Genomic DNA, 56464 nt, shown 5'->3' with positions numbered 1-56464 from the left:
CACTTCGAGCCGCTGCTCGCGGCGGGCGCCGGCCACCGCCCGCTCCCGGCGGGCGTCCAGGGCCCGAAGGTAGAGGCCGGCCCCGGCCACGCCGATCGCCGGAAGGAGCGAGACCAGGACGGCGACGAGCGAACCGGTCCAGCCCGCCTCGGGCACCCGGAGGGTGAAGCGCAGCGGCACCAGCAGCCCGGCCAGGCCGACCGCCGCCCCGACCGGCCCCGCCCACCGGCCGGGCACCCGCCGCGCCACCCGGCCGAGCAGCACCAGAAGCGCAAGCCACTCGAACGGCAGCCAGAACGCGGGGAGGCGGTACGGGCCCGAGTAGCCCGCGTCCAGCACCAGTGAGGCGACCGCGACCGCACCCGCCGCCCCCGCCAGCGTCACCCGGCGGGACGGCCACGGCAGGAGCGCCACCGCCGCCGCGAGCGCGGCCATGGCGGCGACGAGCAACGCGGCCGCACGCTGGCCCTGGTGCGCCAGCACCACCGGCGCCAGCACGCCGAGCACGGCGGCGGCGGACAGCGGCCGGCGCAGCCGCGCCGCAACGGCGGCCGGGGGCCCGGCCGAAGCCGGTCGAACCGGGGCCGGCCGGGGCGGGACAGCCGCAGTGGACCGGCCGTCCGACGCCGGGGTTTCGGTACGCATGCGCCCGAGCCTACGGGTGCGGCCCCCACGCACCCGGGCCCAGCTCTCCCGGGGGAGGCCGGGATCCTCCCCGAGGTGGATCAGATCCCCACCACAGCAGGAGGCCTGACTGGGCATCAGATGAGAGATTGGTCCTCGTCCTGCCGAGGGACCCCCGCACGGAAGGGCCGAACACCATGAACACCCGCACCACCCCCACCGCCCACGCCGCCGCAACCACCGCCTGGACCGACTCCGCCTGGGCCTTCACCGCCCGCAGGACCACCGCCGCCGTGCAGTGCCTGCTCGCCGGCCTCGCACCCGCCTCTGCCCCCGGAGCCCGATGCGAAGCCCGGAGTGACCGGCAGGCCGGTGGTGATCAAACCGCCCCCTCGACGTGCGAGGGTCCCGCCCGAGAAGTCCGGAAGACCCGTCATCACCGAGGCATCATTGCTACACCGGGGCGCGGTACCGTTCCCCGGTGCCGACCACGGCAACTTCACCATACGGGCTGACCTCCCGACCCGACCGACCCGAAGGACCGCGCGATGCCCGACCACCGCCCGCCCGCCGGCGGCGCCTTCCGCGCCGCCCGCCCCCGGCCCGGCGCGTGTGTACCAGCGGACCCGGCGGCGGGCCAGGCACCGGTCCAGGCGGCAGGCTCTGCGGCCGCCCGATGACCCTCACCCCGCCCGACTACCGCCGACTCGCCACCGTCGGCCCGTACTTCGCGCTGAACGCCGCCAACGCGCCCACCGATACGCCGCCCCCGGGCTTCCGGCCGCTGCGCGAGCTCTACGCGGCGGAGCCGGACGGGTTGCTCGCCTCGCGGGTGAGGGAGGTCGCGAGACGGCTCGGTACCGGCGAACCCCGCGTGGCAGCCTCGATCCTGCACCTCGGACTGGCCGCCCGGTTCTGCTCGGTGAGCCTCGGCGCAGCCGTCCTGCTGGGCGTGGTCCCCTCGTTGGACCCCGACGGCGCGTACGTGCGCGTGCCGGAGCAGGGGCCGATCGACCTCTGGGCGCCGTACGAGCCCGGGCCGGCGGCAACTCGGACGACGGACGACGAAGCCCTGACCGAACGGCTCCACCGCGCGCTCGTCCAAGGCCAGTTGGCACCGCTCGCCGCCGCAGTCCGGGCCACGGTGCCGCTCTCGGAGCGGCTGCTCCACGGCAACGCCGCGTCCGCACTCGTGGGCGCGCTACGCATGCTCGGCGCCCACGCGGCTCCCGGCCGGGCCCGGGCGCTGGTCGCGGTGCTGCTCGACCGGCCGCCGCTGGCCGGCACCGGGACCTTGAACGACTCCGGCTTCCGGCGGAACAGCTGCTGCCTCTACTACCGCGTGGGCCCGGGCGCGGGCGTCTGCGGCGACTGCTGCTTCACCCGGCCGCCCCGCCGCACCTGAGCACCGGAGCGCAGGCACCGACGGCACGGCCACCGCCACCGCCGCACGCGATACCTCTGACATTGAAGGTCAAGCACGCATCCGGACGATCACCCAGCCCACCCCACCCACCATGCCCTCCACCGCAGGAGAGCCACCCCGGCCGGGGAGCAGGCCGATACCGGTCATGACCGCTCCGCCGGGAAGGCCGAGGACGCCGATCGGGAAGCCCCCGCGGAGTCCGTCAGCTCCAGGTGCCCCCGCACCAGGTGGTGCACGCACGCGACGGTGTGCGCCTCCGCCGCCGCGCGGGCGCCGGGCCCGTCCCCGGCGCCCACCGCGACCAGGATCTCCCGGTGCTGTTCGGCGAACCGCTCCCGGTCGGGCGCGTAGGGCGCCGGCAGCCAGAGCAGCGGCCCGATTTCGGCCTGGAGCCGGACGGCGAGCTGGGTGAGGCGCACCGACTGGGCGGCGACGGCGAGTTCGATGTGGAAGCGGGCGTCGGCGCGGCGCAGTTCGGCGGGGGTGCGGGCCTCCCGCAGCGCGGTGACCAGCCGGGTGAGGCGGTCGGCCAGGTCGGCGGGCGCGCGTTCGGCGGCGAGCCGGGCGGCGGTTCCGGCGACGGCCAGTTCCTCGTCCCCCAGGTCACGCAGCTCGACGGTGCCGAGTTCGCGCAGCCGGGCGAGCTGGAGGCGGTCGGATCCTTCCGCCGGGGTGCGGACGAAGCTGCCACCGTTGCGGCCGCGCCGGGTCTCGATCAGTCCGCCGTCGCGGAGCAGGGCGAGCGCCTCACGCAGGGTGCCGTTGGCGACGCCGAGCTGGTCGGCGAGGTCGTTCTCGCTGGGCAGTTGGTCGCCGTCGGCGACCAGGCCGAGGGCGATCGCCTCGGTGATCCGGCGGGCGACGGCGTCGGCCCGGCCGAGGTCGGTGAGCGGTGAGAGGACGGCGCTGAGCAGTGGGGTCGTACTCCCGATGGTGGTCATGGCGTGCCCTCCCCGATCACCGTCCTGCCGGGTGTTTCCGGCAGGGTACAACGCGATTGGCCGTGCACCCTTGCCGCTGGAAACTCAATCTCGTATGTTTTCCCGCGCCCTCACCCCGAGCGTCACGTCACGATCCCAGGAGACGGCGACACCGACACCGGTTCGGACACCGATGCCGAACGCCTCGCCACTCTCGGCCACACCTCCGAGTCCAAGCGCAGCTTGAGCCTCTGGGCCAACCTCTCCCGCGGGTCGACGTATCTCTCCCCCGTCGTCGGCGTCCACACACTCTTCGCAACCTCTCGCCGCCGGCGGACTCCACCTGGCCCTGCCCCGACCGCACCTGCACAGCGACGCGCCGGCCGGCGACGCGCCGACCACCCAGCCGCCGGCGCGGCCTCGGCCTGCGGGTACTGGCTGCCGGCCAGGGCCGCCTGGACCGACAGCATCGAACTCGCCGATCCCACGCCACGGTTGGGCGGCGACGAGCTCGTCCTCAGTACCGGACTGCCACTCCCGCCCGCACTCGACGGCGACACCGTCCGTACGGCGCACTGGCTCACCAGTCCGGCGTACGACAAGACCATCACCCGGTCCCAGTACCGGGGCGCTTTCTACCTCGACCCGGCCACGGACCTCCTCTGGTTCGACACCATCACCCCCGAGGTCCGCGACGGCAGCTCGCCGTCCTGAGCCACGAGCCGTTGGCCACGACCTCCACTGCCTCCGGGCCCGCAGGCAGCGCGCGGCCTCCCGCACCCGGCGGGGTAGGGTCGCGCCGTGCTGCTCGTTCTCCTCCTGTGGGCCCTGCTGCTCGCCGGCTCCTACGGCCTCGGTGTCCTGGGCACTCGCCTCACCGCCGCCGCCGCACGGCCGACGGCACTCGCAGCCGCCCTGCTGCTGACCTGCGGCGCGACCGCGACCGCCGGGTGGCTCTCCTGGCCGTCCTACCTCACGCCGCTCCACGCCGCCCTCAGCGCCGCCGGGTCCCTGGCCGGCGGTGCCCACGGCCTCCTCCACCGCACTCGCGGCCGCCACGCGTAGGCCGCACACGAACCGCCCACCCGCTCCCCACCCGAGCCACCGCCTCACCACCCTCACGCCTCCACACCGTGGCCCGGGCGGGAGCAGTTCCCCCACCCGGGCCACCGCCGCACCGCGACCGCCGCCTGCTACCGCTCCAACGTCGCGAGGAGCAGGTTCGGGTCGGTCCGGGTGAAGTACGCCGCGCTCGGGACGTACACGGTGTCGCCGCGGACGGCCACCGAGGTGGGGTTGGAGAGGCCGTCCTGCCCGGTGAGCACGGTGTGGTGGCTGCCGTCGCCGGCGATGTAGACGGCCTCGCTGGTGCCGTTGACCGCGGCGATCACGTTGTCGCCGTGGCCGAGGAAGGCGAAGTCGTCGATACCGGCCACGCCGGTCGCGCGGGTCTCGGCCGGCCCGGCGGTACCGTCACCGTCGATCGGGATGCGCAGCAGGTTGCCGGTGTCGGTGTTGCTGACCCAGACCGCGTGGTGGTGCACCTTGAGACCGTTGGCGCCGAACCCTCCGTTGGGCTTGAGCAGCGCGTCGTCGGACCAGATCGTCGAGGCCCCGCCCTCCACCGGGGTGACGTGGACGACGCCGAGCGCCGAATCGGCGGAGTAGAGCCGGCCCGCGCGCTCGTCGAGGGCGAGGCCATTGGGGAAGCTGGTGACGGGGAGGGCGGAGATGCGCTCCGGGGTGCCACCGGGGCAGAGGCGCCAGATGCCGGTGAGGTCCTCGGTGCCGGTGGCGTAGGCGAAGTAGAGGGTCCCGTCATGGGCGCGGGCGATGCCGGTCACCACGGCCGCACCGATCAGCGGGGTGGCCGGCTGCGCGGGCGCGGGCAGGACGGCCAGCTCGGTGAGGTTTCCGGCCCGGTCGACCCGGCCGATCTTGCGGGCGAAGGAGAAGGTGAGGTCCGCCGAGCCGTCCGGTTCGAGGGCGATGTTCTCGGGTTGGAGGCCCAGGTCCAGGTTGAAGTGGGCGATGATCCGGGGCTGCGAGAGCGGCGGCGCGACGGCGACGGCCGGGGTGGCCGCCAGCAGGGCGAGGGCTGCGGAGGCGGCGGTACCGAGCAGGCCGGCAAGCCGGCGGGGCGGACGGGTCATGGGTGTCTCCTCGGAATCGACGGAATCGACGTCGAACTCGGAGTCGCAGTCGAACTCGAAGTCGAAGTCGTACTCGAACTCAGAACCGAACAGGGGCGGGCTTAACGCGCACCTGTCAGCAGAGCACGCGCACCACCCCCGCCACCGGCGCTGCGCCGCCGCACCACCACGAGATCCCCCGCTCGGGCCACCGCTGTCCCGGGAACGCGTCACCGCCGTCCCGGGAACGCGTCACCGCTGTCCCGAACGCCTCACCGCGGGCCGTCATCGCGGGCCGCCCGACGAAACGTCCACCCGACCCGCCACTACGCAGGACATGTCGTCCGCTGCGCCCGCAGCCCCCGGCCGAGCAGAATGATCCGCACCCGGCGGACCGGCGGGGCAGAGCCAGCCGGGCGACAGGGAGCCGGGCGAGCGAGAGGGAGAGCGATGGTGCGCACCGAGCAGGGAGCAGGCACGGCGACCGCCGCCGGGCGGGCCGAGTGGTGCGGCGAGGAGCCGGCCCGGGCGTTCCCCACCACCACCCGGACGGTGTCCGTCCGCACCCGCGACCCCCGCCCCACCCCTGGAGGTGCCTCATGAACCTGCCCCTCTCCGGCGTCCTGGTGGCCGACTTCGGCCGCGTCCTCGCGGCGCCGTACGCCACGATGCTCCTCGCCGACCTGGGAGCGGACGTGGTCAAGGTCGAGCAGCCGGGCACCGGGGACGACACCCGTGCCTGGGGCCCGCCGCACGTCCAGGGCCAGGCCACCTACTTCCTCTCCGTCAACCGCAACAAGCGCTCGATCGCGCTCGACCTGCGCGACCCGGCCGACCACGCCCGCGCGGTCGAACTGGTCCGCCGCGCGGACGTCCTGGTGGAGAACTTCCGGCCGGGCACGATGGCGAAGCACGGCCTCGGCTACGAGGACAGCAGAGCCCTCAACCCCCGGCTGGTCTACTGCTCGGTGACCGGATTCGGCACCGGCCCGGGTGCCGCACTGCCGGGGTACGACCTGCTGGTGCAGGCCGTCGGCGGGCTGATGAGCATGACCGGCCCGGCGCCCGGCGAGCCGGTGAAGACGGGCGTGGCCCTGGTGGACGTTCTGACCGGGCTGCACGCCGCGGTCGGGGTGCTGGCCGCGCTGCGCGAGCGGGACGCCACCGGCGAGGGCCAGTTGGTGGAGGTCAACCTGCTCTCCACGCTGCTCTCCAGCCTGGTCAACCAGTCCGCCGGGTACACCCTGGCCGGCGTGGTCCCGGGCATCCTTGGCAACCGCCACCCGTCGATCGCGCCGTACGAGGTGTTCACCGCCGCCGACCGGCCGCTGGTGATCGCCGTCGGCAACGACCGCCAGTTCGCCGCGCTCTGCCAGGGGCTGGACGCGCCGCAGCTCGCCACCGACCCCCGGTTCGTCACCAACCCGGACCGGGTGGCCCACATCGACGCGCTGGCCGCCGAACTCACCACCCGCCTCCGACAGCGGACGGCCGCCGAGTGGTTCGCCCTCCTCACCCCGCTCGGTGTGCCGTGCGGACCGGTGAACGACCTGGCCGGCGCCTTCCAACTCGCCGACGCCCTGGGCCTGGAGCCGCGCACCACACTGACCCGCCCGGACGGCACCGACGACGGCGAGCCGCTCGACCTGGTCGCCAACCCGATCGGCCTCTCCCGCACACCCCCGCGCTACGAGCGCCGCCCGCCCCGGCTCGGTGAGCACAACGCCGAGCTCAAAGCCTGGCTGGACGACCGGCTCCCCCACCGAACCGAGTAATCCCCATGACCAAGCCCCTGGCCGACCCGAAACACGGCCCGGAGCACTGCTCGAAACACGACCCCCGAGCACGGCCCCGGCTACCCGGACATCAGCCCAGCTCGAACACCCCGTACGAGAAGCCCTCCGCCCGCAGTTCCCCGTCGACCACCCGCACCCCCTGCGCGTCCAGCGGCCGCACGCCGACCGGCCCAGGCCCCGCCGCGACCGGCCCGAGCGGCACCACGCCCGGCTCCCGCCGCGGGTTGACGGCGACCAGGTACCGGCCCGCCCGGGTGTACACCAAGGGGTACCCGCCGTGCCGGACCTCCACCCCGCCCTCCACTCCGAGCCCCGGGTGGGCCCGGCGCAGCGCGATCAGCCGGCGGACGGTGTGCAGCAGCGAGGTCGGGTCGGCCCGCTGGGTGGCGACGTCGGGCCGGTGGGGGTCGGGGTCGACGGGGAGGTACAGGCGCTCGGCCGGTGCGGTGGAGAAGCCGGCGGTCCGGCCGGGCGCCCACTGCATCGGCGTGCGCGAGCCGGCCCGGTTGTAGTGCGGGCCGAGCACGCTGCCCTCGACGTCGGGCAGGTCCGGCAGGTAGCGCATGCCGATCTCGTCGCCGTAGTAGACGGCGGGCAGGGTGGGCCAGGTGAGCAGGAAGGCGAACGCGGCGGCGAGTTGCTCGGCGGTGCGCGGGCCGGTGGCGAGCCGGGAGAAGTCGTGGTTGGCGGTGGGGAACGCGATGTACCCGGCGCCCTCGGTGAGTTCGGCGGCGGAGCGCCAGGCGTCCAGGAAGACCTGCGGGGTGCCGAGGCCCTCGGCGTCGAAGTAGCAGGGGCCCTGCTTCCAGTACTCCTCCACCGTGCCGGCATTGTTGTTCCAGAGCGAGCGCAGCGGCAGCCCCTGGTCGGCGCCGCCGAACTGGAGGAAGAAGTCGGCGTGGAAGCCGGCCGCGACGGCGGTGGCAGGGTCGCCCCACTCGGCGAACAGGGCGGCCTGCGGGTGGGTGCGGTCGAGCCAGTCTCGCAGCTCGGTCCAGAGCTTGGCGGTCTCGGTGAACCCGGGGTCGTCCTTGACCAGCGAAGAGGCCATGTCGACGCGGAAGCCGGCCACGCCGAGGCCGAGCCAGTGCGCCATGATCTCGCGCAGCGCGGCACGGTTGGCGCGCGGGCCGTCGGCGTCGACCGGCTGTCGCCAGGGCTGGTCGGAACGGGTTTGCGCGTAGCCGAAGTTGAGCGCGGGCTGGCAGTCGAAGAAGTTCGGCCGGTACCAGCCGGGGCGACTGCCGGGCGAGGCGACGAAGCCGTCGACCGGGCGGTCGGACCAGATGTAGCGGTGGTCGGACGGGTCCTCGGCGGCGGCGAGGAACCAGGGGTGGCGGTCGGAGGTGTGGCCGGCGACCAGGTCGAGCAGGAGCCGGATGCCCCGTCGGCCTGCCGCCTCGACCAGGGCCGCGAGGTCCTCGGTGGTGCCGTAGCGCGGGGCCGGGGTGAGGTAGTCGCTGATGTCGTAGCCGGCGTCGCGGAACGGCGAGGCGAAGCAGGGGTTGAGCCAGACCGTGTCGACGCCGAGCCAGGCGAGGTGGTCGAGATGGTCGGCGATGCCCGCGAAGTCGCCGATGCCGTCGCCGTCGGCGTCGGCGAAGGTCTGCGGGTAGATCTGGTAGAGGACGGCGTCGGCCAGCCAGTCGGGGCCGGGGCGGGTCGAGGTCATGGGATGGATCCTCCTGCCGGGTCCGGGGGCCGGGTCTACCGATTCTCGTCCAATCCCGGCCGTCCCGACAGCCCGCGCCCACCACTTCCTCCCCCGCCCCGGCCGTCCCGACAGCCCGCGTCCGCCACTTCCTCCCCCGTCCCCGCCCCTGACCGGACGGCCCCGTACCGCTAACCGCTAGCGGGGCGCCCCGCACGCCTCCGTGAACGCCTTCGCCCGCCGGGTGATCTCCGCCCAGTCGCCCGCCGCGACGACGTCCGGCGGCACCACGTCCGTCCCGGCGCAGACCGCGAGAGCTCCCTGGGCCAGGAACTCCGCGGCGTTGCCAGCGTTGACGCCACCGGAGGCGACCAGCGGGATGTCCGGGTACGGGCCCCGCAGGTCCCTGAAGTAGCCGGGGCCGAACGCCCGGGCCGGGAAGATCTTGACGGCCGCGGCGCCGAGTTCGGCGGCCTGGGCCACCTCGGTCGGCGTGAGCGCGCCGAGCACCACCGGCACCCTGGCGGCGTGCGCGCTCTGCGCCACCTCGGGCCGGAGCCCGGGGGTGACCAGGAACGTGGCGCCGACGTCGAATGCCCGCTCCGCCTGCTCCACGGTCAGCACGGTGCCGACCCCGACCCGCCATCCCTCCCGCGCGGCACGTCGCAGATGATCCGTCACATCCGGTGTGGTGTAGGTGAATTCGGTCAGGTTGATGCCGCCCTCGGCGAGCGCGGCGCAGAGCGCGACGGCGTCGGGTATCCGGGGGGCACGGACCACGGCGATGACGGGCGAGGCGGCCAGCACGGCGCGCATGCGGGCGACGACGAAAGGCGTGGGGCTCATGCGGCTCGGGTTCCTCGGTCGGTTCGGCGCAGGGCGCGCCCGGGCCGGGCGCCCGTGGTGCGGCCCTGCCGGACAACGGCGGTGCCGTTGACGTAGACGTGCTCGATGCCCGCGGCGGGCTGCCGGGGCTGCTCGAAGGTGGCGGTGTCCTGGACCTTCTCCGGGTCGAAGAGGACCAGGTCGGCGTGGTGGCCGGGGGCGATCAGGCCGCGCCGGTCCAGTCCGAGCCGGGCGGCGGGGCGACCGGTCATCCGGGCGATCGCCTCCTCCAGCGTGAGCACGCCCAACTCCCGGCTGTAGCGGGCCAGGTAGCGGGGGAAGGTACCCCAGGCGCGCGGGTGCGGACGGGCGCCGACCAGCAGGCCGTCGCTGCCGGCGGTGTGCGCGCGGTGGCGCATGATCGCCCGGACGTTCTCCTCGTGGCCGACGTGCTGGAGGATGGTGGTGGCCAGCTCGTCCCGGCGCAGCAGGTCGAGGAAGACGTCCGTCCCGCTCAGCCCCTGCTCGGCGGCGAGTTCGGCCACCGTCCGCCCGACGGCCCCCGCCAGCGCGGGGTTCCGGACGCCGGAGAGCTGGATGGTCGCCCAGTCGGTGACCACCCCGTGGCAGCCGTCGCTGCCCTTCTCCTCCACCTCGTACCGGATCCGCTCGCGCGCGTCCGGCTCGCCGAGCCGGGCCAGGGTGGCCTGCGGGCCGCCCTCGGTGGCCCAACCGGGCAGCAGGGCGGCCAGGGTGGTGGATCCTGGCAGGTAGGGGTAGCTGTCCAGGGTGAGGTCGACGCCGTCGGCGAGGGCCCGGTCGACCAGGTCGAGCAGTTCGCCGGCCCGCCCCTGGTTGACGCCGAAGTTCATGGTGGCGTGGGTCAGGTGGACGGGGCAGCCGGACTGCCGGGCGATCTCCACCATCTCCGCGTAGCCCTCCAACGCTCCTGCACCGTAGGAACGTTGGTGCGGCGCGTGAAATCCTCCGTACTGCGCGACCACCCGGCAGAGCTCGACCAGCTCGGCGGTGCCGGCGTACATCCCCGGCGTGTACGTGAGGCCGCTCGACAACCCGACCGCACCCTGCCGCAGGCCCTCCCCCAACAGCGCGCGCATCCGGTCGAGTTCGGCCGGGCGCGGCGCCCGGTTCTCCCAGCCCATGGCGAGCATCCGCAACGAGCCGTGCGGGACGAGGTAGCAGGCGTTGACTCCCGTGCCCGTCCGGTCCAGCCGGTCCAGGTACTCCCCGACCGTCCGCCAGTCCCAGTCGAGGCCCTCCGGGTCGCCGTTCCAACCGGCGATCTGGCGGCGCAGCGCGGGCAGGGTGGTGTCGTCGACCGGCGCGTACGACAGGCCGTCCTGGCCGAGGACTTCGCAGGTGACGCCCTGGGTGACCTTGGCCGGGTGCTCGGGTTCGAGCAGCAGGGCGAGGTCGGAGTGGGCGTGCATGTCGATGAACCCGGGGGCCAGCACCAGCCCGTCCGCGTCCACCTCCCGTGCGGCGCCCAGGCTTTGCCCGATCTCGGCGATCCGCCCGCGGTCGATCCGGACGTCGGCCCGGTACCGGTCGGCGCCGCTCCCGTCGATCACGGTGGCCCCCTTGAAGACGAGCGGGCCGCCACCCACAGGACCGCCACCCACAGGACCGCCACTCGTCAGCGCACCACCCCCCGGACCGCCGCGCGCCGGCCCCGCACTCGCGGGACCGTCGCCCGTCGGAGCGGCAGCCATCAGAAGAACGTCCTCACCAGGCCGGTGACCTTCGGCTCCGCCGCGGAGGCGTCGTCCAGCACCGGGATCAGCGTCCACTTGTCGAAGGCGGTGCACGGGTGCGAGATGCCGAGCCGCAGCACGGCGCCGACGGGGGCGAGGTCGCCGGCTTCGCGCAGGAAGGCGTGCTGGTCGTTGAGCGCGGTGATCCTGGCCTTCGTGCCGATCAACTCTGCCCCTCCCCGGACCAGTTGCGGCTCGGGCAGGCCGTCGTCGAATGGCAGGTCGCGCTTCCCGGCGTCCAGCAGGGCGAGTTGGGGCTCCGGCCGGGAGACCACCCGGGCCCAGCCGTGCAGCGCGCCGCGGAACGGCGTGTCGCCGGCGCCGCGGACGAGCGGCGAGATCCCCCGGTAGAAACCGTCGTCGTGGGCGATGTACGCCCCCGAGCGGAGCACCACGAAGGCGTCCGGGAGGGCGTTCAACTCCTCGACCACCAGGTCGAAGTAGGCGCTGCCACCGGCGGTGACCACCGGCGCGGCGACGTCGGAGTAGGCGGTGGAGAGCCGTCCGTGCAACTCGGCGAGGGCCCGCAGGTAGCCGCGGACGGTGGCCAGCCCGTCCGCGCCGGCGTCGTGGGCCAGCGCGCCCTCGTACCCGCCGATGCCGGCCAGCCGCAGGGTGGGCGCGCGCAGCACGGCGGCAGCGACCTCGACCGCCGCGTCGACGCCGCGGGTGCCGGTGCGCCCGCCGGGGCCGCCGAGCTCGACCAGCACCTCGACCGGGCGCTCGGCGCCGGCCGCCCGCAGCGCCTCGTCCATCAGCCGGACGCTCTCGGTGGAGTCGACCCAGGAGACGAAGGCGAACGCGGGGTCGGCGGCCAGTTCGGCGGCGAGCCAGCCGAGCCCGGCCGGGTCGAGCAGGGTGTTGGCGAGCAGGATCCGCTGGACGCCGAAGGCCCGCGCGACCCTGACCTGCGGCAGGTTGGCGAGCGTGATGCCGTGGCTGCCGGCGTCGAGCTGTGCCTGCCAGAGCGCGGGCGCCATGGTGGTCTTGCCGTGCGGGGCGAGCGCGACACCGGCCTTGGTGCACCAGTCGGCCATGGTCCGCACGTTGTGGTCGAGGGCGGCCCCGTCCAGCGTGAGCAGCGGGGTGCCGAGCCCGGCGAGGGTGGGCCCGGTGGCGAGGTAGTCGCGGACGCTGAGGCCGTAGGCGGCGGGCGGCAGCGCCTTGAAGCGCCAGTCGAGCACCTCGTCGGCGAGGGCCGCCACCTTGCCGGTGTCGATCGCCGGCCCGGTGCCGGTGCTTGCGAAGGTGCCTGCGAAGGTCTGGTCCACCGTCTTCCTCCATCAATCGTGTTGCAGCATGTGCAACGAGGGTTGCACATGCTGGCATCACGGTTCTAGCATCGGCGCCGGACCAAGGTCAACGAAACGGCCGGCCCCAGCACGCGAGGAGCTCAGCAGATGCCCCGACAGGACACCGCCGCGAGCTCGGGCACCCCGCAGCCCACGCCTCCGACGGCGGTCTGCGTGGGCGAGTCGATGGCGGTGCTGCTGCCGGACCGGCCGGGCCCGCTGGAGTCGGTGGAGAACTTCCGTCTCTCGGTCGGCGGCGCCGAGTCCAACGTGGCGGGCGCACTCGCCGCACTCGGCGTGCCGAGCGCCTGGGTCAGCCGGGTCGGCGACGACGGCTTCGGCCGCCGCCTGCTCGCCGAGGTCTCCGCCCGCGGGGTGGACGTCTCCGCGGTCGCCGTGGACCGGCACCGCCCGACCGGCCTCTATCTCAAGGAGGTCGGCGGCACCACCGGCAGCCGCCACGACCTCGGGCCCGGGCGCAGCCGCCTGCACTACCACCGCCGCGGCTCGGCCGCCGCCGCGCTCTCCCCCGCCCTGCTGGCCGACCCGGCCGCCGCCCGGCTGCTGGCCGGAGCCCGCCTGCTGCACCTGTCCGGCATCACCGCCGCCCTCTCCGACGACTGCCTGGCCCTGCTGCGCGCCCTGCTCGCCGACCGCCGGCCGGGCCGGCTGGTCAGCTTCGACCTCAACTGGCGCCCCGCGCTCTGGCGTGACCGCGACCCGGCCGTCCTGCCGCCGCTGCTGGACGCCGCCGACGTGCTGCTCCTCGGCGCCGACGAGGCCGAGGCCGCCTTCGGCACCGGCAGCGCGCAGGCGCTGCGCCGCCGCTTCCCCTCCCCGGCGACCGTGGTGGTCAAGGACGCCGCCCGGCTGGTCACCGCGCTGGACCGGGACGGCACGGCCGTCACCGAGCCGGCCCTCGCCGTCGAGGTGGTCGAGGCCACCGGAGCGGGCGACGCCTTCGCGGCCGGCTACCTGGCGGGCACCGTGCGCGGCCTGGACCAGCGCGGCCGGCTGCGGCTGGGCCATCTCAGCGCCGCCTGCGCGCTGACCGCCCACGGCGACCAGGCCGAGCTGCCGCCGGCGGCCGCGGTCGACGCCCTGCTGGCGGCCTCCGCCGCGGACTGGGCCGCGACCCGCGTGTCGGCGGACGGCGTCGTGTCCCCTGTCCTGCCGACGACCGTGGGCGCTGCCGCCCGCCCCCGGCCGGCCACAGACCCTCGACCCGCCCCTTCCCCGGCCCCCTCCCCGGCCCTTGGAGCACGATGAGCCAGACCGTCACCCGCGCCTTGCGCATCCTCGCCGAGCTCGGCGAGGGCGAGCGCTCCCTGGACCAGCTCGCCGAGGTACTCGGCGTGCACAAGACCACGGTGCTGCGGCTGCTCCAGAGCCTCGAAGAGGAACGTTTCGTCTACCGGGACCCGGCCTACCGCTACCACCTGGGCGCCGGCCTCTTCGCGCTCTCCGGCCTCGCCCTGGAGCAGCGCGGCGTCCGCCGGATCGCCGCCCCGCACCTGGCCGAGCTGAACGCCGCCACCGGCCAGACCGTGCACCTCGCCGCGTACGAGGGCGGCGAGGTGGTCTACATCGACAAGTACGACTCGCGCCATCCGGTGCGGATGTACTCGCGGATCGGCCTGCGCGCGGCCCTGCACAGCGCGGCCGTCTCCAAGGTGCTGCTGGCCGACCTGCCGGTGCCCGAGCGGCGCCGGGTGGTGTCCGGCATCGACTTCACCCCGCACACCGCCCGGACGCTGACCACCCCCGAGGCCCTGCTGGCCGAGCTGGAGAAGGTCGCCGCCCAGGGCTGGGCGCAGGACCACGCCGAGCACGAGGCGTTCATCAACTGCGTGGCCGCCCCGGTCCGGGACGCCAGCGGACGCGTCGTCGCGGCCGCCTCGATCTCCGTCCCGGACGTCGTCCTCCCCTACGAACAGGTGCTGGAGCTGCTGCCGCAGCTGCTCGCCACCACCCGCGCCATCTCCGCCGACTGCGGGCAGACACCCCCGGCCGGCTGACCACCTCGCCGACAGGCCGACCACCCGCTCCGACAAAGGAAACCCATGAGCGAGCACCCCTCCGTCCACGACAAGACCGAGATCCGCACCGACGGCGCCCCCGCCCCGGCCTGGATGTTCTCCCAGGGCGTCCGCAAGGGCCCGATCCTCCAGGTCTCCGGCCAGGGCCCGCAGGACCCGGCCACCGGCGAGTACCTGTACCACGGCGACGTGAAGGCGCAGACGCGCCGGACGCTGGAGAACGTCAAGGCGATCGTCGAGGCCGGCGGCGCCACCGTCGAGGACGTGGTGATGTTCCGCGTCTACCTCACCAAGCGGGCCGACTTCCCGCTGATGAACGAGGTCTACGCCGAGTTCATCGAGGAGAACATCAAGCCGGGCGGCGTGAAGCCCTGCCGCACCACGATCTTCGTCGAGCTGCCGCAGGAGCCGATGCTGGTCGAGATCGACGCGCAGGCCGTGATCGGCTGACCGTCCCCACACGCGAAGGGCCCGGACGACCGACCGTCCGGGCCCTTCCGCACCACACACCAGGCCACCGCTCACGGTGTTGCCGCTCACGGTGCCACGGCGCGCCGTGTCACCGCCCCGCGGTGACCGTCTCCTCGGCGGTCGCGCCACCACGCGCCACGACCTTGCCGCCGACGCCGCCGACGCCGGCCCCGCCGCGCCCGCCGGCCTTGCGCTCCAGCGCGCCGGAGAACAGCGCGACGCCCAGGGCGAGGGCCGCCATCAGCCCGCCCACCCAGTTCGGCGCGTCGTAGCCGAGCCCGGCCGAGATGACCAGCCCGCCGAGCCAGGCGGCGAGCGCGTTGCCCAGGTTGAAGGCCGCGATGTTGGCCGCCGAGGCCAGCGTGGGCGCGCCCGCTGCCTGGTCCATCACCCGCTTCTGCAGCGGCGCGACGGTCGCGAAGCCGAACACCCCGATCAGCGGGATGGCCACGATCGCGCCCACCTTGCTGTGCGCGGCGAAGGTGAAGGCGAAGAGCAGCACCGCCAGCACCGCGAGGATCACGTACAGGCTGCGCATCAGCGCGCGGTCGGCGAACCAGCCGCCGAGCAGGTTGCCGATGAAGAGGCCGACGCCGAACAGGAAGAGCAGCCAGGTGACGCTGGAGTCGGCGAAGCCCGCCATCTCGGTCATCATCGGCGTGATGTAGGTGAACATCGCGAAGATGCCGCCCCAGCCGAGCACCGTCATGCTGAGCGCTAGCCAGATCTGCGGCTTGCGGAAGACGGCCAGTTCGGGGCCGAGCCGGGTGTCCTCGGCGCGCGGCTGGACGGGCACCAGCGCGGCGATCCCGGCGAAGCCGATCGCGCCGAGCCCCGCGACCACGTAGAAGGTGGAGCGCCAGCCGAAGTGCTGGCCGAGCAGGGTGCCCATCGGGACACCGAGCACGTTGGCGGCGGTGAGCCCGGTGAACATCAGGGCGATGGCGCCGGCCCGCTTGTGCGGGGCGACCAGGTCGGCGGCGACCACCGAGCCGATGCCGAAGAAGGCACCGTGCGCGAAGGCCGCGAGCACCCGGCCGACGAGCAGCAGCCCGAAGGCGGGGGCGACGGCGGAGACCAGGTTGCCGGCGATGAACAGGCCCATCAGCATCAGCAGCATCCCCTTGCGGGGAACGCGCGTGCCGAGGACGGTGAGCAGCGGCCCGCCGACCACCACGCCGAGCGCGTAGCCGGAGATGAGCAGGCCGGCGGTGGGGATGGAGACCGAGAAGTCGCCGGCGACCTCGGGCAGCAGGCCCATGATCACGAACTCGGTGGTACCGATGCCGAAGGCACTGATCGCCAGCGCCAGGAGCGCGAGGGGCATGAGGGAACCGCTTTCCGGAGCATGCAAAGAACATTGCGTGTGCAACTACCAGCGTCGACAATACGGCCGTTCGCCGGGTACTTGCAAGCGCGGCCTATCCCTGCATGCACACTCACCTCGAAGCCACCCCGCCCGCCTTGCCCTCGCCTGGCAAACTCATTAGGTTAGGCTCACCTAACCAACCGGAGGTCGCCATGAGCCCCAGCCCCACCGACGTCGAGGTGTCCGAACCCACCGCCGCCGAACGGGTCTGCAGCCTGCTCGGCGCCACCTCCTCGGTGGTGATCCGCGCCTGCGGCGAGCATCACGACCTCGACACCCCGGTCGTGGTGCACGGCTCCCGGCTGCGCCTGAGCGCACCGCTCGACTCGCCGCTCACCCTCGCCGTGACCGGCGAACCGGACGGTCTCGCCGTCGCCCTGGACCTCACCGACATCGCGCCGGTCGCCGTCCGCGACCGGGTCCGCGGCCGCCTCACCCTGGCCGGCCGGCTCCACCTCGCCCACCTCGCCGACGACGGCATCAGTGTCCACCTGCACCTGGACGTCGCCCACGCCGTCCTCGCCACCCCGTACGGCACCAGCGCGCTCACCGGCGCCGATCTCGCCCTCGCCACACCCGACCCGCTCGCTCCGTACGAGGCCGGCCTGCTCACCCACCTCGCCGACGACCACCCCGACGCGCTCGCCGTGCTCACCCGGCTGATCGACCCCCACCTCCTCACCGGGCGACCGGAGATCCGCCCGCTCGCGCTCGACCGGTACGGCCTGGTGCTCCGCCTGGACCACCCGCACGGCCACCGCGATGTCCGTCTGGTCTTCCCCGAACCCGCTCACGACGCCGACGAGTTCGGCCACCGGGTGCACCAGCTGCTGACCGCCGCCCACAGCGGACTGCCCGCCCACCGGTTCTGACCGGACGGACGGGCAGCACGAACTGACCTTCGGGCCACACCAACCTGACGGCCGATCAGGCTGCCACGGGAATCGGCGACCTGATCAGTCGAACGAAAACGGCCGTGACCCCGGTCCGGAATACCCGGCCACCGCCCATCCCCGACGCCGGTCCGAAGACCGCCGAAAACCGCCGGAAACCGCCGGAAACCCGGCCGGCACCGGACCGGAAACCCGGCCGGAAATCGGACCGGAGACCCTCCCGGAAACAACAGCGGCCGGCCCGGCTCGCGAAGTAGCTTCGCGAGCCGGGCCGGCCTGGGCGTGTCCCGCGCCCGTTGTTCCGCCGGAGGTGCGGCGATCACCCGGTCGAGCGGTCACCCGACATGACCATCCCGGGAGGTCGTACGCCCCGCACCTTGCGGTGGTCTCTGCCCGAAGGTCAGATGGAGACGCCGTGCGCCCGCAGGTAGGCGATCGGGTCGATGTCCGAGCCGTACTCCGAGCCGGTGCGGATCTCGAAGTGCAGGTGCGGGCCGGTCACGTTGCCGGTCGCACCGGAGAGGCCGATCTGCTGGCCGACGGTGACGGTCTGACCGATCTTCACGCCGATCGAGGACAGGTGCGCGTACTGGGCGTACTTGCCGTCGGCGAGCTTGATCTCGACCTCGTTGCCGTAGGCGCCGCCGTTGCCGGCCTTCACCACGGTGCCGGCCGCAATGGCGCGCAGCGGGGTGCCGGTGGAGGCGACGAAGTCGGCACCGGTGTGGTGGCCCGAGGCCCACATCGAGCCGGCCACGCCGTAGGCGGTGCCGAGCTTCGGGTTGGCGAGGGGGGCGACGTAACCGGAGGTGCTGGCCACCGCGGCCGGGGCCGGGGTGGTGGCCGGGGCGGCCGGCTTGGCAGCGGCGGGCGCCGGCTTGGTGGCCGGGGCCTGCGCGGGCTTCGCGGCCTGGACCGGCTTCGGGGCGGCGGCGTGGGCGGCCGGCTTCGCGGAGTCCTGCGAGGCGGACTTGGCGGGGGCGGCCGGCTTGGCGGCCTCGGCGGCGGCCGGAGCGGCGGCGGCCTTGGTGCCCAGCGCGAGCTGCTGGCCCGGGAAGATCAGGTTCGGGTTGCTGCCGACGACCGAGCGGTTGTGGTCGTACAGCGCCTGCCAGCCACCCTCGACCTGCTTGGCGTTGGCGATCTTCGACAGGGAGTCCCCGCCGACGACCTTGTAGCTCTCCTCGGCCGGGGCGGCGGCCGGCTTGGCGGCCTCGGCGGCCGGCTGCGCGGCGGCGGCCGGGGCGGCGTCGACGCTGGTGGCGCCGGTCCAGGTGCTGGTCTGCGCGGGCTTCGCGGCCGGGGCGGTGTGGGCCTGCGCGCTGATGGTGGTCACCAGCGGAAGGGCGAACGCGGCGCCGGTGACGGCGGTGGCGATGCCGATGCGGGCGGCGCGGGGCAGGGCGATACGACGAGCATGTGCGGGCATGGGGAATTTCCTCTCCGACGCCTGCGAGGTGAGCTGTCGGGTTCGGGCTGGAGTTGCCCGGCCGCATGTGCGGCTTCACCCCAAGCCGGACCGTGAATTCCGGTCCGGCGACTTACCTTTGGGTCCCCCGCTCCTGCCGAACAGAGTTCAGTTCGTACCACCGGGCAGCGGCAGGACTAGGCGTTCCACCCGGTGGCCACCCGGGCCAACGCCGGGCGGTCGCTGAACTAAAACCCATCCATCCGGGTGAAGCAATGTCGATCTCTTGAACCGGAAACAAAAGCCGGGAAGACGGTGACACTCCGAATGATCGGCTGCACAGTATGTGCACAATCGATTCACCGCGCGCCACTGATCCACGACGCTCCGCCGATTTCGGTGCCCGTCCGCATGTGATCGGCTACGGAAAGCCATTCGCCGACACACCCCCGGTGAGCCTTGTCACGTCGCCCCCCGGGGGCGGACGATCAGGCCGTGACCACCTCCGAGGCCGGCACCCTGCGTCTGGGCACCGCGCAGGGCCGCTGGGTACTACTGGCGACGGTGCTCGGCTCCAGCATGGCGATGCTCGACAGCACGGTGGTGAACGTCGCCCTGCCCCGGATCGGCACCGATCTCGGCGCCCCGCTCGCCGCCCTGCAGTGGACGCTCAACGCCTATCTGCTCACCCTGGCCGGGCTGATCCTGCTCGGCGGCGCGCTCGGGGACCGCTACGGCCGGCGCCGGGTCTTCCTGCTCGGCGTGATCTGGTTCGCCGTCGCCTCGGCCGCGTGTGCCGCCGCGCCCACCATCGAGGTGCTGATCGCCGCCCGCGCGGTCCAGGGCATCGGCGGGGCGCTGCTCACCCCCGGCTCACTGGCGATGCTTCAGGCCGTCTACCACCCGGACGACCGCTCGGCGGCGGTCGGCCTCTGGTCGGGCCTGGGTGGGGTGGCGGCCGCGGTCGGCCCCTTCCTCGGCGGCTGGCTGGTGGACGGCCCCGGCTGGCGGTGGATCTTCCTGCTGAACGTCCCGCTGGCCGTGGTGGTCGTGGCCGTGGCCTCCCGGCACGTGCCGGAGAGCCGGGACGAGAGCGCGACCGGCCGGTTCGACGTGCTCGGCGCGGCGCTGGCCGCGCTGGCCCTGGGCTCCGTCACCTATGCCCTGACCGCGGCCGGCGACGGGCTGACCCCCGGGGTCTGGCTGACCGGCGCGGCCGGGCTGCTGCTGGGCGCGGCCTTCATCGTGGTCGAGCGCCGCACCCAGGAGCCGATGCTGCCGCTCGGCCTCTTCTCCTCCCGGCTGTTCACCGCGGTGAACCTGGTCACCCTCTGCGTCTACGCCGCCTTCAGCGGGGTGTTCTTCCTGCTGGTCGTGCAGCTGCAGATCGTCTCCGGTTTCTCCCCGCTGGTCTCCGGGCTGGCCCTGGTGCCGATCACCGTGCTGATGCTGGCGTTCTCCGCCCGGGCCGGCCGGCTCGGCAAGCGGATCGGCCCACGGCTGCCGCTCACCGTGGGCCCGCTGCTCTGCGCGGTCGGCGTCCTGCTGATGCTGCGGATCGGCGCGGGGGCCTCGTACTGGACGGACGTGCTGCCGGCCGTCACCGTGATGGGCTGCGGGATGGTGCTGCTGGTCGCACCGCTGACCGCGACCGTGCTGGCGGCGGTGGAGGTCCGGCACGCGGGCATCGCCAGCGGCGTCAACAACGCCGCCGCCCGCGCGGCCGGTCTGCTCGCGGTCGCCGCGCTGCCCGCACTCGCCGGGCTCAGCGGCGACGCCTACCAGGTGCCGTCCTCGGTGGACTCCGCCTTCCGGACGGCGATGCTGATCTGCGCCGGGCTGCTGGTCACGGGCGGACTCATCGCGTTCACGACCGTCCGGGGCAACGTCCTCGCCGCCGAGGACCACCCGGTGGCCGAGCCGGACTGCCGCTACTCCTGCGGCACCAACGGCCCGCCGCTCGACCCGGGCCACCTCCCCGCCGGAACCGCCTCTGGAACGACGTCCGCCCCGCGGGCCCCCGGAACGCCCGAGGGCCCCGCCACCTGACCGGCAGCGGAGCCCTCGTATGCCTGGGAGTCGTCTGAGCAGTCGCCCGAGGAACCGTCAGAGGATGTCGCCGGGAGCGTACTTGGCGGCCTCCGGGTAGGCGGCCGCAACGGCCTCGACCTGGCGGACGACCTCGGCGACCTGCGCACCGGCCGCGCCGGTGAAGGAGAGCCGGTCGGCCAGCAGCGCGTCCAGCGCGGCCCGGTCCAGCGGCATCCGCTCGTCGTCGGCGAGCCGGTCCAGCAGCTCGTTCTCCCGGGCGCCGGCCCGCATCGCCAGTGCCGAGGCGACGGCGTGCTCCTTGATGACCTCGTGCCCGGTCTCCCGGCCGACGCCCGCGCGCACCGCGCCCATCAGCACCTTGGTGGTGGCCAGGAACGGCAGGTAGCGGTCGAGCTCGGCCTCGATCACGGCGGGGAAGGCGCCGAACTCGTCGAGGACGGTCAGGAAGGTCTCCAGCAGGCCGTCGAAAGCGAAGAACGCGTCCGGCAGCGCGACCCGGCGGACCACCGAGCAGGAGACGTCACCCTCGTTCCACTGGTCGCCGCCCAGCTCGGCGGTCATCGACGCGTAGCCGCGCAGGATGACAGCCAGGCCGTTGACGCGCTCGCAGGAGCGGGTGTTCATCTTGTGCGGCATCGCGGAGGAGCCGACCTGGCCCTCCTTGAACCCCTCGGTGACCAGCTCGTGGCCGGCCATCAGGCGGATCGTCTTGGCCAGGCTGGACGGCGCGGCGGAGAGCTGGACGAGCGCGGTCAGCACCTCGAAGTCCAGCGAGCGCGGGTAGACCTGGCCGACGGAGGTGAGCACGTTGTCGAAGCCCAGGTGGCCGGCCACCCGGCGCTCCAGCTCGGCGAGCTTGTCGGTGTCACCGCCGAGCAGGTCCAGCATGTCCTGAGCGGTGCCGACCGGGCCCTTGATCCCGCGCAGCGGGTAGCGGGCGATCAGCTCCTCCAGGCGGCGGAAGGCGACCAGCAGCTCGTCGGCGACGGTCGCGAAGCGCTTGCCCAGCGTGGTCGCCTGCGCGGCGACGTTGTGCGAACGGCCGGCCATGACCAGCTCGGTGTACTGGGCGGAGAGCCGGCCCAGGCGCACCAGCACGGCGACCGTGCGGTCGCGCACGTGCTCCAGCGACTGGCGGATCTGCAGCTGCTCGACGTTCTCGGTCAGATCCCGGGAGGTCATGCCCTTGTGGATCTGCTCGTGGCCGGCGAGCTCGCTGAACTCCTCGATCCGGGCCTTCACGTCGTGGCGGGTGACCCGCTCACGGGCGGCGATCGAGCCGAGGTCGACCTGGTCGATCACCCGCTCGTAGTCGGCGACGGCGCCCGCGGGCACCTCGACGCCGAGGTCCTGCTGGGCCTTCAGGACGGCGAGCCACAGGTGGCGCTCGAGGACCACCTTGTGCTCGGGGGACCAGAGCTGGGCCAGGGTCGCCGAGGCGTACCGGGAGGCCAGGACATTGGGGATCTGGGGCTTCGCGCTCACGCTTCGCAAGCCTAACAGCCGAGGTCAGCCGGAACGCCGCCGGACCGGGCAGACGGCCACGGCCGGTACGCGGCCCGGACACCCGGGCTGCCCGGACACCTGGGATGCCCGGACACCCGGGCTGCCCGGACGCCCGGGCTGGTCGGGCACCCGGGCCACGCGGAGGCCCGGCCTACTGAGCGCCGGCCACCCGGCCGGTCAGCACCGGCAGCACCTGGGCGCAGATCGAGTGCAGCGACACCCGCTGCTCGTCCGTCATCGCCTCGAAGGCCTGGTGGGTGCGGCTCATCTCGGCGCGGATCAGGCCCAGGATCTCCCGGCCCTGCTCGGTGATCACGACGATCTTGACCCGCCGGTCGCCGGCCGCCGCCTCACGGTTGGCCAGGCCCAGCGACTCCAGCCGGTCGACGATCCCGGTCACGTTGGAGGCGTCACAGCCGAGCCGCCCGGCGAGCGCCCGCATCGGCACCGGCTCCTGCACCGCGCCGAGCGCCTTCGCCTGCGAGGAGGAGAGCCCGTGCCGGGCCGCCGCAGCGGCGAAGTCCTGGAAGTAGGCGGCGCCGACCGCGGCCAACGCCTCCATCAACTCGGCGTTGGTCGGTACGGTCGTCGTCGCTGTCGAACCCATGGGGCCAGCGTACGGCCGAGTGCTTCAGCAACTCAAGCTTTGACCACGGCAAAGGTCCTCGATCCAACCGCCCGCACGACAGCCTCAGAGCACCAGCTGGTCGAAGAGCCGCCGCAGCTCCGCCTCCGGGTCCGCGGTCAGCCCGGTGTGCACCGGCCCCGGCTGGACGATCGCGCTGCGCGGCGCCGTCAGCCAGCGGAACCGCTGCCCGGGGCTGTCCGACGCCGCCGGACCGGCCGGCGGCCCGCCCGCGCAGACCGCCTCGATCCCGTGCAGCGCCCGCCGCACCCCGGCGACGTCCGCCACCGGGTCCAGCGCCAGCAGCCGGGCCTGGTCCAGGTGCGTCCGCGCCGCCAGGTGCGCGCTCTGCCGGCAGTACAGCAGCACGCCGACGTTGATGCACTCCCCGCGCTCCACCCGGGGCACCGCCCGGACCACCGCGTACTCGTAGTCGTGCAGCTCGGCGACGGCCGGCAGGGCAGCCGGCGGCACGGGCTCGGTCATGCGGACACCTCCGGCAGCCAGTCGCGCGGACCGGCCAGTCGCTCGGTCAGCTGGGCGCGGTACGCGGCGCGCACCGCCTCGGGCGAGTCGAAGCCCGGCTCGTCCGTCAGCCAGACGTCGGGGATCCGCGCCACCGCCGCCTCGATCGCCGCCTCCGCGAGCGGGGCGAGCGCCTTGTCCGCCGCCACCAGGTCAGGTTCGGCGCGCAGCAGTGCATGGTCGGAGGCGTCGTAAGGACGGCGGACCCACCCGGCGGCGCCGGCCCAGTGGTGATGGAAGATCAGGCTGGCGCCGTGGTCGATCAGTCGCAGGCCGCCGGTGGCGACCAGCAGGTTGGGGTTGCGCCACGAGCGGTCCACATTGCCGATCAGCGCGTCGAACCAGAGCACCTGCCCGGCCAGCCCGGCGTCCACCTCGAAGCAGAGCGGGTCGAAGTTGAGCGCGCCGCTGACGAAGGCCATGCCCAGGTTGAGACCGCCGCTGGCCCGCATCTGGTCCTGGATCTGCGGGTCCGGCTCGCTGCGGGCGAGCACCGGATCGAGGTCGACGGTGACCAACTCCGGCACCGGCAGGCCGAGCCGGCGGCCGAGTTCCCCCGCCAGCACCTCCGCCACCAGCGCCTTGCGGCCCTGCGCCGCGCCGACCCATTTCAGCGCGTACAGCCGCCGGTCGTCGGCCTCGACCAGGCCCGGCATCGAGCCGCCTTCTCGCAGTGGGGTCACATAACGGACCGCCGTCACCTCGGGGAGCACGCCGGACAGCCTATCGGGCATATGCGCGACCCGGGCCCTCCCAACCCACCTCCACCCACCGCGCCGCTCCCTCCGCCCATCTCCTGCCCTATTCCCTGGAAGTCCCACCACCCGGCCCACCCCAACCGGAGCCCCCGCCCCCACCCCCGGAGGTCCCACCACCCCCGCCTCCACCATCCGCGCCGCCCCGGTGGCACCCCGCCCTGCTCCGTGCGAGTGTGGCGGGCAGTAGTGGCCTCGGACCCCGCGCGGTACGACCTGCACTGTAAGGATGAGCGATGGAACGACCTCGGATCCTGATCGTGGGCGGCGGCTTCGCCGGACTGGAGTGCGCTCGCCGCCTCGAACGCAAGCTCTCGCCCTCGGAGGCGGAGATCTCGCTGGTCACGCCGTTCAGCTATCAGCTCTATCTTCCGCTGCTGCCGCACGTCGCGGCCGGGGTGCTCACCCCGCAGTCGGTCGCGGTCTCGCTCCGCCGGTCGCTGCGCCGTACCCACATCGTCCCGGGCGGCGCGATCGGTGTGGACCCGCGCTCCAAGGTCTGCGTGGTCCGCAAGATCACCGACGAGGTGGTCGCGCAGAGGTACGACTACCTGGTGCTCGCCCCCGGAAGTGTCACCCGCACCTTCGACATCCCGGGCCTCACCGACTACGCCCGCGGCATGAAGACGCTCGCCGAGGCGACCTACGTCCGCGACCACGTGATCGCCCAACTCGACCTCGCCTCGGCCACCCTGGACCAGAAGGAGCGCGAGTCCCGGCTCCAGTTCGTGGTGGTCGGCGGCGGCTACGCGGGCACCGAGACGGCGGCCTGCCTCCAGCGTCTGACCACCGCGGCCGCCCAGCGCTACCCGCGGCTGGACGCCCGGCAGATCAAGTGGCACCTGATCGACATCGCCCCGAAGCTGATGCCCGAACTGGGCGACGCCCTCGGCACGGCCGCGCTGGAGGTGCTCCGCGAGCGCGGCATCGAGGTCTCGCTCGGCGTCTCGGTGGCCGAAGTCGGCGCCGAGTCGGTCAAGTTCACCGACGGCCGGGTCCTCCCCTGCCGCACGCTGATCTGGACGGCGGGTGTCGCGGCCAGCCCGCTGATCGGCACCCTGGACGCGGAGACCGTCCGCGGCCGGATCGCGGTGACCGCCGAGATGCGGGTGCCGCAGTTCGAGGGTGTGTTCGCGCTGGGCGACGCGGCGGCGGTGCCGGACCTCGCCAAGGGCGACGGCGCGGTCTGCCCGCCGACCGCCCAGCACTCGGCCCGCCAGGGCAGGGTGGTGGCGAACAACGTGATCGCCGCCCTGCGCAACCAGCCGCTGGAGCCCTACTACCACAAGGACTTGGGCCTGGTGGTGGACCTCGGCGGCAAGGACGCGGTCTCCAAGCCGGTCGGTGTCGAGCTGCGCGGCGTCCCCGCCCAGCTGGTGGCGCGCGGCTACCACCTGATGGCGATGCGCACCAACGCGGCCAAGTTCCGGGTCGGCGCCAACTGGCTGCTCAACGCGACCGCCGGCGACGACTTCGTCCGGACCGGCTTCCTGGCCCGCCAGCCCGCCCGGCTTCGCGACTTCGAGTACACCGACGCCTACTTGACGAAGGATCAGGTCAGGGCGCACGCCCAGGCCCTGCTCGCCAAGGGCTGACCCCGCAGCCGCGAGCCCGGCTCAGGGGTCCGACTCAGCGGACCCGGCTCAGCGGACCCGGCTCAAGGGGCCCGGAAAGTGCCCCCTTCCTCCCGGCAGCCGGGAGGAAGGGGGCACCGCCCATTCCGCGTACGCTACTTCGCGGTCAGGTACATCCCGCTCGCGTCCTGCCCCGCGGTGTTGCGGCACGCGTAGTTGCCGCTCGGCCTCGCGTACAGCAGGGTCAGGCACTGGCCGAGGGCCTGCTGGCCGTAGTAGTTGGGGTGCATCGACTCCTGCACGGTGCCCTGCGAGGAGTTGAGCCCGCCGTCGACGAACCGCGCCCACTCGCTGGTGGTGGCGGACGGCGCGGTGGTCGAGGTCGCCTGCCGGGTCGCCTTGGAGCAGACCTCGCGGCCCTGCAGCATGTCGCCGAGGTCCAGGAACTGCGCGCCCTTCGAGGCCGCGACGCCGGCGAGTGCCCGGGAGATCTGCGGCACCAGCGAGTCCCGCGCCCAGTCGGCGTCCCCGTTCCAGAACGGGCAGCCGCCGGTGTCGGAGCGGGACCAGCCGCTCTCCGGGTAGCGCATCTCCGCGCTGCGCGGGATCGGCGAGGGGTAGGACTGCAGCACGATCCGGTAGTCCCCGGCCCCGTAGCCGGCGCCGGACATCACGGCCCGGATCTCGTCCAGTGCCTTGCCGACGCCGGCCATCGCGCCGGGCATCCGGGAGTCGATCGCGCTCTGCTGGTCGTCGTTGCAGTAGGAGTACCAGACCAGGTAGTCCTTGACGCAGGTCTCGATCACGTCGGAGAAGCCGAGGTCGTTGCCGCCGATCGAGAGCGTGATCAGCTTGACGTTGTACTGGCTTGCCACGGCGGCGAGCTGGTCGGCCTGCGGGGCCTCGCCCTTGAACGACTGGCCGCCGTTGGCGGCACGGTAGACGTTGGCGGCGACGGCGCCGGAACAGGCCAGGTTGAGCTGGGTCTGCGCGATGCCCGGGGCGCTGCGGACCTCGGAGACGTCCGAGCGGTCGCACCCGCTCTCGTAGGTCGCGCCGTACACCCGGCTCGGGTCGTACGCGCTGCCGGTCCAGGCCCGGTCGGTTCCGGCCCGACTTCCGCTGGTGACAACGGAGTTGCCCTTCCAGCGGCCGGCCTCACCGGAGATGTAGCTGTCGCCCAGGGTGACGCTGGCGGTCGCACCGGAAGGAACGGCGGCCCGGGCGGGTGCGGCGGCGACGGCGACCAGGCCGGCCGCGGTGAGCGGAAGGGTGAGAACGGCGGCGAGCAGCCGCCGCTTGAGGCGGGTGGTTCTGCGGATGATGCTCGAACAGCTTTCGGGCACGGCGGAACTCCTGCGGTCGGTCTCGCCCGCGGTGTGGGGGCGGGGAGACGCGTAGGTGAGGGTAGGCCGCCGGCCGGTGGCGCGATGAAGATGACATGCCCGCGCTTGTTACCGCTAGGTATCTGCACGAGGTTTCTCGCTGTGTTACCGGGCGGTTCAGATCAGTCGCGAGACGGCACCGTCCGTTCCCAGTACGGCCGCCAGATCGTCGGCCAGCCGCCGAGCGTCCGCGGGGTCCAGCTCCGCGACGGTGATCCGCAGGCCGGGCGGGGACTCCAGGCGGAAGCGCGCGCCGGGCGCCGCGACCCAGCCGCGCTGCACCAACGCGCCCAGCACGGTGGTCTCGTCCGGCACCGGTACCCAGACGTTGAGCCCGCTCGCACCGTGCGCCTCGATGCCGCGCGCGGCCAGCTCGCCGATCAGCGCGTCCCGCCGGGCCCGGTAGGCGGCGGCCACCCGCGCGGCCGGCGCGGCGTCGGTGCGCCACAGTTCGGCGACGGTGCTCTGCAGCAGGTGGCTGACCCAGCCGGCGCCGAGCCGCTGGCGCCCCAGCACCCGCCCGATGGTCTCCGCGTCCCCGACCGCGACCGAGAGCCGCAGGTCCGGCCCGTACGCCTTGGCCGCCGAGCGCACCACCGCCCAGTGCTCCGACCCGGCACCGGCCAGCGGGTGGTACGGCTGGTCGACGATGCCGTGGCCGTGGTCGTCCTCGATCAGCAGGACGCCGGGGTGCTCGGCCAGTACCGCGCGCAGTTCCTGCGCCCGCTCGGCGGTGAGCACGGCGCCGGTCGGGTTCTGCGCCCGGCTGGTGACGACCACCGCGCGGGCGCCGTCCGCCAGCACCCGGGCGAGCGCGTCGGGCAGCGGGCCGGCATCGTCCAGCGGCATCGGGGCGGCGCGCAGCCCGAGCGCCGGCAGCAGGTCCAGCAGGCTCCCCCAGCCCGGGTCCTCGACCGCGACGACGTCGCCGGGGCGCAGCCGGGTGACGAGGATCCGCTCGATGGTGTCGAGCGAGCCGGATGCGATGGCGATCGGCCCGGCGGGCAGGCCGTCGGCGCGGAAGCCCTCGGCGGCCAGCGCGAGCAGCCCGGGGTCGGCGGAGGCGCGGCCGTAGCGGACCGGGTCGCGGCGGGCGGCCTCGGCGGCGGCGGCGAGGGCCGGGGTGAGGTCGGGCAGCTGGGCCGGGTCGGGGTTGCCGTTGGAGAGGTCCCGGGCGTGCGGCGGGACGGGCATCCGGATCTGGTCGCGCGGGGTGGTGGCGGGCCGCGGGCGGATCCGGCTGCCCCTGCGGCCGGCGGTCTCGATGACGCCGCGGTCGCGGAGCAGCCGGTAGGCGGCGGCGACGGTGTTGGGGTTGACGCCGAGTTCGGCGGCCAGGTCGCGCAGCGGGGGCAGTGGGGTCCCCGGTGCGAGCCGTCCGGCGCTGACACCCTGTTCGACGTCGGCCGCGATTTCGCTGGCGCGCCGCCCCTTGATCGGATAGTCTCCTAGCACAAAAGAGATTATGCACTAGTACATAGAGGTTGTCATGTCAGGCAGCGCCGCGTCCTACTCCCGCACCCCGCGCACCACCCCGACCCGCTACAAGGACCGCGCGACCTGGGAGCAGGACGCCATCCACGCCATTCTGGACAGCGGCTACCTCTGCCACCTCGGTTTCATAGCCGACGGCGCCCCCGTGGTGCTGCCGACCATCTACGCCCGGGTCGGCGACCGGCTCTACATCCACGGCTCCACCGGCAGCCGGCCGCTGCGCGGCGCCAAGGGCGACGAGGGTCTGCCGGTCTGCGTCACCGTCACCCAGGTCGACGGCCTGGTGCTGACCAAGTCCGCGTTCAACCACTCGATCAACTTCCGCTCGGTGGTCGCCCACGGCACCGCGCACCAGGTGACCGACCCCGAGGAGCTGTCGGTTGCACTGGACGCGCTGGTCGACCAGACCGTCCCCGGCCGCTCCGCCGAGGTCCGCCCGGCCAACGCCAAGGAGCTGGCCGCCACCGCCGTCATCCGCCTCGTCCTGGACGAGGTCTCCGCCAAGACCCGGGCCGACGGCGCCGACGACGACGAGGAGGACCTCGGCCTCCCGCACTGGGCCGGCGTGGTGCCGGTGACCACGGTGTACGGCACGCCCGAGCCGCACGAGTCCACCACCGTGCCGCTCCCCGCGCACCTGCGCGACTTCATCGGGTGACGGGGGCCCGCCGATGCTGATCAGGTCCTGGGACCGGGGCGACGAGGCCGAGTGGCAGGCCTGGCTCGCCGAGGGGCGCGACTTCGGCCTGCTCGCCGCCAACGGCCGCGCCGGCGAGGGCCCGGTGCTGGTCCCCACCCACTTCCTGCTGGACGCGGAGGCCGGCGAGATCCTGCTCCACCTCGCCGCGCCCAACCCGCTGCTCGCCGCCGTCCGCGCCGATCCCGCGGTCACCCTGGCGGTGACCGACGACTACGCCTTCGCCCCCGGCCACTGGCGCGGCGAGCCGGGCACGCCCACCAGCTACTACGCCTCGGTGCACTTCCTCTGCACGGCCTCGATCGTCGAGGATGCGGCCGGCAAGGCGGAGATCCTCAACCGCCAGCTGGCGCACTTCCAGCCGGAGACGCCGGACGTCCGGGTCGCCCCCGGCGACAGCCCGTTCGGCCGGCTCCTGCCGGGTCTGCGCGGGCTGCGGCTGACGGTCCGCGAGGTCCGGGCCAAGTTCAAGTACGACGACAAGAAGCCCGCCGACGAGCAGTACGCCCTCGCGGACCGGCTCGCGGAGCGCGGGCAGGGCCTGGACGCGGGCGTCCGCGCCCAGGTGCTCCGCCGCAACGCCCGCCGCGCGGGGTGGCGGCGCTGACGCGACGTCACCCGTTCGGGTGTCGGTGCCGGGCGGGTCACGACGGCCGCTGATCGAATGTGAGACGAGTCCTGCCCATTCGGCCGTGCCGGCGGGCCCGTCCACCCGGGGAGCGTGCGTGTCCACAACCCAGACCCGTCCGGCCGCCGGTGGGGCGCACCTCGGGCACGTCGTGTTCATCTCCGCGGCGGCCGCGATGGGCGGCTTCCTGTTCGGCTACGACAGTGCGGTGATCAACGGCGCGGTGACCGGCATCCAGAAGCACTTCGGGGTCGGCAACGGCGAGACGGCCTTCGTGGTGGCCATCGCGCTGCTCGGCTCGGCGGCCGGCGCGGTGGCCGCCGGCCGGCTCGCCGACCACCTGGGCCGGGTCCGGACGATGCTGCTGGCCGCCGTGCTGTTCGCGATCAGCGGCATCGGCTCGATGTTCCCGCCGACCATCCAGGTGCTGGCCACCTGGCGGGTGGTCGGCGGGGTCGCGATCGGCATCGCCTCGGTCATCGCGCCCACCTACATCGCCGAGGTCGCGCCCACCGCCTACCGCGGCCGGCTGGCCTCCTTCCAGCAGCTGGCGATCGTGCTCGGCATCACCGTCTCCCAGCTCGTCAACTGGGCGCTCAACCAGGCCGCCGGCGGCGAGTCGACCGGCCACCTCGGCGGCATCCAGGCCTGGCAGTGGATGCTCGGCGTGGAGACGATCCCGGCCCTGGTCTACGGGCTGATGGCGCTGGCCATCCCGGAGTCGCCGCGCTACCTGATCGCCGACCACCGCGAGGCGCAGGCCCGCAAGGTGCTGCTGGAGGTGGAGGGCGAGGGGGTGGACCTCGACGCCCGGGTGGCGGAGATCCGCTCCGTCCTGGAGTCCGCCCACAAGCCGCGGGCCAAGGACCTGCTGGGCGGCCGTTTCGGGCTGCTGCCGATCGTCTGGGTCGGTATCGGCGCCTCGGTGTTCCAGCAGTTCGTCGGCATCAACGTGATCTTCTACTACTCGTCCTTCCTCTGGCAGTCCGTCGGCATCAACGAGTCCAACTCGCTGCTGATCAGCCTCTCCACCTCGATCGTCAACGTGGTCGGCACGGTGGTCGCGATGGTGCTGGTCGACCGGATCGGCCGCAAGCCGCTCGCGCTGGCCGGCTCGGCCGGCATGGCGGCGGCCCTGTCCACCGCCGCCTGGGCGTTCTCCTACCGGCACGGCACCGGTGACACGGCCACCCTGGACGACACCCACGCCACCGTCGCACTGGTCGCGGCGCACGTCTTCGTGTTCTGCTTCGCGTTCTCCTGGGGTGTGGTGGTCTGGGTCCTGCTCGGCGAGATGTTCCCCAACCGGATCAGGGCGCTCGCCCTCTCCGTCGCCGCCTCGGCCCAGTGGATCGCCAACTGGGCGATCACCGTCAGCTTCCCCGACCTCGCCGACTGGAACCTGTCGGCGACGTACATCGGGTACGCCTTCTTCGCGCTGCTCTCCATCCCCTTCGTGGCCTTCTGCATCAAGGAGACCAAGGGCCGCGCCCTGGAGGAGATGGGCTGACCCCCCGTCCGCAGCACCGCTGTCCACGCCGCCGTGCGCGGCCCGTCCCACCGAGAGGAAGCCATGCCTGAGCAGGGCGGCTCCCGGCAGAACGTCACCTTCCCCGGCAACGGCCGCGAGGCCCACGGCTACCTGGCCCGGCCGCCGCAGGGAGTCGGCCCCGGGCTGGTGGTGGTCCAGGAGTGGTGGGGCCTCACCCCACACGTCGCGGCGATGGCCGACCGCTTCGCCGCGGAGGGCTTCACCGTCCTCGCGCCGGACCTCTTCGGCGGTACGACCACCCACGACGCCGCCGAGGCCGCCCGGCTCAAACGCGAGCTCCCGGTCGGGCAGGCCGTGGTGGACCTGCGCAGCGCGGTCGGGTTCCTGCTCGGGCTGGACGGCGTGGTCGGCGACGCGGTCGGGGTGGTCGGCTTCTGCATGGGCGGCGGCTTCGCCCTGGTGCTGGCCGCCGCCGAGGGCGACCGGGTGGCCGCGGTGGTCCCGTTCTACGGGCTGCCGCCCGACCCGGACTTCGACTACCGCGGCCTGACCGCCCACGTCCTCGGCCACTACGCCGAGCACGACCGCTCGATCCCGATGGCCGCCGTGGACGAGGCGGCCATCCGGATCGGCGAGGCCACCGACGTCCGCCCGGAGGTCCACTTCTATCCGGCCGGGCATGCCTTCATGAACGACGAGAACCTGCTCGGCACCTATGACGCGCTCCAGGCCCGGATCGCCTGGCGGCGGACGCTCAGCTTCCTCTGGGGACACCTCGGCTGACGGGAGCCGTAAGGGCCGAAACGCGCTGGACAGCTGACAGTTCCCCCGGCCATAGTCGCCAGGTGCAGAGCCAACCCCCACCCCGCCGACGCCGCTTCCCCTGGGCCGGCCGCAACTACCGCATCCAGACCGCCGCCACCGTGGTCAGCGGCCTCGGCAATGCCGGCGCCCCGATCGCCACCGCCTTCGCCGTCATGGAGAACGGCGGCTCCACCGCCGAGGTCGGCTATGTCACCGCCGCCCGGCTGGTCCCGGTGGTCCTGCTGCTGATGGTCGGCGGCGCGCTCGCCGACCGCCTGCCGCGCCACCACGTCATGGTCGCGGCCAACCTGTTCAGCGCCGTCTCCCAGGCCGTGCTGGCCGCCCTGGTGCTGGCCGGGGACGTCCGGCTCTGGCAGCTGATGCTGCTCTCCGCGGCGGGCGGCGCCGGCCACGCCTTCTACGCCCCCGCCTCCGAGGGCATGATCATGCAGAGCGTGGCCGCCGAGCACGCCGGCCGGGCCTTCTCGGTCTTCCGGATGGCGCTCAACTCCGCCCAGATCGGCGGCATGGCGCTCGGCGGCGCCCTCACCGCCGCCGTCGGCCCCGGCTGGGTGCTCGCGCTGGACGCCGGCTGCTTCCTGCTCGCCGCCTCGCTGCGCTTCTTCCTGGAGGCCGAGCCGGCCGCGCCCGCCGGGACCGGCGGCGGCATGCTACGCGACCTGCGCGAGGGCTGGCAGGAGTTCGCCTCCCGCCGCTGGCTCTGGGTGATCGTGCTCCAGTTCGCCGTGCTGATGGCCTGCATCACCGCGGTGGAGGCGGTGTACGGGCCGATCGTCGCCGAGCAGCGGCTCGGCGGGGCGCGCGACTGGGGCCTGGCGCTGGCCGCGCACGGCGTCGGTCTGGTGGTGTCCGGCCTGCTGATGGTCCGCTGGCAGCCGCGCCGGATCCTGCTGATCGGCAACTGGGGTGTCTTCCTCTTCGGCCTGCCCGCCCTGGCGCTCGCCCTGGCCGCGCCGTTGCCGGCCCTGGTGGTGGCGATGTTCCTGTCCGGCGCCGGGGTCACCGTCTTCGGCGTCAACTGGATGATCGCGCTCCAGCAGGAGATCCCGGCTGACGCGTTCTCCCGGGTCTCGGCGTACGACCACCTCGGCTCGCTCTCGCTGGCCCCGGTCGGCACCGCCCTGGCCGGCCCGGCCGCGGACGCGCTCGGCCTCTCCGGCGCGCTCTGGGCGTGTGCGGCGCTCTGCCTGTTGCTGAGCGCCGTCGTCCTGCTGGAACCCCAGGTCCGCCGCCTCTCCCGGCGCACCGCCGTCCAGCCGTCCGCACCGCTCGCGGAGCCCGCCCCCGCCCGCTGACCCCCGCGTGCGTCCTCCGGCGGGCAACCACGGGCGGGCGCCGCTCGTCCGACCAGGTGACGACGGAGTGATACCTGGGGGGCGCCCGATGCCTAAGCCGCTGCTGTTCCTGGACGTCGACGGCGTGCTCAACCCGGTCTGCCCCGGACCGGACGCCGACTTCGACGCGCACACCCTGCTCGGCTACACCGTGCTGCTCTCCGCCGGCCAGGGCCTGGAGCGCCGGCACGTCGACCGGCTGCTCGCCCGCCCGCCGCGCGCCCGCGCCGTCCGGCTGCCGGTCAGCCGGTGGGCAGCCAGCTGACGTGCCCGGCCAGCAGCGCGTACCCGACGAAGGCCACCGTGTCGATCAGCGCGTGCGCCACCACCAGCGGCATCACCCGGCCCCACCGCCGGTACAGCAGGCAGAACACCGCGCCCATCACCATGTTGCCGACCAGCCCGCCGACCCCCTGGTACAGGTGGTAGGAGCCCCGCAGCACCGAGCTGGCCGCCACCGTGGCCGGCCACGACCAGCCCAGCTGCCCGAGCCGGCGCAGCAGGTAGCCGAGGACGACGACCTCCTCCAGGATCGCGTTCTGCCAGGCGGAGGCGACCAGCACCGGGATCCGCCACCAGACGTCCGGCAGCCCGGACGGCGCCACCGTCAGGTTGTAACCGGCCGCCTGCGAGAGCAGGTAGAGCGCCAGCCCGGAGCCGCCGATCGCGGCGGCGACGGCGGCACCGCGGCCGAGGTCGCGCAGCTTCTGCCCGAGGTCGAAGCCGAGCACCCGCAGCGCGGTGCCCTCGCGCACCAGCAGGTAGCCGACCAGGACGACCGGCATCAGCCCGCGCCCGATGTAGTAGAGCTGCCAGGCGAGGTCGAGCCAGGGCCGGCCGGGGGCGCGCGAGGAGTTCAGGGTGGCGACCTGCTGGCCGAGGTTGAGCGTCTCGGTGAGCGATCCCGTGAAGCTGATCAGCGCGCCGACGCCACTGGCCCCGAGGGAGAGGCCGAGGACGGTCAGCAGCTCGACGCCAAGCAGCCGGCGCGTGGGCGTCGCGGTCTCCGGTGCGGTCGGGGCGGTGGTCACGGCGTGCTCCAGCGGTCCGGCATCGCTCCGGCCGTCGGCCGACCGCCGGAGCGATCATCCTTCCACAGGAGGGGCGCCGGGCCCTCTCGTAGGGCCAAGCCCTAGCCCACCGGCCAGGTGTGCACGGGCTCGCCGCCACGCATGTACTCGATGTACCGCCGGGTCATCGCCGCCAGCGCCGCCGGCCGGTCCATCCCGAACTGCTCGCGCAGCCGGTGGAAGGTGGCGCTCTGCCAGGAGGCGCCGTTGACCCGGCGCAGGCAGCGCTGTTCGATGATGCCGAGGTAGCGGTCCCGGTCGGCGGGCTCCACGCCCCACTCGTCCAGCCCCTGGTGGGCCATCGGCAGCAGCTCGTTCATGATCAGGTCGACGGCGGGAACGGTGGTGAGCCCACCCCCGCGCCCGGCCCGTCCGTGCCGCGGCCACTGGAAGACCGCGTCGATGCCGTACCGGGCGGCCTGCCGGAAGTTCTCGTCGGCCCGCTCGAACGGCAGCCTCGTCCAGATCGGCCGCGGCTGTTCGGCCAGCACCCGCACCAGGCCGTAGTAGAACGCCGCGTTGGCCAGCGTGTCGGCGACGGTCGGCCCGGCCGGCAGCGCGCGGTTCTCCACCCGCAGGTGCGGCACGCCGTCGCTGACGTCGTACACCGGCCGGTTCCAGCGGTAGATGGTGCCGTTGTGCAGCCGCATCTCGGCGAGCCGCGGCACGCCCCCGGAGGCGAGCGTCTTGACCGGGTCCTCGTCGTCGCAGATCGGCAGCAGCGCCGGGAAGTACCGCAGGTTCTCCTCGAACAGGTCGTACGCCGAGTCCACCCAGCGCTCGCCGAACCACGTGATCGGGCGCACGCCCTGGGCCTTGAGCTCCGCCGAACGGGTGTCACACGCCTGCTGGAAGAGCACCGGCCTGGTCTCCCGCCAGAGCTCCCGCCCGAACAGGAACGGCGAGTTGGCGCCGAGCGCGAGCTGCGGGCCGCAGATCGCCTGGGCGGCGTTCCAGACCGAGGAGAACCGCTCGGGGGTGACTTGGAGGTGCAACTGCAACGAGGTCGCGGCGGCCTCGGCGACCATGGTGATCGACTCCAGCTGGAGGCGCTCGACGCCCTCGATGTCCAGCGTGATGTCCTCGCCGCGGGCGGCCAGGATCTGGTCGCTGAGCAGGCTGTACCGCTGATTGTGGGACATCGCGTCCAACCCGGTGTGGTCGTGCTCCAGGGTCGGCAGGATGCCCACCATGACGATCCGCGCGCCGGCCTCGGCGGCCCTGCGGTCGGCGTAGCGCAGCCCGGTGTCGATCTCCTCGCGCAGCTCCTCGAAGACGTGGCCGCAGAGCCGGTGCGGGGTGATGTTGACCTCGATGTTGAACTGCCCCAGCTCGGTCTGGAAGTCGCTGGAGCCGATCGCGCTGAGCACCTGGGCGTTGCGCATCACCGGCAGGCCCTGCTCGTCGGCGAGGTTGAGCTCGATCTCCAGGCCCATCACCGCCCGGGGCCGGTCGAAGCGGTTCTCGCGCAGCATCCGTCCGAGCGCGTCGAGGCAGGACTGGAGCTTGCGGCGGTACAGCTGCCGGTCTGACAGGTCCGCGCGTGTCGCCACGACCTTCTCGCCCATGATCCCCTCCTCCTGAGCCGCCCGGCCGAGCGACCGTGCATGCATCATGCCCACCCCGAAGATCGATACCCGATTGCTTCGAACGGCTTGCAATGCAAGGAAACTGACGGTCTTTCAGCACATCCGCCGACTTGCCCGGCGCCACCGCCTGTGATAAACAGGTCACCCTGCGCACCTGTTCGATAGAATTCGCACTGCGCCCAGGCCGGACCACTGCCGCTCCGCAACCCTCGTCGACGGCAGCGGCCGTACCAGCACCGCGATCATGCACAACCGGACATGGCCAGGTCCCGTCACCGACGACACACCGCGCCATGCCGGTATGCCGCACTCGCACGCCGATCTCGCACGGAGAGGCGACCCCGCCATGACTCTGCAGACCCCCCAGCCCCCGCCCAGTGCCCTGCGCGCGGTCCTCGCCGCGCTCGACTCGGAGGACGCGCTGCGCCAGCCCGCCGCCGCAGCGCTGCGTCATCCGGCCGGACCGCTGCTCCCCGCGCACCCGCTCGCGGTCCACGTCCTGGACGGGCCGCGCCCGGAGCTCACCGCCGCCCGGCGGACGGGCTGGCGCTTCCTGATCAAGGACGGCACCGAGGTGGCCGCCGCGGCCGAGGTGGTGCAGGGCGTCGAGGGCCACACCTTCTCCCACTTCACCGCCGGGCCCTACCTGGACTCCACCGTCCGGGCGCTGCGCCAGGCCTGGCAGCTCACCCAGACCTCACGGGCCCGCCGGCAGCCCCGGCTGCTGACCTTCCCGGGCCAGTACGCGACGGCGCTCTGGCTGCACAGCCCGGACGCCGAACCGGGGGCGGACCTTCTGATCCCGCTGGCACCGGCTCCGCTCGGGGTCACCGCGCACCGCGCCTACCCGGCCGCCGACCTGCTGCCGGTGCTGGCCCGGGCGCCGCTGGGCCGGCCGCTGCTGCTCGGCTCCCCCTGAGCCTGCCCCTCCCCGCCAGCCCCTCCCCCGCCGGCCGGCTCCGCACCGGCCCCACCGTGCCCGCCCCACCCGGACGGGCCATCGGGCATGGCCCCAAAAGGCCAGCCATCCGATGGCCCGTCCGGGGGCTTTTTCGGGTCGCAGCCACCTGAACGGGTGATCTCTGCCCCCGGGTTGTGGCGCATGTCACCAAATTGCTGCGCGATCGTCCCGGGATGCCGACACTGGGAACCAGCGTGGAAGGACCACCTGTCCTACCCACTTGAGCGCCGGCCTACACCTGTCCGGCGCCGGACAGGATCCGACTACCGCGGCGGCTCCCGACGGGCATCCGGCGGCGCCGCATCACGGGGAGGATCGCAGAGCGAAGCGAGGGTACGTATGTGCCAGCACCGTCCTGAGTGCCCGTCGGCCGAGTCCGAGGACCGCGAGGCGGCCGTACCGGTGGCCTGCCACCCGGAGCAGGGTTGGAGCCTGCTCTGCAACGGCGTCCTGCTCTTCGAGGACACCGGCGAACTGCTGCCCGACGGCCGGGTGATCGCCCCGCGCCGCCCTGTCGCCCACGCGGCCTGACCCGCCGCCGGCGGGGGCAGCCGCCGACCGACGCAGAACAACGGGCAGGGCCCCGGCGGAACTCCTCCCAACCAAAGGCTGGGGGAGTTCCGCCGGGGCCCTGCCGTACCTCTCCTCGCTCAGTTGCCGTACTCGTCCAGCGGCGGGCAGGAGCAGACCAGGTTGCGGTCGCCGTACGCGCCGTCGATACGGCTGACCGGGGGCCAGTACTTGTCCGACGGGTTCACACCCGCCGGGAAGACGGCCTCCTGCCGCGAGTAGCCGTGCGCCCAGTCGCCGGCCAGCGTGGCGGCGGTGTGCGGGGCGTTGCGCAGCGGGTTGTCCTCGGCCGCCCACTCGCCCGAGCCGACCTTGTCGATCTCGGCCCGGATCTCGATCATCGCGTCGCAGAACCGGTCGATCTCGTGCAGGTCCTCGGACTCGGTCGGCTCGATCATCAGGGTGCCGGCCACCGGGAAGGACATCGTCGGCGCGTGGAACCCGTAGTCGATCAGGCGCTTGGCGATGTCGTCCACCGTCACGCCCGTCTCCTTGGTGAGCGGGCGCAGGTCGATGATGCACTCGTGCGCGACCAGGCCGCCGGGGCCGGTGTAGAGCACCGGGAAGTGCGGGGCCAGGCGCTTGGCGATGTAGTTGGCGTTCAGCACCGCCACCTGGGTGGCGCGCTTGAGGCCCTCGCCGCCCATCAGCCGGACGTACGCCCAGGAGATCGGCAGGATCGCCGCCGAGCCCCACGGCGCGGCCGAGATCGGGCCGACGCCGGTGGCCGGGCCGGCCTCGGCCTGCAGCGGGTGGTTCGGCAGGTACGGCGCGAGGTGCGCGCGGACCGCGACCGGGCCGACGCCCGGGCCGCCGCCGCCGTGCGGGATGCAGAAGGTCTTGTGCAGGTTCAGGTGCGAGACGTCCGCGCCGAACTTGCCCGGCTTGGCGAGGCCGACCAGGGCGTTCAGGTTGGCGCCGTCCACGTACACCTGGCCGCCGGCCTCGTGCACGGCCGCGCAGATGTCGGTGATCTCGGTCTCGTACACGCCGTGGGTGGACGGGTAGGTGACCATCAGCACCGAGAGCTGGTCGCGGTGCTGCGCGATCTTGGCCTTCAGGTCGTCCACGTCGACGTCGCCGTCGACCAGGGTCTTCACCACGACCACGCGCATGCCGGCCATCACGGCGGAGGCCGCGTTGGTGCCGTGCGCGGAGGACGGGATCAGGCAGACGTCACGCTGGGTGTCGCCGTTGGCGTGGTGGTAGGCGCGGACGGCCAGCAGACCGGCCAGCTCGCCCTGGGAGCCGGCGTTCGGCTGGATCGAGACGGCGTCGTACCCGGTCACCTCGACCAGCTGGCGCTCCAGCTCGCGGATCAGGGTCAGGAAGCCCTGCGCCTGGTCGATCGGCGCGAACGGGTGCAGCTGGCCGAACTCGGGCCAGGTCACCGGCTCCATCTCGGTGGTCGCGTTGAGCTTCATGGTGCAGGAGCCCAGCGGGATCATGCCGCGGTCCAGCGCGTAGTCGCGGTCCGACAGGCGGCGCAGGTAGCGCAGCATGGCGGTCTCGGAGCGGTGGCTGTGGAAGACCGGGTGGGTCAGGTACTCGTCCTCGCGCAGCAGCGCGGCCGGCAGCGCGTCGGCGCTCTCGGCGGCCTCCACGCCCTCGACGCCGAACGCGGCCCAGACGCCCGCCAGGTGCTCGCGGGTGGTGGTCTCGTCGGTGGAGACCGAGATCCGGTCCTCGCCGTCCTGGTGGACGTTGATGCCGTGGGCGCGCGCGGCCTCGGCGATCGCGGCGGCGCGGCCGGGGACGACGGCGGTGACGGTGTCGAAGAACTCGCCGTGCAGCAGCTCGACGCCACCGGCCCGCAGGCCCTCGGCGAGGGCGGCGGCGTAGCGGTGGGTGCGGCGGGCGATGTCGGCCAGGCCGTCCGGGCCGTGGTAGACGGCGTACATCGAGGCCATCACGGCGAGCAGCACCTGGGCGGTGCAGATGTTGCTGGTGGCCTTCTCGCGGCGGATGTGCTGCTCGCGGGTCTGCAGCGCCAGGCGGTAGGCGCGGTTGCCGTCGGCGTCGACGGAGACGCCGACCAGGCGGCCGGGCAGCGAGCGGGCGTACTCGGCACGCACCGAGAGGTAGCCGGCGTGCGGGCCGCCGAAGCCCATCGGCACACCGAAGCGCTGCGAGGTGCCGCAGGCGATGTCGGCGCCGAGCGAGCCCGGGGACTTCAGCAGGGTGAGCGCCAGCAGGTCGGCGGCGACGGCGACGATCGCGCCGAGGCCGTGGGCCTGCTCGATGACGGGGGCGAGGTCGCGGACCACACCGGTGGCGCCCGGGTACTGCAGCAGCACACCGAAGACGCCGCGCTCGGCGATCTCGGCGGGGATGCCCGCGGAGAGGTCGGCGACGACGACCTCGACACCGGTCGGCTCGGCCCGGGTCTCGATCACCGCGATGGTCTGCGGCAGGGTCTCGACGTCGACCAGGAAGACACCGCCCTTGACCTTGGTGACGCGGCGGGCCAGCGCCATCGCCTCGGCGGCCGCGGTGCCCTCGTCCAGCAGCGAGGAGCCGGAGGTGGGCAGGCCGGTCAGGTCGGAGACCAGGGTCTGGAAGTTGAGCAGGGCCTCCAGGCGGCCCTGCGAGATCTCCGGCTGGTACGGCGTGTACGCGGTGTACCAGGCCGGGTTCTCCAGGACGTTGCGCAGGATCACCGGCGGGGTGAAGGTGCCGTAGTAGCCCAGGCCGATCATCGGCTGGAGCACCTGGTTGCGGCCTGCCAGCTCGCGCAGCTCGGCGAGGACCTGCGCCTCACTGCGGCCGGCGGGCAGGTCCAGGCCGGTGATGGAGCGGATCGCCTCGGGAACGGCGGTGGCGGCGAGCTCGTCCAGCGAGCCGTAACCGACCTGGGCCAGCATCTTCTCCTGCGCGGCGGCGTCGGGGCCGATGTGGCGGTTCTCGAAGGGGCTGGCCAGCTCAAGCTCGGTGAGGGTCGGGGCGCCGGTGGGGCGTCCCGCGTTCGGCTGGGCGTTCATGGTGGTCGAGGCCTCCTGGTCACGGACCGGCGGGGGTACGCACGCCGTGCGGCTCCGCCGCTGTGGACAACAGCGGACGAGCCTGGGCGGGCGGACCCGACAGGCCTCCCCCTCTGTCATCGGGACCTGAGAGCTTCACCCGCGCGGCACGCCATGGGCGCGCCGCCGGCTTGCACCGTCGGTGAGGGTGGTGGCCACCGGCTCCCTCGCCGGCAGTCCTGCCCTGCTTTCCAGAGTGACCTATCCCACACGGTACGGATGCCTGAGAGATTCCGGGGAGGAGTTGCTCCTTCGGCGCCCCGACCAGTGGTTTTCGCTGTCGGGGACTCTCCCGAGCGGGCTCGGCGGTCGCGCCCAGGGTACCAGCGGGAGGCCCTTCGATCACGGGTGCGTCCGGTCACTCCCGGGACTTCCCCGTGACCCGGACGGCGCAGCACCGGGCCCGTCCGGCCCCGCCCCGGTCGCGCCCGTCCGGTTCATGGCTTTTGGTGTGAAGTGGCGGATGGAACGGGCGGGCCGGCCGTCGGCCTGCGGGAGTTCCGCAGGCGCAGCGCACTGGAGGAAAGAGTGCAGACCGATATCGACCCCCGGGACCTCATCGGCCACAAGGCGGTCGACCGCAACGGAGACAAGATCGGCACGGTCGACGAGGTGTACCTGGACGACGCCACCGGGCAGCCCGAATGGGCGGCCGTCCGGACGGGCATCTTCGGCCGGGACGCCTTCGTCCCCCTGACCACGAGCGAGTTCTCCGGCGACGAGCTGCGGGTGCCGTACGACAAGTCGCTGGTGAAGGAGTCGCCGGACTTCGGCGTCGGCCAGCACCTGTCGCCGGCCCAGGAGCTCCAGCTGTACCGCTACTACGGGCTGGACACCCCGGTGGACGGACGCCCGTCGGCGGGCGACGGCTCCGGGTCCGAACCCGCCGACCTGGACTTCGGCTCGGTCCCGGCCGCGGCCCCGACGGCGGCGGCCGGCACCGCGGTGGCCGCCGCCAGGCACACGGCACCGAAGCCCGCGGACCCCCCGGCCACCCCGACCGCCGCACCGGCCGCGCCCGCCGCGAAGCCGCTCGCCTTCCACCCGGCCGACACCCCGGCCCCCTCCCCCCTCACCACCCCGGCGGCCGACCTCGGCAAGCCGTCCGAACCCGCCACGGAGGCCAACGTGCGGACCCTCAGCACCACCGCACCCGCCGCCCCCGAGCCGCGCCCCCAGGCCGCACCCGCCGCCCCCGCCGCGCCGGCCACCACCGGCCCGGTCGCCCCCGCCGCCGCGGCCTCCACCACCCCGGGGCCGGCCTCGTCCGCGCCCAGTGGCCCGGTGGAGATCACCTGCCGTGAGGAGCGCCTGGACATCACCACCGAGTGGCACGTCCTCGGCACCGCGAAGCTGCGCAAGTACGTGACCAGCGAGCCGGTCGAGCGCCGCGTCCCGGTGGTCCGCGAGCGCGTCCGGGTGGAGCGGATGCCGGTCGGCGAGGCCGAGCGGGCCGCGCTGAGCGACAAGGACATCGCCGAGGCGGTGGAGGAGGTCACGCTTCGCGAGGAGCGCCCGGTGGTCCGCAAGTACCTGGCCCCGATCGAGCGGGTGCGCCTGGTGGTCGAGCGGTACACCACCGAGGAGGTGATCCGCGACGAGCTGCGCCGCGAGCACGTCGAGGTCCACGACAACACCGCCGCCTCGACCCCGGCCCCGACCCCCGCAGCGCCGCCCGACCCCGCCCACGCCCACGCCCCCGCCCCGGCGGACGAACCGTCCCGCCCGGCCCCCCTCAGACCCCTCGCCTGACAGCAGCTCACCCAGGACCCCGAGCCCGCCACGGCCCGGGGTCCTTCGGGCTTCCACCCCGCGAACCCGCCCTCCGGGGCCTCGGTCCTTCGACTTTGCCAAAGCTTCACCGATCGATATTTGACATAATGAAGTATCTCCCTGCATGGTTATTTCAGTTCATTCACTATGTACGGGAGGAAGCAACCGTGAGTGAGGCACCACAGCCCACCACCGCGGCCGAGAAGCAGAGCAGCGCCCGGGTCCTGCCGGCCCTCATCCTGGCGATGCTGTCGTTCAGCGTGGTGCAGACCGCGGTCGTCCCGATCCTGCCCTCGCTGGCCAAGGAGCTCAGCGTCTCCGGCTCCAGCATCACCTGGCTGATGACGGCCAACCTGCTCTCGGCCGCCGTGCTGACCCCCCTGCTGGGCCGCTTCGGCGACCTGCGCGGCCGTAAGCCGATGCTGCTGATCTCGCTGACCGGCCTGGTGGCCGGCTCCGCGCTGGCGGTCAGCACCCACTCCTTCACCTGGCTGGTCGTCGCCCGCGTCCTGCAGGGCGCCGGCGGTGGCGTGCTGCCGCTGGCGATCAGCATCGTCCGCGACGAGCTGCCGAAGCAGAAGGTGACCGGCGGCGTCGCCGCCATCAGCGCCTCGATGGGCGTCGGCTCCGGCCTCGGCCTGGTGGCGACCGGTCTCCTGCTGGAGCACTGGAGCTACAAGTCGATCTTCTGGATGGGCCTGGTCTTCGGCCTGATCGCGGTCGCCCTGGTCGCCCTGCGGGTGCCCAGCGACCCGGTCACCGACAAGGAGGGCGGCGCCGACCCGCTCGGCGCCCTCACTCTGGCCGGCTGGCTCTCCGCCCTGCTGGTCGCGGTCAGCCAGGGCAACAACTGGGGCTGGACCTCGACCAAGACGCTCGGCCTCTTCGCCGTCGCCGCAGTGATCGCCCTGATCTGGGGCGTCATCGAGGTCAAGGTGAAGCACCCGCTGGTGGACATGAAGATGATGTCCCGCCCGGCCGTCGCCTTCACCAACCTGGCCGGCCTGCTGATCGGCTTCGGCATGTACGGCTCGTTCATGGTGATCAGCAACTTCGCCCAGACCCCGGAGAAGTTCACGCACTACGGCTTCACCGCCACCGTGCTGCACGCCGGCATCATGCTGCTGCCGTCCGCCATCGGCTCGATGGTCGCCGCCCCGCTGGGCGCCCTGCTGATCGCCCGCCGCGGCCCGCGTCTGCCGCTGGTCCTCGGCGGTGTGCTCGGCGCCGTCGCGATGGTCTACCTGGCCGTGCGCCACAGCCACGAGGCCGACATCTACACCGCTTCGGCGATCTTCGGTCTGGGCATCGGCCTCGCCTTCTCGGCGATGCCCGCCTACATCAACGGCGCCGTCCCGGTCGAGCAGAGCGGCATCGCCAACGGCATGAACGCCGTGCTGCGTACCGTCGGTGGCGCGATCGGCACCGCCGTGATGGCCGCGATCCTGACCGGCGACACCATGAAGCTGCCGATCCCGGTCTCGCTGCCGACCCTGGACGCCTACAAGCACGCGTTCTGGACCGCCGCGGTGGTCTGCGCGATCGCCGGCGCCGTCCCGTTCCTCATCCGCTCCGTCAAGCCGGCCGTCACCGTCGCCGCCGGCAACGAGGTCGCGGACCTGAACTCCAGCCCCGCGCTGGCCAAGACCGACGCCTGACGAGGCGTCCACCCCCCCGCGCTCAGGGACAGAGCGCGGGGGACCGGTCCCCGAACGGTCGACGAGGGCATCGCGACCGCCCGAGGCCCGGCACTTCATACGGCCCCACCCGGTTCCCCTACCGGGTGGGGCCGTTTCGTACGCTCAGCCCTCCCCCGGGCCATCGCCCCCGTCCGCGCCCCCGTCCGCACCCCCGGACCCGCCCTCGCCGCCCCGCAACGGCAGCGGACGCGCGGGCTCCAGCGCCGGGTCGTCCACCGCGAAGGTCCGCACCCGGCCAGGCCCGCTCCACGGTGTCTCGAACCGCACCGTCACCCGCCCGACCCCACTGCCCTGCACCCACCCGGGCCCGAACTCACCGTGGTGCACGTCCTGCCCCGGCATCCAGTGCCGCACCGCGGGCCCCACCGGCTCCGGCTCGTCCCCCTCCCCGCCCTCCACCACCTCGTGCTCGGCGGCCTCCTCCCGGACGGCCTGCGCGAACAGGTCCTCCTGGGTGTAGTCGGCCAGCTGCGAGACCCCGACGCCGAGCAACCGCACCCCGCCGGTGATGTCCACCTGCGAGGCCAGCCGCCGAGCCGTCTCCGTGATCACCGCCTCGTCGTCCGTCGGGCCGCGCAGCGTCTCCGAACGGGTCAGCGTGGAGAAGTCGAACCGCCGCACCTTCAGCACCACCGTCCGCCCCGACCGGCCGGCCGCGCGGAGCCGCCGCACGCACCGCGCGGCCAGGACGTCGACCTCGCGCAGCACCCGGTCCCGGTCGGCGAGGTCCACCTCGAAGGTGTCCTCCACCGACACCGACTTGGCGTCCTGGTCGGGGACCACCGGCCGGTCGTCCAGCCCTGTCGACATGTGGTGGACGCCGGCGCCGTGCGCCTTCCCCAGCAGCTGCACCAGCTCCGCCTCCCCCGCCTCGGCGAGGTCGGCCACCGTGTTCAACCCGGCCCGCCGCAGCACCTGTTCGGTGGCCGGGCCGATGCCGGGCAGCGCGCGCACCGGCATCGGCCCGAGCACCGCGCGCTCCTGGCCGGGCTCGATCAGCACCAGCCCGTCCGGCTTTGCCTGCTCGGAGGCGATCTTGGCCATCAGCTTGGACCCGGCCGCCCCGACCGAGGCGGTCAGCCCGGTGCGCCGGTGGATGTCGGCCCGCAGGTCCTCCGCGAGGGCCACCACCAGCCGCTCCCCCGTCCCGTGGTCGGCCGCCGCCAGCGCCGGGCCGTACGGACCGGCCTCCAGGTCGACGAACGCCTCGTCCAGGCTGAGCGGCTGGACCAGCGGTGACAGCTCCCGCAACAGGCCCATCACCAGCTCGCTCACCTGCCGGTAGGCCTCGAACCGCCCGGACAGGAACGCCGCGTTCGGGCAGAGCCGGCGCGCCTGCGCCATCGGCATCGCCGAGTGCACGCCGAACTTCCGCGCCTCGTACGAGGCCGTGGAGACCACCCCGCGCCCGCCCAGACCGCCGACGATCACCGGCTTCCCGCGCAGGCTCGGCTTGGCCGCCTGCTCCACCGCGGCGAAGAAGGCGTCCATGTCGAGGTGGATGATGCTCGGCAGTGACCGCACCTGCCGATCATGCCGCACGGGTACGACAGCCCGGCCGAACCCGGCCGCCTCCCCGGTACCGTCCCGCTCCCGGTACCCCGCCCGGCTACCGCTGCTGCGCCGCCCCCGCGTCGGCCAGCGCCCGCGGGATGCCCTCCTCCTTGGGGCCGAGGAACAGCGGGTCCGGCCGCAGCCAGGCGTTCAGCGCCGCCTTGCCCGCCCCCGGGATCTCCCGCAGCCCGCCGTACAGCCAGGTGGCGTCGTGCACCTCCGGCACCCCGACCGCGTACGCGTCGATGCCGGCCGCCTCACAGAGCGCCAGCGCCCGCCGGACATGGAAGTCCTGGCTGACCAGCACCGCGCGGTCCACCCCGAAGATCCGGTGCGCCCGGGTGCAGGAGTCCCAGGTGTCGAAGCCCGCGTAGTCCCCCACCACCCGCACCTGCGGCACCCCGTGCTCGATCAGGTACTGCCGCATCGCGTCCGTCTCGTCGTAGCTGTCCCGGCCGTTGTCGCCGGTGACCAGGACCGCCTGGACCTTCTGCTCCCGGTACAGGTCGACCGCCGCGTCCAGCCGGTGTGCCAGGTACGGCGACGGCTTGCCCTGGAACAGGCCCGCGCCGAACACCACCGCCACCGGTGCCTTCGGCGCGCTCGCCACGGTACCGACCCGGTCCTCCGCCGAGATCCACAGCCAGGCACTCGGCGCCAGCGCCAACGCGCAGCCCGCGGTGACGAGTTGGAAGATCCGGCGCTGGGTGCGCCGCCGTGCCAGCCGGACGCCGAGCCGCCGTGCCCGCCGCCGCAGCAGGCCGGGTATTCCGGAGCCGAACCGCACGTACTCCCCCTTGAGTCGCTCACCAGACTTGATCGGTTCACCAGGCACGACGAGGCCGCGGCCCGGACGGTTCCCCACCCGGGCCGCGGCCTCGTCAGTACGCCTGTAGTACGCCTGTAGTACGCCTGTCAGACCGCGCGGTTGCGGCGCTGCGCCAGCTCGTCGCCCGGGTCGTGCCCGACCACCGTCTCACCGGTGTCGGTCCGCTCTGCGTGCAGCCGCCCGAGGGTCAGCTCCAGCTCCTGCCAGACCGCGCCGACGGCGATGCCGAAGACGCCCTGACCGCCCTTCAGCAGGTCGACCACCTGCTGCGGCGTGGTGCACTCGTACACCGTGGCGCCGTCGCACATCAGCGTCAGCCCCGCCAGCTCGGCGACCTCGGGGGACTGCAGATGGGCGACCGCCACCCGGATGTTCTGGAGCGAGACGCCCGCGTCCAGCAGCCGCTTCACGATCTTCAGCAGCAGGATGTCGCGAAAGCTGTACAGCCGGTGGCTGCTCGCCGGGTAGACCGAGCGGACGCTGGGCTCGAGCAGCCCCGTCCGGGCCCAGTAGTCGAGCTGGCGGTACGTGATCCCGGCCGCCGCGCAGGCCGTCGGCCCGCGGTAGCCGATCAGTTCCGAGGTGGGCGCGAGCCGCTCGATGGCGGGCTGACCGGGCTGTACGGCCGGGAACCGGCCCAGCCGGGGCAGCTCCGTCCGGGGCAGGTCGGTCACGCTGCGGGCGGTGCGCGGCATGTGCACGGCACACAGGCCTCCCACGGCCGCTTCATCGCCGGTGCCGGTCATGCCTACCTCCGTCCACTCATGCTGCGGGCAACCCAGACTGCGGGCGACAGGCACCCGGGCAGCCACTCCTGACGGTAGGCAGTCCCCTATGGCCCGTCAACGATCGCCACGCCGGGCGGGACAAACCACGTCACTCAGGAGAGTGGTTTTTCGTGCCCCTAGTGTGGGTAGGTGGACGCTTTTTGGCAAAACGACCGAACGTATACGGCACGACGCCGCATACGGCCCCCCGGACGACACCCCGCAGGCGGCCGGCTACTGCGGCGTGCCGCCGCCGAAGTCCTCGGGCGAGACCTGGTCGAGGAACTCGCGGAACTTCTCCACCTCGTCCTCCTGCTCGTCCGGGATCGCGATGCCCGCCTCGGCGAGCACCTCCTCGCTCCCGTAGATCGGCGTACCGGTCCGCAGCGCCAGTGCTATCGCGTCGGACGGCCGGGCGCTCACCTCGACCCCGCCGGCGAAGACCAGCTCGGCGTAGAAGACACCCTCCCGCAGGTCGGTGATCCGCACCTCGGTGAGCTGTTGCCCGAGCGCCTCCAGGACGTCCTTGAAGAGGTCGTGCGTCAGCGGGCGCACCGGAGTCATGCCCTGCTGGGCGAAGGCGATCGCGGTCGCCTCGCCGGGGCCGATCCAGATCGGCAGGTAACGGTCGCCCCCGACCTCCCGGAGCAGCACGATCGGCTGGTTGGAAGGCATCTCCACCCGGACACCCACGACGTCGAGCTCATTCACACAGGCAACCCTATGGCCCTTGACCCGGATATGAAAGCGCAGAGCCGACCGCGCTGGTCAGCGGGGTCGGCCGGTCAGGTACGGGTCCGCAAACCGGCCTGGACCATGGCCGCGTGCAGCCGGACGGAGAGCGTGGCCAGCTCCCTCGCGGTGGCCTCGGCATGCGCCCTGGTCTGCGGGTTCCGGTGCCGGCGCAGCGGCGCCACCACCTGCTCGACGAGCGCGATCTCGCGGTCGGCGGCGGCCTTCATGGCGCGCAGGTGGCGCGGCTCAAGCCCGTACCGGCCCAGCTCCGCGACCAGCCGGGCGACCTGCAGCGCCTCGCCGTCGTAGCCACCGTCCGGCCCTGCCGCGACCAGCCCGTAGGACTCCCACTCGGCCAGCTGCCGCTCGCCGGCCTCGGCGGCGGCCAGCAGTTCGGCCCGGCCCAGCCGGACCCCGGCCGAGCTCTCGGCGCCGGCCACCAGCTCGCGGTCCGCCTCCTCCAGCGGCCCGGGCCGGGCGTCGGCGGCGGGCAGCGCGGGCGGGCTCTCACCGCGCTCCATGGCGTCCAGGTGCTCGCGGATCACCCGCAGCGGCAGATAGTGGTCACGCTGCATCCGCAGGACGTAGGCCAGCCGCTCGACGTCGGCCGGGCTGAACTTGCGATACCCCGAGGGCGTGCGCTGCGGCTCGACCAGGCCCTCCGCCTCCAGGAACCTGATCTTCGAGATGGTGACCTCGGGGAAGTCGTCCCGCAGGAAGGCCAGCACCGCGCCGATGCTCAGCAGCTCGTCGCCGCCGCGCCGTCGGCCGCCCCCGGCGGGCCGGTCCGGGCGGACCGGCTGCCTGGGGGCCGCGACCACCCCCCGCGTGCCCTGGTCCGCCTGCGGACCGGACGACACGGGGGTGGCCGCCCCGAGAGATGAAGGGGTATTCGTACTCACTCGGGCTCCTGCCGACGTTGGTTTCAGTACCCCCGGTGGTGGCTGGCGAAGAACACCAGCCGGTACTTCCCGATCTGCACCTCGTCGCCGTTGTTCAGCGGCACCTCGTCGATCCGCTCCCGGTTGACGTACGTGCCGTTGAGGCTGCCCACGTCCGCGACGGTGAAGCCGCCGCCGGGCGTCCGGCGGAACTCCACGTGCTTGCGCGAGACGGTGACGTCGTCCAGGAAGATCTCGCCCTGCGGGTGACGGCCGGCCGTGGTCTTGTCCGAGTCCAGCAGGAACCGGCTGCCCGAGTTCGGGCCGCGCTGGACGATCAGCAGGGCCGTGCCCGGCGGCAGCGCGTCGATCGCCGCCAGCACCTCCGCCGACAGGGCCGGCGTGGCGCCGGTACCGGTCGTGGTGTTGGGGTCGTAGGACTCCAGGCCGGAGATCGAGATGGTCGACGTGGTCTCCGCCGCCCCCTCGGGCAGCGCACCGCCGCGCAGCGCCGTACCGCAGTTGGAACAGAAGCGGGCCGCGGCCGGGTTCTGGTTGCCGCACCTGGGGCACGGAGTGGGGCCAGCCATGTTCACAGCCTCCTGGCGCGGCACACCCGACGGGTTGTGCCCGGCGTACGGGTCCGGGGCAAACCCTCCACCAGAGGTTGAGGGTCCTGACGGGAAACCTATGCGCGGGGCGCCGGAGGGGTCAACCGACGCGCCGTAGCCCGCCGGATTCCCCGCGAACTGCTGGTTGGCGCCGTCCCGGAACAGGGGCCGCTCCGCGTACTCCACCCCCTCGGGGGCAGGGCGCATGCCCGGCACGGCGGGCTCTTCGTCGGCCCGGCGGTGACGCGCGGTGGGTGCCTCGACGGCGGCCGCGTCACGGCCCTTGTTGCGACCGAACAACTTCGAGAAGAAACTCACGGGCGAATCCCCTTGCGTGTGACAGACCCGCCCGCGGGGCAGGGTGAGAACCTCGGACAGGCTGCGGGCCCGGTCTCGGATCGGGCCGGCTGGAGTGGTACTCCGACGTTTGGTGCTCCGGCATGTGCTGGTGTGGACCAGTCTCGCCCACGCGACGACGACCCCCCGCACCGGGGGCCGCCCGCAGGTGACGGGCCGTTCGGCCGGTACCCCGTCACTTCGGAGCCGGCTTGGCGTACTGCGGCGTCTTCAGATCGACGAGGGCGTCGACGACCACCTTCTGTTGCTGGGAGATGGTCGCCCGGGCCTGATGACTCTCCAGGGTGCGGACCACACCTCCCGGGATGTTCAGCGCGGGTGTGAGGTCCTGCGGGTTCCCGACGACGGTGAAGCGATAGGGCTGCGAGACCTTCTTGCCGTCGATCTGCACACCGCCGCCGGACACGTCCGTGAAGTAGGTGTTGACCACCACGCGCACATCGTTGATCTGAATCGCCTCCGCCCCCGCCGCTCGGAGTTCCTGCAGGGTGTCCAGCAGCATATCCGCCTTCACCTGCCCTTGGGGATCATCGACAGTGAGTACGATGCCCGGACCAGTGGCCTTGACCGTTCCCGCGAGCACACCGAGTTCCGTCACCTTCTTCCTGGTCTGTTCCTGGGCCTCCTTGGCCTGGTTGGAACTGTTCTCCAACTTGGCCAGGGACTGCTCGAGCTCCGCTTTCTCCTGTTGGAGACGCTGCTGACGGCCGTCCAGTTCGTCGAGAATCCGGACAAGATCCTCCTGGCGTGCGCCGCGCAGCTGGCTGTGGTGATCGTTGGTCGAGCGGACCTGGATCGCCAGGGCCAGGCCGAGCGAGAACAGCAGCACCGCCACCACCAGCTGGCCGCGCGACAGCCGCGGCGGCCAGAGCGCCGCCTTCAGCCGGCGGCGGCCCGCACCACGGTCGACGGCCGGCGGGGCGGGCTCGGGCTCGTCGGCCTCGGGCTCGTCGGCCTCTGCCCCGGCCTGGGGTTCGGGCTTCGGTCCTGGCTGTGCTTCGGGCTCCGGTCCGGGCTCGGGTGCGGGCTCAGGGGCCTCGGCGGGCGCCTTCGCGACCTCCCGTTCCTCGACCTCAGCCTCAGCCTCAGCCTCTTGCTGCTCCGCGTCCGGCTTCCGCTCGGCCTCCTCGGTCTTCCCGGCCTCCTCAGCCTGCGGAAGCGCCGCCTCGGCCGGTTCCGCCTTCTCCTTCTCCCGGTCCTTCTCTTTCTCCTTCAACGGCTCCGCCTGCTTCACCGGTTCGACCGGCTCCACAGCCTCCGCAGGCTCGGTCGGCTCCACAGGCTCCACAGCCTCCGCGGGCTCGACAGGCTCCGCGGGCTTCCGTAGCGGCTTCTCCGCCGCGGGCGCCGTCTCCCGCTCCACCCTGCCGTTCTCGCGCACGCCTTCTCCCGCCGCTCCGCCCACGGTCTTCTCCTCCGCCGCCTTCTCGCGGCCGGGCTCAGGCGCGGAAGACATGGCGCCTGATCGCAGCGGCGTTGGAGAAGATGCGGATACCCAGGACGACGACGACACCGGTGGACAGCTGCGAGCCGACCCCCAGCTGGTCCCCGAGGAAGACGATCAGCGCCGCGACCACCACGTTGGAGAGGAAGGAGACGATGAACACCTTGTCGTTGAAGATCCCGTCCAGCATCGCCCGGACGCCGCCGAACACGGCATCGAGCGCCGCGACCACCGCGATCGGCAGGTACGGCACGACGGCGTCCGGCACCTCGGGCTGGACGAAGAGTCCGACGACCACCCCGATCACGAGACCCAGTACGGCAATCACGGTCTAGCTGCTCCTGTCCCTGCGGTGGGCGACCCGCTCGTGGTCGCCGTGGGCGAGTGGGCTGTGGTGGTCTTGGCCGAGCCGCTCGGCGTCCGCTTCCCCGAGCTCCGCGGACTCGGTGTGGCCGACGACGACGTGCTCGCGGAGGGGCTCTCCGATCCACCGGCGGACGCCGGCGCGCTCGGGGCGGTGGCGGACGGGCTCGCCGACGGCGAGGCCTCCGGAGTGACGGGCTGGGCGGTCCGCAGGGTGACGCCCACCGCCGCGGGCAGCGTCAGCTTCTTCTGCGCGGAGAGCGTCGACTTGATGCCGTACTTCTCCTGCAGCAGACGCAGGTACTGGCCCGCCATGTTGTTCTCGAAGGCGCCGACCAGCTTGGGCCCGTCGCCGAGCGCCTGCACGCTGTACGGCGGGACGAGCGGCCGGTTGTCCACCAGCACCGCCTCGCCCGCGGCGCGGATCGCCGAGAGTGCGGTGAGCCGCTGCCCGTTGATCGATATGCCCTCGGCGCCGGACTCCCAGAGTCCGTTCACCACCAGCTGGAGGTCCCGGTCGCGCAGCCGGCCGCTGTTGGAGAACCCCTGCCCGGCGCGCGGATCGACGTTCCCGCCGGCGCCGGTACCGGCCGCGTCCTCCAGGACCAGCTTGAGGCCCGGGCCGGTGACCTCGGCCAGGCCGACCGCGCCCGCCAGGGCGGCCGGGTCGCCGTCCCCCGAGGCCAGCGCCTGCTGCTGCGTACTGTCGACCTTCCGCCGCAGCTCCTGCACCTGCTTCTGAAGGCGGTCCGCCGACCCGTTGCTGTCGTTGATCCGGTGGATCAGCGCGTCGCGCTCCTTGGCGAGCGTCGGCTCCGCCTTGTGCGCGTTCACCGCGCCGACCGTCACCACCGCCCCCACCAGGGCCAGCCCGGCGCCCAGCGTCAGCAGGCCCCGGACCGTGCCGGGTATCCGGCTGTCGCGGTCCCCGCCCCGCGCCGCGGCCGCCTCGGCATAACCCTCGTCCAGGCTGTGGTCCATCACGTTGGTCAGCAAGGACATCGAGGCGTCCGGACGGTTGAACCGTCCGTTGCTGGCACTCGGCGTCGGCGTCGCTGGCATGCGGACCATCGTCCCACGTCGGCGGAGGGGCCTGTGCACACCCCCTGACCTGCACACTCACCAGAAGCGACGGATCACCACCAATGCTGCCAAAACGGACAACCGGGTAATCGGGGGTCGGGCGGACCTGCAGACACGCGGACGAGCGGGGGGGGGGGGGGGGGGGGGGGGGGGCCCCCCCCCCCCCCCCCCCCCCCCCCCGCCCTCCCGGAGTCGGCCCCGGGGTCATCCAGCGGTCACCGGCCGGCGCCGTCGACCACCGCCGCCCACTCGTCGAGCAACGCCTCGGTCGCCTCGTCGTCCGGGCCCTCCGCCCAGAGGTGGGTGACCGCCTCGGCCGGGTCCGGCAGCACCAGAGTCCACCGCCCGTCCGCCTCGACCACCCGGACGCCGTCCGTGGTGTCGAGCCGCCGGTTGCCGGCCGCCTCCACCACCGAGCGCATGACCATGCCCTTCGCCGCCCACGGCGTCGCGATGTCCCGCCGCCGGATGTGCGCCTGCGGGATGCGCGCGTCGATCTGGCTCAGCGTGAGCTGGGTCCGGGCCACCAGCCCGACCAGCCGGACGAACGCCGCCGCACCGTCCAGCACACCGCTGAACTCGGGGACGACGAAGCCACCGCGCCCGTCGCCGCCGAACACCGTGCCCTCGGCGGCGGCCGCCTTGGCCAGGTCGTCCGGCGTGGTCGTGGTCCAGATGACCTGGGTGCCGTGGTAGGCCGCCACCTGCTCGGCGATCCGCGTGGTGGTCACCGGCAGCGCGACCTGCCCGCTGCGGCGCTCGGCCGCGACCAGGTCGAGCAGCACCAGCAGCGCCCGGTCGTCGTCGATCACCCGGCCAAGCTCGTCCACGAAGGCCACCCGCTCGCCCACCGGGTCGAAGCGCACCCCGAAGGCCGCCCGGGAGGACGCCACCAGCTCGCCCAGCCTGGCCAGCCCCGCCCGGCGCTCCTCGGCGTCCTCGGTCGGCCGCGACTCGTCCAGCCCGCTGGAGACGGTGAGCGCCTCCACGCCCAGCCGGCCGAGGATGCTCGGCAGGACAAGCCCGGCGCTGCCGTGCGCGGTGTCCACGACCACCTTCAGCCCGGCCTCGCGGACACCCGTGGTGTCGATGGTCCGCAGCAGGTTGCCCGCGTAGGAGTCGAACACGCTGGACGGGAAGGTCAGGTCGCCGATCTCGCCGGGGAACGCGCGCCGGTACTCCTGGCGCGCGTAGACGCGGTCCAGCTTGCGCTGCCCGGCCTGCGAGAGGTCGGCGCCGCGCTCGTCGAAGAAGAGGATGTCCAGCGAGTCCGGCACCCCGGGCGTGGTCCGCAGGAAGATCCCGCCGGCGCTCCCCCGCGCGGTGTGCTGCCGGGCCACCGGCATCGGCACGTTCTCCAGGTCGCGGACGTCGATCGCGCTGGTCTGGAGCGCCGAGATCATCGCCCGCTTGAGCGCACGCGCACCACGCGAGTGGTCACGCGCGATGGTGACGGTCGCCCCCTTCTTCAGCGTGGTCGCGTACGCGCCCGCCAGCCGCACGGCCAGCTCGGGCGTGATCTCGACGTTGAGGATGCCCGAGACGCCGCGGAGACCGAAGAGGTGCTCCTGGCCGCGGGACTCCCAGATCACCGAGGTGTTGACGACCGCGCCGGCCTCGATGGTCTTGAACGGGTAGACGCGGACGTTGGCCGCGATGATCGACTCCTCGCCGATCAGGCACTCGTCCCCGATCACCGCGCCGTCCTCGATGCGCGCGGCCCGCATGACATCGGTGTTCTTGCCGACGACACAGCCCCGCAGGTTGCTCTGCGGCCCGATGTAGACGTTGTCGTGGATGACCGCCTTGTGCAGGAACGCACCGCGCTTCACGACGACATTGCTGCCGAGCACGGTGTGCTCGCGGATCTCCACGCCGGCCTCGACCTTGGCGTAGTCCCCGATGTACAGCGGCCCGCGGAGCACCGCCTCCGGGTCCACCTCGGCCCCTTCGGCCACCCAGACACCCGGAGAGATCTCGAACCCGTCGAGCTCGACGTCGACCTTGCCCTCCAGGACGTCCGCCTGGGCCTTGCCGTAGCTCTCGTGGGTGCCCACGTCCTCCCAGTAACCTTCGGCCACGTACCCGTAGACCCGCTTGCCCTCCTTGAGCAACTGCGGGAACACGTCGCTCGACCAGTCGACGGACTCCCCCGCCGCCACGTAGGCGAAGACCTCGGGTTCCATGACGTAGATCCCGGTGTTCACCGTGTCGGAGAAGACCTGCCCCCAGGTCGGCTTCTCCAGGAAGCGCTCGACGCGCCCCTCGTCGTCGGTGATCGTGATGCCGAACTCCAGTGGGTTCGGCACTCGGGTGAGACAGACGGTGACCAGTGCGTTCTTACTACGGTGGAACTCGATCAATTCCGAGAGGTTGAAGTCGGTCAGCGCGTCACCGGAGATCACCAGAAAGGAGTCGTCCTTGAGCGCGTCCTCGGCGTTCTTGACACTCCCCGCAGTGCCTAGCGGCGTCTCCTCGTTCGCATATGTGAGATGCATACCCAACTCTTCGCCGTCACCGAAGTAGTTCTTGACCAGCGAGGCCAGGAACTGGACGGTGACGACGGTGTCGGAGAGGCCGTGCCGCTTCAGCAGCCGCAGCACGTGCTCCATGATCGGGCGGTTGGCCACGGGAAGCAGCGGCTTCGGCATGCTGGAGGTCATCGGGCGGAGTCGGGTGCCTTCGCCCCCTGCCATTACAACGGCTTTCATTACGGGTGCGTCCTCCTTCGCGGTGGTGGACCTGCAGGTCCATCAAACCGTTCCAGAGGTTCTCTACCCGGAAGATATCGTCCGACGCACCGTGTCGCCGTGGGACTTCTCTCAGATCGCGTCTCAGACTGTGGACGCCGAGGAGGCCGAGACGCCCCGGACGATCTGCCGCGCCTGCACCGCGTAAAGAATGGCGGCCCACCAGTAGAGCGTGGTCCCCCACCAGATGAAGGCCCAGCTGACGACCTCGGCCGGCCGCGCGATCCAACTGTCCCCGGTGCCGAGCAGCAGAAGCGGAAACGCGTACATCAGATTGAAAGTCGCGGCCTTCCCCAGGAAACTCACCTGCAACGGCCCGTAGCCGTACCGGTTGAGAATGGGCAGCAGCGCCGCGATAAACAGTTCACGGGCCAACAGGATCGCCGTGAGCCACCACGGCAGGATCTCACGCCAGGTCAGACCGACCAGCGTGGACAGCACATAGAGACGGTCCGCCAGCGGGTCGAGCAGCTGGCCGACCCGGCTGATCTGCCCCCACCTGCGGGCCAGCTTTCCGTCCAGGTAGTCACTGATGCCACTCAGCATCAGGATCAGCAGCGCCCAACCGTCATTGTTCGGTCCGTCGAACACCGGCCAGAGAATCAGCCAGAGGAAGAGCGGAACGCCGACCAGCCGGCCCATGCTCAGCAGGTTGGGGATGGTGAGGACGCGATCGGTCTGGACCCGCGTCTCCTGGACCTCCACCCGGGGGCCTCCTGTACCGTGTGACGACTTTGCACGTTGACCTTACAACAGAAAAGCCCCCATCCGGTTCCCCGGCGGGGGCTTCTCTCGAAGAATTGTTCGGCGGCGTCCTACTCTCCCACAGGGTCCCCCCTGCAGTACCATCGGCGCTGTGAGGCTTAGCTTCCGGGTTCGGAATGTAACCGGGCG

Annotated in this window: 50 protein-coding genes, 1 rRNA gene and 2 riboswitches (1 of these 53 cut by a window edge); of the genes, 21 read left to right on the top strand and 30 right to left on the bottom strand. The window is 73.0% G+C overall.

The window, feature by feature from the left end; translation table 11 throughout:
* On the bottom strand, positions 1-645 hold the start of the coding sequence (locus ACZ6NC_RS07430; protein ID WP_465729918.1) for a sensor histidine kinase. 720 nt of this gene lie to the left of the window's left edge; only the first 645 of its 1365 coding nucleotides appear in the window; its start codon is at positions 643-645; its stop codon lies beyond the left edge, outside the window.
* 655 nt (positions 646-1300) lie between these two features.
* Here ACZ6NC_RS07430 and ACZ6NC_RS07425 point away from each other — a divergent pair.
* Entirely contained in the window at positions 1301-2029 is a 729-nt protein-coding gene (locus ACZ6NC_RS07425) for a (2Fe-2S)-binding protein (RefSeq protein ID WP_465729916.1), read from the top strand.
* 164 nt (positions 2030-2193) lie between these two features.
* Here the strand turns inward: ACZ6NC_RS07425 and ACZ6NC_RS07420 are convergent, their stop codons facing one another.
* Positions 2194-2991, bottom strand: coding sequence for a FadR/GntR family transcriptional regulator (locus tag ACZ6NC_RS07420; protein WP_465729914.1), 798 nt, complete (start codon positions 2989-2991; stop codon positions 2194-2196).
* Between the two features lie 474 nt (positions 2992-3465).
* On the opposite strand from ACZ6NC_RS07420, the gene ACZ6NC_RS07415 reads away from it, so the two are divergent.
* Positions 3466-3684, top strand: a complete 219-nt coding sequence (locus ACZ6NC_RS07415; protein ID WP_465729912.1) for a hypothetical protein — start codon at positions 3466-3468, stop codon at positions 3682-3684.
* Between the two features lie 87 nt (positions 3685-3771).
* The gene (locus ACZ6NC_RS07410; protein WP_465729910.1) at positions 3772-4035 is read left to right on the top strand and encodes a hypothetical protein; all 264 of its coding nucleotides are present in this window, start codon (positions 3772-3774) and stop codon (positions 4033-4035) included.
* Positions 4036-4163: 128 nt separating this feature from the next.
* Here the strand turns inward: ACZ6NC_RS07410 and ACZ6NC_RS07405 are convergent, their stop codons facing one another.
* The gene (locus ACZ6NC_RS07405) at positions 4164-5123 is read right to left on the bottom strand and encodes an SMP-30/gluconolactonase/LRE family protein (protein ID WP_465729908.1); all 960 of its coding nucleotides are present in this window, start codon (positions 5121-5123) and stop codon (positions 4164-4166) included.
* Positions 5124-5552: 429 nt separating this feature from the next.
* On the opposite strand from ACZ6NC_RS07405, the gene ACZ6NC_RS07400 reads away from it, so the two are divergent.
* Together ACZ6NC_RS07400 and ACZ6NC_RS07395 are read left to right on the top strand one after the other, a co-directional pair.
* Positions 5553-5705 carry a hypothetical protein gene (locus ACZ6NC_RS07400; protein WP_465729906.1) on the top strand — a complete coding sequence of 51 codons (153 nt, stop codon included), beginning with the start codon at positions 5553-5555 and terminating at the stop codon, positions 5703-5705.
* Positions 5702-6877 (top strand): CaiB/BaiF CoA transferase family protein, encoded by a 1176-nt coding sequence (locus tag ACZ6NC_RS07395; protein ID WP_465729904.1) that lies wholly within the window; start codon positions 5702-5704, stop codon positions 6875-6877. The genes ACZ6NC_RS07400 and ACZ6NC_RS07395 overlap by 4 nt, the downstream gene beginning before the upstream one ends.
* Before the next feature lie 91 nt (positions 6878-6968).
* Here ACZ6NC_RS07395 and ACZ6NC_RS07390 read toward each other — a convergent pair whose 3' ends face one another.
* The 4 genes from ACZ6NC_RS07390 to ACZ6NC_RS07375 all read right to left on the bottom strand — a co-directional run bounded on the left by ACZ6NC_RS07390 (position 6969) and on the right by ACZ6NC_RS07375 (position 12420).
* Positions 6969-8570: an alpha-amylase family glycosyl hydrolase gene (locus ACZ6NC_RS07390; protein WP_465729902.1), complete on the bottom strand. Its 1602-nt coding sequence runs from the start codon at positions 8568-8570 to the stop codon at positions 6969-6971.
* A gap of 177 nt (positions 8571-8747) precedes the next feature.
* Positions 8748-9395: a bifunctional 4-hydroxy-2-oxoglutarate aldolase/2-dehydro-3-deoxy-phosphogluconate aldolase gene (locus ACZ6NC_RS07385; protein WP_465729900.1), complete on the bottom strand. Its 648-nt coding sequence runs from the start codon at positions 9393-9395 to the stop codon at positions 8748-8750.
* Positions 9392-10966 carry an N-acyl-D-amino-acid deacylase family protein gene (locus ACZ6NC_RS07380; RefSeq protein WP_465729898.1) on the bottom strand — a complete coding sequence of 525 codons (1575 nt, stop codon included), beginning with the start codon at positions 10964-10966 and terminating at the stop codon, positions 9392-9394. Before ACZ6NC_RS07380 ends, ACZ6NC_RS07385 begins: the two co-directional genes overlap by 4 nt.
* Positions 10967-11106: 140 nt before the next feature.
* Entirely contained in the window at positions 11107-12420 is a 1314-nt protein-coding gene (locus ACZ6NC_RS07375) for a type III PLP-dependent enzyme domain-containing protein (RefSeq protein WP_465729896.1), read from the bottom strand.
* Between the two features lie 129 nt (positions 12421-12549).
* On the opposite strand from ACZ6NC_RS07375, the gene ACZ6NC_RS07370 reads away from it, so the two are divergent.
* The 3 genes from ACZ6NC_RS07370 to ACZ6NC_RS07360 are packed head-to-tail and all read left to right on the top strand — an operon-like array spanning position 12550 to position 14930.
* Positions 12550-13710, top strand: a complete 1161-nt coding sequence (locus ACZ6NC_RS07370; protein ID WP_465729894.1) for a sugar kinase — start codon at positions 12550-12552, stop codon at positions 13708-13710.
* The gene (locus tag ACZ6NC_RS07365; protein ID WP_465729892.1) at positions 13707-14459 is read left to right on the top strand and encodes an IclR family transcriptional regulator; all 753 of its coding nucleotides are present in this window, start codon (positions 13707-13709) and stop codon (positions 14457-14459) included. Before ACZ6NC_RS07370 ends, ACZ6NC_RS07365 begins: the two co-directional genes overlap by 4 nt.
* A gap of 45 nt (positions 14460-14504) precedes the next feature.
* Positions 14505-14930, top strand: coding sequence for a RidA family protein (locus ACZ6NC_RS07360; RefSeq protein ID WP_465729890.1), 426 nt, complete (start codon positions 14505-14507; stop codon positions 14928-14930).
* A 109-nt stretch (positions 14931-15039) separates the two neighbouring features.
* On the opposite strand, the gene ACZ6NC_RS07355 is transcribed toward ACZ6NC_RS07360, so the two are convergent.
* A complete protein-coding gene (locus tag ACZ6NC_RS07355; protein ID WP_465729888.1) occupies positions 15040-16278 on the bottom strand; it encodes an MFS transporter in 1239 nt (412 codons plus the stop codon).
* A 194-nt stretch (positions 16279-16472) separates the two neighbouring features.
* Here ACZ6NC_RS07355 and ACZ6NC_RS07350 point away from each other — a divergent pair, with 194 nt between their 5' ends.
* Positions 16473-17192 (top strand): DUF2470 domain-containing protein, encoded by a 720-nt coding sequence (locus tag ACZ6NC_RS07350; protein ID WP_465729886.1) that lies wholly within the window; start codon positions 16473-16475, stop codon positions 17190-17192.
* Between the two features lie 421 nt (positions 17193-17613).
* Here the strand turns inward: ACZ6NC_RS07350 and ACZ6NC_RS07345 are convergent, their stop codons facing one another.
* Positions 17614-18642 carry a M23 family metallopeptidase gene (locus tag ACZ6NC_RS07345; RefSeq protein ID WP_465729884.1) on the bottom strand — a complete coding sequence of 343 codons (1029 nt, stop codon included), beginning with the start codon at positions 18640-18642 and terminating at the stop codon, positions 17614-17616.
* A gap of 3 nt (positions 18643-18645) precedes the next feature.
* Positions 18646-18805, bottom strand: a riboswitch (cyclic di-AMP (ydaO/yuaA leader).
* Between the two features lie 311 nt (positions 18806-19116).
* Here ACZ6NC_RS07345 and ACZ6NC_RS07340 point away from each other — a divergent pair.
* On the top strand, positions 19117-20670 hold the full coding sequence (locus ACZ6NC_RS07340) for an MFS transporter (RefSeq protein WP_465729882.1): 1554 nt from the start codon (positions 19117-19119) through the stop codon (positions 20668-20670).
* A gap of 57 nt (positions 20671-20727) precedes the next feature.
* On the opposite strand, the gene purB is transcribed toward ACZ6NC_RS07340, so the two are convergent.
* The 4 genes from purB to ACZ6NC_RS07320 form a co-directional block, all read right to left on the bottom strand.
* Complete coding sequence (gene purB / locus ACZ6NC_RS07335; RefSeq protein ID WP_465729880.1) at positions 20728-22158, bottom strand: adenylosuccinate lyase; 1431 nt, start codon at positions 22156-22158, stop codon at positions 20728-20730.
* Between the two features lie 172 nt (positions 22159-22330).
* On the bottom strand, positions 22331-22786 hold the full coding sequence (locus ACZ6NC_RS07330; protein ID WP_465729878.1) for a MarR family winged helix-turn-helix transcriptional regulator: 456 nt from the start codon (positions 22784-22786) through the stop codon (positions 22331-22333).
* Positions 22787-22870: 84 nt separating this feature from the next.
* Positions 22871-23290, bottom strand: coding sequence for a DUF3037 domain-containing protein (locus ACZ6NC_RS07325; protein WP_465729876.1), 420 nt, complete (start codon positions 23288-23290; stop codon positions 22871-22873).
* Positions 23287-24042 (bottom strand): HipA family kinase, encoded by a 756-nt coding sequence (locus ACZ6NC_RS07320; RefSeq protein ID WP_465729874.1) that lies wholly within the window; start codon positions 24040-24042, stop codon positions 23287-23289. Before ACZ6NC_RS07320 ends, ACZ6NC_RS07325 begins: the two co-directional genes overlap by 4 nt.
* 278 nt (positions 24043-24320) lie before the next feature.
* On the opposite strand from ACZ6NC_RS07320, the gene ACZ6NC_RS07315 reads away from it, so the two are divergent.
* On the top strand, positions 24321-25679 hold the full coding sequence (locus ACZ6NC_RS07315) for an NAD(P)/FAD-dependent oxidoreductase (protein WP_465729872.1): 1359 nt from the start codon (positions 24321-24323) through the stop codon (positions 25677-25679).
* Positions 25680-25813: 134 nt separating this feature from the next.
* Here ACZ6NC_RS07315 and ACZ6NC_RS07310 read toward each other — a convergent pair whose 3' ends face one another.
* A complete protein-coding gene (locus tag ACZ6NC_RS07310; RefSeq protein ID WP_465729870.1) occupies positions 25814-27004 on the bottom strand; it encodes a GDSL-type esterase/lipase family protein in 1191 nt (396 codons plus the stop codon).
* A gap of 156 nt (positions 27005-27160) precedes the next feature.
* Positions 27161-28498 carry an aminotransferase class I/II-fold pyridoxal phosphate-dependent enzyme gene (locus ACZ6NC_RS07305; RefSeq protein ID WP_465729868.1) on the bottom strand — a complete coding sequence of 446 codons (1338 nt, stop codon included), beginning with the start codon at positions 28496-28498 and terminating at the stop codon, positions 27161-27163.
* Between the two features lie 34 nt (positions 28499-28532).
* Between ACZ6NC_RS07305 and ACZ6NC_RS07300 the strand changes: the two genes are divergently transcribed.
* From ACZ6NC_RS07300 to ACZ6NC_RS07275, 6 genes are all read left to right on the top strand, one after another.
* Positions 28533-29195, top strand: a complete 663-nt coding sequence (locus ACZ6NC_RS07300) for a pyridoxamine 5'-phosphate oxidase family protein (protein WP_465729866.1) — start codon at positions 28533-28535, stop codon at positions 29193-29195.
* 13 nt (positions 29196-29208) lie between these two features.
* Complete coding sequence (locus ACZ6NC_RS07295; RefSeq protein ID WP_465729864.1) at positions 29209-29841, top strand: FMN-binding negative transcriptional regulator; 633 nt, start codon at positions 29209-29211, stop codon at positions 29839-29841.
* Positions 29842-29959: 118 nt separating this feature from the next.
* Complete coding sequence (locus ACZ6NC_RS07290; protein WP_465729862.1) at positions 29960-31372, top strand: sugar porter family MFS transporter; 1413 nt, start codon at positions 29960-29962, stop codon at positions 31370-31372.
* 63 nt (positions 31373-31435) lie between these two features.
* Positions 31436-32137 carry a dienelactone hydrolase family protein gene (locus tag ACZ6NC_RS07285; protein WP_465729860.1) on the top strand — a complete coding sequence of 234 codons (702 nt, stop codon included), beginning with the start codon at positions 31436-31438 and terminating at the stop codon, positions 32135-32137.
* A 62-nt stretch (positions 32138-32199) separates the two neighbouring features.
* On the top strand, positions 32200-33474 hold the full coding sequence (locus tag ACZ6NC_RS07280) for an MFS transporter (protein ID WP_465729858.1): 1275 nt from the start codon (positions 32200-32202) through the stop codon (positions 33472-33474).
* 88 nt (positions 33475-33562) lie between these two features.
* Positions 33563-33778 carry a hypothetical protein gene (locus tag ACZ6NC_RS07275; RefSeq protein ID WP_465729856.1) on the top strand — a complete coding sequence of 72 codons (216 nt, stop codon included), beginning with the start codon at positions 33563-33565 and terminating at the stop codon, positions 33776-33778.
* On the opposite strand, the gene ACZ6NC_RS07270 is transcribed toward ACZ6NC_RS07275, so the two are convergent.
* Together ACZ6NC_RS07270 and ACZ6NC_RS07265 are read right to left on the bottom strand one after the other, a co-directional pair.
* Positions 33756-34544 (bottom strand): CPBP family intramembrane glutamic endopeptidase, encoded by a 789-nt coding sequence (locus ACZ6NC_RS07270; protein ID WP_465729854.1) that lies wholly within the window; start codon positions 34542-34544, stop codon positions 33756-33758. The genes ACZ6NC_RS07275 and ACZ6NC_RS07270 overlap by 23 nt on opposite strands.
* Positions 34545-34645: 101 nt before the next feature.
* Entirely contained in the window at positions 34646-36151 is a 1506-nt protein-coding gene (locus ACZ6NC_RS07265; RefSeq protein WP_465729852.1) for a glutamate-cysteine ligase family protein, read from the bottom strand.
* A 367-nt stretch (positions 36152-36518) separates the two neighbouring features.
* Between ACZ6NC_RS07265 and ACZ6NC_RS07260 the strand changes: the two genes are divergently transcribed.
* The gene (locus ACZ6NC_RS07260; RefSeq protein WP_465729850.1) at positions 36519-37091 is read left to right on the top strand and encodes a hypothetical protein; all 573 of its coding nucleotides are present in this window, start codon (positions 36519-36521) and stop codon (positions 37089-37091) included.
* 381 nt (positions 37092-37472) lie between these two features.
* Entirely contained in the window at positions 37473-37664 is a 192-nt protein-coding gene (locus ACZ6NC_RS07255; protein ID WP_148641485.1) for a DUF5999 family protein, read from the top strand.
* A gap of 119 nt (positions 37665-37783) precedes the next feature.
* Here the strand turns inward: ACZ6NC_RS07255 and gcvP are convergent, their stop codons facing one another.
* On the bottom strand, positions 37784-40684 hold the full coding sequence (gcvP, locus tag ACZ6NC_RS07250) for an aminomethyl-transferring glycine dehydrogenase (RefSeq protein WP_465729848.1): 2901 nt from the start codon (positions 40682-40684) through the stop codon (positions 37784-37786).
* A 240-nt stretch (positions 40685-40924) separates the two neighbouring features.
* A riboswitch (glycine riboswitch) is annotated at positions 40925-41028 on the bottom strand.
* A gap of 223 nt (positions 41029-41251) precedes the next feature.
* On the opposite strand from gcvP, the gene ACZ6NC_RS07245 reads away from it, so the two are divergent.
* Positions 41252-42475 carry a PRC and DUF2382 domain-containing protein gene (locus ACZ6NC_RS07245; RefSeq protein ID WP_465729847.1) on the top strand — a complete coding sequence of 408 codons (1224 nt, stop codon included), beginning with the start codon at positions 41252-41254 and terminating at the stop codon, positions 42473-42475.
* A gap of 188 nt (positions 42476-42663) precedes the next feature.
* A complete protein-coding gene (locus ACZ6NC_RS07240; RefSeq protein WP_465729846.1) occupies positions 42664-44154 on the top strand; it encodes an MFS transporter in 1491 nt (496 codons plus the stop codon).
* A gap of 144 nt (positions 44155-44298) precedes the next feature.
* Here the strand turns inward: ACZ6NC_RS07240 and ACZ6NC_RS07235 are convergent, their stop codons facing one another.
* The 12 genes from ACZ6NC_RS07235 to rrf all read right to left on the bottom strand — a co-directional run.
* Complete coding sequence (locus ACZ6NC_RS07235; protein WP_465729844.1) at positions 44299-45720, bottom strand: DNA polymerase IV; 1422 nt, start codon at positions 45718-45720, stop codon at positions 44299-44301.
* 85 nt (positions 45721-45805) lie between these two features.
* Positions 45806-46537, bottom strand: a complete 732-nt coding sequence (locus ACZ6NC_RS07230; RefSeq protein WP_465729842.1) for a SanA/YdcF family protein — start codon at positions 46535-46537, stop codon at positions 45806-45808.
* 128 nt (positions 46538-46665) lie between these two features.
* Positions 46666-47325 carry a MerR family transcriptional regulator gene (locus tag ACZ6NC_RS07225; RefSeq protein ID WP_465729840.1) on the bottom strand — a complete coding sequence of 220 codons (660 nt, stop codon included), beginning with the start codon at positions 47323-47325 and terminating at the stop codon, positions 46666-46668.
* A 255-nt stretch (positions 47326-47580) separates the two neighbouring features.
* A complete protein-coding gene (locus tag ACZ6NC_RS07220; protein WP_360185161.1) occupies positions 47581-48057 on the bottom strand; it encodes a bifunctional nuclease family protein in 477 nt (158 codons plus the stop codon).
* 74 nt (positions 48058-48131) lie between these two features.
* Positions 48132-48824, bottom strand: a complete 693-nt coding sequence (gene ftsR, locus ACZ6NC_RS07215) for a transcriptional regulator FtsR (protein WP_465730224.1) — start codon at positions 48822-48824, stop codon at positions 48132-48134.
* A gap of 182 nt (positions 48825-49006) precedes the next feature.
* Positions 49007-49891 carry an FHA domain-containing protein gene (locus ACZ6NC_RS07210; RefSeq protein WP_396322590.1) on the bottom strand — a complete coding sequence of 295 codons (885 nt, stop codon included), beginning with the start codon at positions 49889-49891 and terminating at the stop codon, positions 49007-49009.
* A 214-nt stretch (positions 49892-50105) separates the two neighbouring features.
* Positions 50106-51386, bottom strand: coding sequence for a DUF881 domain-containing protein (locus tag ACZ6NC_RS07205; RefSeq protein WP_465729838.1), 1281 nt, complete (start codon positions 51384-51386; stop codon positions 50106-50108).
* The gene (locus ACZ6NC_RS07200; protein WP_030062488.1) at positions 51370-51702 is read right to left on the bottom strand and encodes a small basic family protein; all 333 of its coding nucleotides are present in this window, start codon (positions 51700-51702) and stop codon (positions 51370-51372) included. The genes ACZ6NC_RS07205 and ACZ6NC_RS07200 overlap by 17 nt, the downstream gene beginning before the upstream one ends.
* Positions 51699-52799, bottom strand: a complete 1101-nt coding sequence (locus tag ACZ6NC_RS07195) for a DUF881 domain-containing protein (protein WP_465729836.1) — start codon at positions 52797-52799, stop codon at positions 51699-51701. Before ACZ6NC_RS07195 ends, ACZ6NC_RS07200 begins: the two co-directional genes overlap by 4 nt.
* A 236-nt stretch (positions 52800-53035) precedes the next feature.
* On the bottom strand, positions 53036-55531 hold the full coding sequence (locus ACZ6NC_RS07190) for a sugar phosphate nucleotidyltransferase (protein ID WP_465729834.1): 2496 nt from the start codon (positions 55529-55531) through the stop codon (positions 53036-53038).
* Between the two features lie 123 nt (positions 55532-55654).
* Entirely contained in the window at positions 55655-56275 is a 621-nt protein-coding gene (locus ACZ6NC_RS07185; RefSeq protein WP_465729832.1) for a CDP-alcohol phosphatidyltransferase family protein, read from the bottom strand.
* A 97-nt stretch (positions 56276-56372) separates the two neighbouring features.
* A 5S ribosomal RNA gene (gene rrf, locus ACZ6NC_RS07180) occupies positions 56373-56464 on the bottom strand; the annotation flags it as partial.

The organism is Kitasatospora sp. NPDC041988 (assembly GCF_055588525.1).
Note: the sequence above shows the minus strand (reverse complement) of the source record. Positions and strands in the feature narration are given on the sequence as shown.

What these genes read in the sequence shown, in the direction of transcription:
- ACZ6NC_RS07395 (WP_465729904.1), top strand. Translation starts at nt 5,702, where the DNA reads ATGAACCTGCCCCTCTCCGGCGTCCTGGTGGCCGACTTCGGCCGCGTC.
- ACZ6NC_RS07370 (WP_465729894.1), top strand. Translation starts at nt 12,550, where the DNA reads ATGCCCCGACAGGACACCGCCGCGAGCTCGGGCACCCCGCAGCCCACG.
- ACZ6NC_RS07315 (WP_465729872.1), top strand. Translation starts at nt 24,321, where the DNA reads ATGGAACGACCTCGGATCCTGATCGTGGGCGGCGGCTTCGCCGGACTG.
- ACZ6NC_RS07265 (WP_465729852.1), bottom strand. Translation starts at nt 36,151, where the DNA reads ATGGGCGAGAAGGTCGTGGCGACACGCGCGGACCTGTCAGACCGGCAG.
- ACZ6NC_RS07360 (WP_465729890.1), top strand. Translation starts at nt 14,505, where the DNA reads ATGAGCGAGCACCCCTCCGTCCACGACAAGACCGAGATCCGCACCGAC.
- ACZ6NC_RS07385 (WP_465729900.1), bottom strand. Translation starts at nt 9,395, where the DNA reads ATGAGCCCCACGCCTTTCGTCGTCGCCCGCATGCGCGCCGTGCTGGCC.
- ACZ6NC_RS07425 (WP_465729916.1), top strand. Translation starts at nt 1,301, where the DNA reads ATGACCCTCACCCCGCCCGACTACCGCCGACTCGCCACCGTCGGCCCG.
- ACZ6NC_RS07260 (WP_465729850.1), top strand. Translation starts at nt 36,519, where the DNA reads ATGACTCTGCAGACCCCCCAGCCCCCGCCCAGTGCCCTGCGCGCGGTC.
- ACZ6NC_RS07355 (WP_465729888.1), bottom strand. Translation starts at nt 16,278, where the DNA reads ATGCCCCTCGCGCTCCTGGCGCTGGCGATCAGTGCCTTCGGCATCGGT.
- ACZ6NC_RS07420 (WP_465729914.1), bottom strand. Translation starts at nt 2,991, where the DNA reads ATGACCACCATCGGGAGTACGACCCCACTGCTCAGCGCCGTCCTCTCA.
- ACZ6NC_RS07365 (WP_465729892.1), top strand. Translation starts at nt 13,707, where the DNA reads ATGAGCCAGACCGTCACCCGCGCCTTGCGCATCCTCGCCGAGCTCGGC.
- ACZ6NC_RS07400 (WP_465729906.1), top strand. Translation starts at nt 5,553, where the DNA reads ATGGTGCGCACCGAGCAGGGAGCAGGCACGGCGACCGCCGCCGGGCGG.
- ACZ6NC_RS07275 (WP_465729856.1), top strand. Translation starts at nt 33,563, where the DNA reads ATGCCTAAGCCGCTGCTGTTCCTGGACGTCGACGGCGTGCTCAACCCG.
- ACZ6NC_RS07225 (WP_465729840.1), bottom strand. Translation starts at nt 47,325, where the DNA reads ATGACCGGCACCGGCGATGAAGCGGCCGTGGGAGGCCTGTGTGCCGTG.
- ACZ6NC_RS07195 (WP_465729836.1), bottom strand. Translation starts at nt 52,799, where the DNA reads ATGCCAGCGACGCCGACGCCGAGTGCCAGCAACGGACGGTTCAACCGT.
- ACZ6NC_RS07295 (WP_465729864.1), top strand. Translation starts at nt 29,209, where the DNA reads ATGCTGATCAGGTCCTGGGACCGGGGCGACGAGGCCGAGTGGCAGGCC.
- ACZ6NC_RS07255 (WP_148641485.1), top strand. Translation starts at nt 37,473, where the DNA reads ATGTGCCAGCACCGTCCTGAGTGCCCGTCGGCCGAGTCCGAGGACCGC.
- ACZ6NC_RS07205 (WP_465729838.1), bottom strand. Translation starts at nt 51,386, where the DNA reads ATGTCTTCCGCGCCTGAGCCCGGCCGCGAGAAGGCGGCGGAGGAGAAG.
- ACZ6NC_RS07285 (WP_465729860.1), top strand. Translation starts at nt 31,436, where the DNA reads ATGCCTGAGCAGGGCGGCTCCCGGCAGAACGTCACCTTCCCCGGCAAC.
- ACZ6NC_RS07190 (WP_465729834.1), bottom strand. Translation starts at nt 55,531, where the DNA reads ATGAAAGCCGTTGTAATGGCAGGGGGCGAAGGCACCCGACTCCGCCCG.
- ACZ6NC_RS07330 (WP_465729878.1), bottom strand. Translation starts at nt 22,786, where the DNA reads ATGGGTTCGACAGCGACGACGACCGTACCGACCAACGCCGAGTTGATG.
- ACZ6NC_RS07345 (WP_465729884.1), bottom strand. Translation starts at nt 18,642, where the DNA reads ATGCCCGCACATGCTCGTCGTATCGCCCTGCCCCGCGCCGCCCGCATC.
- ACZ6NC_RS07350 (WP_465729886.1), top strand. Translation starts at nt 16,473, where the DNA reads ATGAGCCCCAGCCCCACCGACGTCGAGGTGTCCGAACCCACCGCCGCC.
- ACZ6NC_RS07390 (WP_465729902.1), bottom strand. Translation starts at nt 8,570, where the DNA reads ATGACCTCGACCCGCCCCGGCCCCGACTGGCTGGCCGACGCCGTCCTC.
- ACZ6NC_RS07300 (WP_465729866.1), top strand. Translation starts at nt 28,533, where the DNA reads ATGTCAGGCAGCGCCGCGTCCTACTCCCGCACCCCGCGCACCACCCCG.
- gcvP (WP_465729848.1), bottom strand. Translation starts at nt 40,684, where the DNA reads ATGAACGCCCAGCCGAACGCGGGACGCCCCACCGGCGCCCCGACCCTC.
- ACZ6NC_RS07405 (WP_465729908.1), bottom strand. Translation starts at nt 5,123, where the DNA reads ATGACCCGTCCGCCCCGCCGGCTTGCCGGCCTGCTCGGTACCGCCGCC.
- ACZ6NC_RS07325 (WP_465729876.1), bottom strand. Translation starts at nt 23,290, where the DNA reads ATGACCGAGCCCGTGCCGCCGGCTGCCCTGCCGGCCGTCGCCGAGCTG.